We start from the raw sequence: 56658 nt of genomic DNA on the forward strand, positions 1-56658 counted from the left end.
GTCCTTCAGCTCCTGCGCTGATCGCACGCCGATCGCGCGCCCATCCCGGGCGCGCCACATACCAGCGGCCGGCCGGGGAAACCCGGCCGGCCGTTCTCGTGCGCGGTCGCCATGGGGCGCGGGGCGATGGCGCGATGAGGCGCGATGAGGCGCGACGCCCCGGTATTCCCCGATCCGGCGCGGTGGTAGACCATCGCGGGCCGCGCCGCGTCGGCTGGCCGCCGCACGGGTCTGCGGGGGATGCGAGCCCCGGCCGCGACCGTCGCCATTTCCTGATTGCGTGAGGCCGCCATGACCATCGTGACGACGATCGAGGACCTGCGGCGGGTCGCCAAGCGGCGCGTGCCGCGGATGTTCTACGATTACTGCGATTCCGGCTCGTGGACCGAGTCGACCTACCGGGCGAACGAGGCGGACTTCGCCGCGATCAAGCTGCGCCAGCGCGTGGCGGTTGACATGACCGACCGGTCGCTCGCCACCACGATGGCCGGCCAGGCCGTGGCGATGCCGGTGGCGCTGGCGCCCACGGGCCTGACCGGGATGCAGCGGGCCGACGGCGAGATCCTGGCCGCGCGGGCCGCGGAGGCCGCCGGGGTGCCGTTCACGCTCTCGACGATGAGCATCTGCAGCATCGAGGACGTGGCCGAGCACGTCACCAAACCGTTCTGGTTCCAGCTCTACTTCATGCGCGACCGCGCCTTCAACGACCGGCTGATCGACCGCGCCAAGGCGGCCGGCTGCTCGGCGCTGGTCCTGACCCTCGACCTCCAGATCCTCGGCCAGCGGCACAAGGATATCCGCAACGGCCTGTCGGCGCCGCCGCGCTTCACCCCCGCGACCCTCCTCGACCTGATGACCAAGCCGCGCTGGTGCTGGCACATGCTCCAGACGGAGCGGCGCACGTTCCGCAACATCGTCGGCCACGTCGAGGGCGTGGCCGACACTCGCTCGATCTCGTCCTGGACGGCGCAGCAATTCGATCCGCGTCTCGACTGGGACGACGTCCGCCGCATCCGCGACCGTTGGAAGGGCCCCCTGATCCTCAAGGGCGTCCTCGACGTCGAGGACGCGATGCGCGCCGTCGAGACGGGGGCGGAGTCGCTGGTCGTCTCGAATCACGGCGGCCGTCAGCTCGACGGCGCGCCCTCCTCGATCGCGATCCTGCCGGAGATCGCCGAGGCGGTCGGCCACCGCATCGAGGTGCTGATGGACGGCGGCATCCGCTCGGGACAGGACGTGCTGAAGGCGGTGGCGCTCGGCGCCAAGGGCGTGTTCGTCGGCCGCGCGTTCCTCTACGGCCTCGGTGCCTATGGCCAGGCCGGGGTCACCCAGTGCCTGGACATCATCCGCCGGGAGCTCGACATGACGATGGCCCTGTGCGGCCACCGCGACATCCTCGATATCGACCGGTCGATCCTCCGGGCGCCGCCCCTGAGCAACCATCCCGGCTGGTGAGCGGCCCCGGCCCACGAAGTCGCTGCCCCGGTAATCCACAGCAGAGACGAAACGACGCGTGTTGCCTGCCTGTTCTCACGCGTTGGCAGGGGCGGCAGCGAGGCCGCGGCGATGCGTGAGCAGGTGGACGGAATGCCCGAGATCCGAAGCTTCGGTCGCGACGAGCGCGCGGTGGTCCTGGAGCGGCAGCGGATGCAGAAGATGGCGAGGTCCGCCCACGCGTATGTCCGCGGCAACACCGTGGCGTTCTACGAATGGCTCGACGGGCTCACCCGGGGCACCCTGCCGGAGGGGCCGCCGATCTGGATCTGCGGCGACTGCCACCTCGGCAACCTGGGTCCGCTCGCCGACGCCGACGGGCGCATCGACATCCAGATCCGCGACCTGGACCAGACCGTGGTGGGCAATCCCGCGCACGATCTGATCCGCCTCGGCCTGTCGCTCGCGAGCGCCGCCCGCGGTTCGGACCTGCCGGGGATCGTCACCGCCCGGATGCTGGAGGAGATGGTCCGCGGCTACGCGTTGGGCCTGTCGGGGCCCGATGGGACCGCGGCACCGCCCGAGCCCGACGCGGTCCGCACCGTCCGGCGCCGGGCCCTGGGCCGCCGGTGGAAGCACCTCGCCCGGGAGCGCCTGAAGGACGTGGAGCCCTCCATCCCGCTCGGGCGCAAGTTCTGGGCCCTCGATGGCACCGAGCGGGCGGCCCTCGACGAGCTCTTCGGCCAGGAGGCGGTGCGCCGACTCGTCCTGCAGTTGAATGGACGCGACGACGGGTCGGAGGTCCGCCTGGTCGACGCCGCCTACTGGATGAAGGGCTGCAGCTCCCTGGGCTTCCTGCGCTACGCCGCCCTCGTGCGGATCGTCGAGCCGGGCGGCCGGCGCAGCATCGCGCTGGTCGATCTGAAGGAGGCGGTCGAGCCCGCGGCCCCGGCCACCCCGGATGCCGACATGCCGGCGGATCCGGCCGAGCGCGTCGTCGCCGGCGCGCGGGCGCTCGCGCCGAACTTGGGTGCGCGCATGCTGCCGGTGCGGCTCCTCGGCAAGCCCGTGGTGATGCGCGAGCTCGCCCCGCAGGACCTCAAGCTCGACGTCGACCAGTTCAGCCGCGAAGAGGCGGTGCGGGCGGCGCATTACCTCGCCTTCGTGGTCGGCAAGGCCCACGGCCGGCAGATGGACGAGGGGGCTCGCGGGACGTGGCGCGCCGCGATCCTGGAGGGGGCGGCCGGCGGCGCGGAGGCCCCGTCGTGGCTGTGGTCGAGCGTCGTCGAACTCGCCGGCCGCCACGAGGTCGGCTACCTGCGCCATTGCCGCCGCTACGCGGACCGGGCGGCCGCTTGAGCGGCCCTCCCGGCGGCGACCGCGTCTACGTGCTCTTGCCGCCGCTCTTCCCGCCGCTCTTGCCGCCCTTCTTGCCGAGCTCCGCCTGTGCGCTGGACGACGTGCGCGGGTTCGACTTGCCCTCGCGGCTCGCCTTCGCGTTGGCTTTCTTGGCGGTCGTGCTGCCGTGACCCTTCTTCTCGGTCATGCTCTTCTCCCTGACGCTGGCGGTGAAGCGCGGACGCGCCCGCGCCGTTCCGCGGGACCGGGGTTTTCCCGTGGACACGTCGGCCGGCGGCGGACCTATTGCAGGCCCACGGTGACGAACTTCCCGGTCTCGTCCAGCTGCGTGCCCCAGATCATGTGCGAGGCCTGATGCTCGCTCGGGCCGAACTTCAGCGGTGTCCCGAGCCCTAGGTCGAAGGTGCCCATCCCCTCGAGGGCGTCCGCGAGGCGGTCGCCGTCGATCCGCGCGCCCGGCGCGGCGGCGATCCGGCGGACCGCCTCGATGACGATCTTCGCGTCGATATACGCCTCGAAGGACACGTAATCCGGCTTCTCCCCGGGAGAGGACTTCGCCAACTGAGCCTTGAAATCGAGAACCGCCTTCGAGTAGCCGCCCACGGCCGGGACCACCTGGGTGACCAGCACGCCTTCCCCGACCTTGGGGCCGATCAGGGCGAGTTCCTCGGCCAGGGCCGTGGCACCGACGGCGGAGACGTCGGTGTAGATCATCCGTGGGTAGAGCGTCCGGGTGAGCTTGATGAACTCGGCCGCCGGGCGATAGAGCGCCACCATCACCACCGCCTTCGGCGGGACCTTGCGCGCCCGGAGCGCGGCGACCGCGGCCGCCACGTCGATGGTGTTGCGCTTGTAGGTGAGCTTCTGCGGCGGCGGCTCGTAACGCCCCTGCAGCGTGCGCAGCGCCTTCACCACCCCGGCATACCCGGCCTCGCCGAACGGATCGTCCTGCGCGAAGACCGCGATCTCGCGCGGCTTCAGCCCGCGCACGTTCACGAGGTAGCGGACGACGGCCTCGGTCTCCTCGGCGTAGCTCGGCCTGTAATTGAAGACGTAGCGATCCGGCGGCACGGCCCGGACGAGGTCCGAGCCCGTATAGGCGCCGAAGAAGAGCAGCCTGTGATCAAGCACCCAGGGCAGGACCGCCGCCGCGGTCGGGGTGCCGAAATTCCCCACGAAGCCCACGACCCCGTCCCGCTCCGCCATGCGCCTGACGAGATCCGGGGTCCGCGACGGCTCGTATCCGTCGTCGGCGGTGATGAGCTTCAGGCGGTAGGGGCCGATCCCGCCGGCCTCGTTCACGGCGCTGAACGCGGCCTCGACACCGAGCGCGAGCTGACGACCGAATTCCTTGTTCGCGCCGGAGAACGGGGCGATCAGGCCGAACCGCACCTCGGTCCGGTTGCCGCCCTCCCGGAGGCCGTCGCCGTTCTGTATCCGGGATGGTGGGGTATTCGGAGACGGAGACTGGTCTTGGAGGCTCTTGATATCGGGAGTCGGGGCGAACCGCCCCGTCCCCGGTTGCTGAGCCTGGGCAGGTGGGGCGGCTGACAGCGCGGCCACGATCATCAGCCAGCCCGAGAGGAGGACGAAGACGCGCGACATAGCCACCCTCGCCACGGCCCGATGAGCGCGCGACCTCCGAATACCCAGTATCTATTTTCTACGTAGGTACGAGCAGCGCATCAATACGGTCTCCGTTTCGGGCTGGGGAGTAATCAGGCCAGCGGGGTCCGGATGGGACGATCACGGGGCCGCCCGGCCGCGTCCAGGGGGCAGGGCTCTGCAGCAGCCTGTTAAGGCGGTTCCGTCACACTGCGCCGCGAAGGATCGCCACGGGGGACGACACCATGGAGGAGCGCCGCGCGAAGCTCAGGGCCAAGGTCGCACTGCCGGGGCACGCCGCCTTCCCGAGCGCGGCCGCAGAGGTGCAGTGCCTGGTGCTCAACGTCTCGAACATCGGCGCATGCCTGAGCTTCCCGGCCGGCGTGCCGGTTCCCCGGATGTTCGATCTGCGCATCGGCGCCGATCCGAAGCCGCACGCGGTGCGCGTGGCGTGGCGGCGCGCGAGCGACGTGGGCGTGGCCTTCCTCGCATCCCGGGTCGGGACCCCGGACGTGATCCCCGGCTGAGGGCGCCGGCGGGTGGCCACGCCGTCACCCCGGGCGCCGGCCCCGCAGCGCTGTCGGAAGCCGGCCCCACAGACCCGCGATGAGGCCGTCCGCGGATGTCGCGACGGCGGCGCGCCCTCCAGCGAGGAGGGCCCGGACCCGCTCAGCGCGCCGGTCCGAGACCCGGGGCGGGCTCGGCGGGCCGCACCCCGCCGGTCTCCAGCCGGCGCGAGGCGACGAACGAGAAGCGCCGCCGCAGACCGAGGACAGGCCGCTCGATCAGGTGCCAGGACGCCATCGCGAACAGGACGATGCAGGGCAGCGCCAGGAGGACCTGCTGGGTCGTGTTGCGCACGGGCACGAGGGCGACCAGCGCCTGCTGGAGCGGCCAGCCGTACAGGTAGATCCCGTAGGAATAGTCGCCGCGCCGCAGCAGGGTGGGCACCCAGAGGTCCGTCACGCCCAGGCAGACCGTGAGGTAGACCAGCGCCGGCAGGACCACGAGGTTCAGGAACGGGAAGACCGGCACCGCCGTCACGGCGGTCAGGTCGAGTGCGCCGGCCGCGGCCACGACGAGCGCCGCCACGCCGATCAGGCGCGGATCGTAGGGGAGGCGGTGGCGATACAGATAGGCCGCGATCCCGAAGAGGAACGCCACGTAGAGGCGCGAAGCCTTGTCGACGAGCAGCTTGTCGGCCAGGCGCGCCGGCAGGCTCGCGGGCTCGCCCGTGCCGACGACGCCGAGGATGAAGCCGAGCAGGATGATCAGGGCGGCCGCGCCGACGACCAGCCTCGGCCGCCGCAGGAGGCCGGTCAGCACGCACAGCGACATGAGCGCGTAGCAGGCGATCTCGTGCGGGATGGTCCAGAGCGAGCCGTTGACGACGTCGGTGGGGTTGTGGGCGAACACGCCCGGCAGCGTGTAGACGATGAGCCCGAGGATATTGGCGAAGTACCGGTAGGTCTGCGGGTCGGCGGCGTAGTGCGCCAGCGGCAGCACCGTGAACGCCGGCCCCAGGACGACGGCGCTGAGCACGATCTCCACGGCCAGGGCGGGCAGGATCCGCAGCGCCCGGTTGAGGAGGAAGTCGCGCAGACGCAGGCGCAGGGCGCTCCCGGTGATCAGGAAGCCGCTCAGCCCGAAGAAGGCGGCGATGATGCCGTAGCTGCCGAGTTCGAAGAAGCCGTCGACCCGGGTGATCTCGTTGTTGACGATGGCGCGCCCGTGCCAGATCACGACCGACACCGCCAGGACGATCCGGAGCAGGTCGAAGCCGGGGGCGAGGCCCCCGCGCCTGTCGAGTACGGAGCCGACGGTCTGCATGCGCGTGGTCCGGTTGCGGGACGGATCCGCCTTTCATCGCCCGCCATTCGCTAAGAAAGCGCCACGACCGGGCCCGCATGATCGGCCTCCCGGCCAGGAGGCGGGGACGGATCGGTCCCCGGGACGGGCGATTCCGAAGCGCGTCTCCCCGCGCGGGAACGGCATCGGGACGATGCCCTCCCGGGCCGGGATCGCGGCCCGGTGCAGGCCGGCGGCCGGCGCGCGGGCGCGGCTCGAACGGCCTACACGGCGGCCAGCAGCCCGTCCCCCAGGTAATTCCCGGGTCGGGGCGTTCCGGGCAGAGCGAAGAAGTAGCCGCCGCCGATCGGGCGGATGTACTCCTCGAGGCCTTCGCCGGAGAGGCGGTTCTGCACGGTGACGAAGCCGGCGGAGAGATCGGCCTGATAGCAGACGAACAGCAGGCCCATGTCGAGCTGGCCGGCCGCTGTGAGCCCGCGGGAGTAGTTGTAGCTGCGGCGCAGGATCAGGCTGCCCTCCGTGCCGGGCAGGCGCGGGTTGGCGAGGCGGATATGGGCGGCGAGCGAGACGGTCTCGCCGTCCGGATCGGCGGCGTAGTCGGGCACGTCGCGCTCGTGGCCCCGCTTGAGCGGCGCGCCGCTGCCCTTGTGCCGGCCGATGATCGCTTCCTGCTCCCCGAGGGGCGTGCGGTCCCACCGCTCGACCAGGGTGCGGATGATCCGCACCACCTGGTAGCTCCCCCCGACCGCCCAGGCCGGCTCCTCCTGCCCGGGCCCGACCCAGACGTAGCGGTCCATCAGCCGGGGATCCCGGACGTCGAGGTTCGCGGTGCCGTCCTTGAAGCCCAGCATGTTGCGGACAGTATCCGCCCCCATGGTCTTCACCACGTGCGGCGGCAGGAAGCCCTCGATCTTCCAGCGGGGCGCGAGGAGGCCGGGCGTCGCCTTGAGCACGTCGCGCAGGGCGTGGATGTTGGTCTCGGCGGTGTTCGAGCAGAACTGGATCAGCAGGTCGCCGTGGCACTGGGCCGGGTCGAGGGCGTCGTTGGAGAAGCGCTCCATGGGCCCGAGATGGCGCGGGCGGGCGCGCGCCAGGCCGAACCGGTAGTCGAACAGGCTCGCGCCGACCGAGAGGGTGGCGGTGAGGTTGTCGGGCAGGACCGTGGGCCCGAGAATGCCGGAATCGCGCGGCGGCAGCTGCGGGTGGACATCCGGCACGGTGCCGCCCTGCGTCAGGAAGGCGAGGCGCTCGGAGAGCGTCCGGAACAGGTGGGGAAGCTCGCCGCGCCGCTCGGCCAGCACGTCGAAGGCCACGTACAGGGAGGCGGCCGGCTGCGGCGTCACGATCCCAGCCTGATGGAGCCCGTAGAAGGGCTGGGCGACGAGGGTCCCCTCCGTGGCGGTGGTCGGCGTCGCGTCCTCGGCCCGGGCCGGGCCGAGGAGCGCGGCCGCGCCGAGGCCGCCGAGGAACCGGCGGCGGGTGGAGACCGGTGCAGGGGAATGCATCATCGCTCGACGAAATCTGATCGTTCTACCGCTTGTTGTCTCGAATAAAGACCACAGGGCGGCGCCTTGGCAATTTTGTCAGTCGATTCCCAGCCGACCGCGCAGGGTCGACAGATCTTCGGCCAGCAAGGTGATCGGCCCTTTGAGGGCATTCCGGTCCCGGGCCGTGAGGTTGTCGTAGCTCTGGAAGCCCCCGTCCGGGCTGCGATAGCGGGCGAGCAGGTCCTCGACCCGCTTGTAGCTGCGCTCGACCCGCGCCACGAAATCCCGGTCCGCCAGCAGCGGGCGCAGGAGCGTGAACACCACCTTCGAGCCCTCGATGTTGGCCTGGAAGTCCCACAGGTCGGTGCGGCTGTAGCGCTCCTCCTCGCCGCTGATCTTGGTGGCGGCGATCCCCTCGATCAGGGCCGAGGCGGTCCCGACCGCCTTGGCGGGCGGGATGGCCAGCCCGGCGACCCGGTCGCGCAGGATCACGGTCTCGGCGGCGAGGCGCTCCGCGGCCTCGCCGAGCCCCTCCGTGCTGCCGTGGGTGAAGAGCGCCATCTCCAGGCGGTGGAAGCCCACGAAGGCGGGATCGCGCTCGCGCAGTTCGAACTCGTCGCCGCGCACGTCGAGGCGCTTGATCAGGTCGGGGAACAAGGCCGCCACGGGCTCGATGCGCTCGTAGGGCGCGCGCGCCGGAGCGTAGAGCCGGCGCGCCTCCGCGAGCTGCCCGGCCTGGACCGCCGCGACGAACCGCGCGGTCTCGCGCACGAAGGCGTCGGCCTGGGCGACGACGTAGGTCCTGTAGGCCGCCAGGGCGGCGGCCAACTCGGGCGCGGCCGGCCGGGACGGGCGCGCGGGACGCGGCGGGCTGTCCGGCTGCTCGAGGGCCCAGCCCGGACGCGGATCACCGAGGCCGACCATCAGCGCCACGGCGACGGCCGCGGCGCGGCGTCGATCCGGTGCGAGGCGTGGAATCTCGGGCATGGGCGGCCGGCGGCAGACCTTGTCGCGGAGCGCGGCGCGAGCCGACCGCACCGTTCGGCTAGCCGAGGCCGCGCCCAGGGGCAACCGCCCGCGGCGGCGGCGGTTCGACCGGCTCGTCCCGGAGAGGCCTTCCGGACACCCCGTGGATCAGGACGGCCGCGCGGTCAGACGAGGAGCGGGAGCAGAATGGCGAGCAGAATATTCCCGCCCACGAGGAGGACCAGCGGCAGTGCGTCCATGACCGGTCAGCCCAGGCAGGCGAGCGCGCGGGCGCCGAGGGCGGCAGGCTTCGCGCTGCAGGCCCGGGGGGGCATCGCGGAGGCCTGCGCGCCGGCCGGCAGGGCGGTGACGGTCTGCGAGAGCATCGGCAGGTAGGTGGTGCCGACCATGAGGCCGGCCGAGAGCAGCAGGCGGGCGATGACGTCGAGCATGGTGTTTCCCCTTTTTCGGCCTTCGAGGACCGTTGTGCGGGGCGGTATCTACGGGGGCCGTGCTGCGGGAATATTGCGTCCTGTGTTGCTTCATCGCTCTCGGGAAGTCATCGCGCGGATGCCACAATAACCGAATGTGTCGTCGCGGGGTCGGCGACGGATCTGGAGGCCGCAACGGTGGCGGGGCGCGGGACGCGGTGTGGGGCACGATGCGGGGCGCGATGATGCGCGGGTTCAGCCATTCCGGCATCGCCCGCCGCGTCCTCGTGGTTGGGGCGATCCCGATCCTGGTCGCGGCCGCGATCGCGCTGGGCGCCTGGATCCTGCTCCGCGAGGCCGAGCGCGCCCGAGCCGGCGCCGTGGTGGCGACGGAGACCGCACAGACCCTCACGGCGATGAACCGGGCGCGGGCTGATGCCGTCAGTGGCGGCCCCGAGCGGCGGGACGAGGCCGAGCGCCGCTTCGACGAGCGGGCCGCGACGGCGGCCGGGCAGCTCGACCGGCTGGAGCGGCTGGCGCGGACGCGCGGCCAGTCGGCCCTGGTGGCGACCGTGACGGGTGACCTGACCTCGCAGGTGACGCGGATGCGCGCGCTCCTCCTCTCGGAGCGGACCGCGAACGCCACGATCGCCGACATGGCCCGGCGGGCGGACGCCCTGGTGGCGCTGACCGACGTCGCGCGCCGGCGCCAGCAGCAGGACAACGCCCAGCTGATCGCGGTCCTGGCCGTCAAAGACACCGAGCTGGAGCGGAACCAGGGCGTCGTCACCGCGCTGCGGGAGCTGCACGAGGCGATCAGCACGGCGGAGCTGAACCGGGCGCGCATCGGCCGGCCGGTCTTCCCGATCGAGTTCGACGAACTCGCCGGCGACCTGCGGCAGCTCGATGCGGTGGGCGACCGGCTGCGCCGGGTCCTGCGCGTCGACGGCGAGGCCGGGGCGGCCGACCGGGCGACGGAGCTGCTGAAGGCCTACCGCGACCGGAGCCGGACCGAGGACGACCTCAACCGCGTGCTCTCCGAAGGGTTCGAGCTGACCCGCGCCACCCAGGCGGGCCGGGTGCTGGTCGAGTGGTGCGACCAGCTCGTCCAGGTCAACGTCGCCCGCCAGAGCCGCCTGTACGAGGAGGTCGCGCTCCTCATCCGCCACTCCGTCCTGTCGAACGAGGCCGAACTCTCCGCCCAGGATATCGCCCTCACGGCCCTGCGCCTCGCCCGGCGGACGGATGCGGCGCTGGCGCGCCGGGACACCGCCGAGGCGTCGCGGGTGCTGGCGGCGGGCGCGGATCTGTCCGGCACCTCCCGGACGCTGCTCATCCCGGTGAGCATCCGGGACGAGATGGCGGGGGCGATCGACGGGTGGCGCACGCAGCTCGCCGCGACGATCGAGAAGATCGGCGAGCAGAACGAGACCATCGCCGACATGGACCGGCGGGCAGCCACCATGAGCGCCAACGCCCAGACCCTGAGCCGGGCCTTCATCGACGACGCCGACCAGTTCGGCAGCGTGATCCGGCAGCTCCTGATCGTCGGGGCCCTCGGGGCCCTGTGCCTCGGGATCGGGGCCGCCGCCGCGGTGGCGCGCTCGATCACGCGGCCGCTGCACGCCCTCCAGCACAGCATCGTCACCGCCGCCGCCGCGCCCGCCCCCGAGGATATCGGCCGGGACGACCACCTGCTCACCCGGCGGGACGAACTCGGCGACATCGCCCGGGCGACCAACGCGTTCCTGGAGCAGATCCGCCGCCGGGAGGCGGACCGGCGCAACGCGTCCCAGCGGGCCGACGACGCGCTGGTGACCCTGCGGCAGGCGCAGGAGGACCTGATCCGGGCCGAGCGTCTCGCCTCGCTGGGCCAGCTCGTCGCGGGCGTCTCGCACGAGATCAGCACACCGCTGGGCATCGCGCTGACCACCGCGACGCAGGTCCAGTCCGACTCGGCCGCGTTCGAGCGCATGGTCGGGGACAACCAGCTCTCCCGCTCGCGGCTGACCCAGTATGCCGGGCGCATGCGGGAGGGCGCGCAGCTCCTGACCAGCAACCTCATGCGGGCGGCCGACCTGCTCTACAGCTTCAAGCAGGTGGCGGCCGACCAGGCGATCGAGGACCGGAGGGCGTTGAACCTCGCGGACTGGATCGACGAGTTGCTGAAGAGCCTGCGGGCGCTGGCGCGGCCGGGCCGGCACGTCTTCGTCGTGGCCTGCCCGCCCGACCTCGTCGTCGACACGCTCCCCGGCATCCTGGCGCAGGTCGTCACCAACGCCGTCAAGAACGCGATCGAGCACGGCTTCCAGGACCGGGAGGGCGGCCGCATCACCATCACGGGGTTCCGGACCGCGGACGGGATCGGCCTGTCCATCGCGGATGACGGGCGCGGCATCGACGGCGCCGATCTCGGCCGCGTGTTCGACCCGTTCTTCACCACGGCCCGCGCCCGCGGGGGGACGGGCCTGGGGCTGCACATCGTCCACAACCTCGTGGTGAACCGCCTCCAGGGGCGGGTCGAACTGCAGAGCGGCGCCGGCACGGTGCTGCGGCTGTGGCTCCCGGAGCGGCTGGCATGAGCGGCGCGACCCAACCTTCCCCGCACGGCGTCGGCCGCCTGCGGCGGCGGATCGCCGGCGCGCTCGCCGGCCTGATCCTCACGCTGCGCCCGCTGCCGGCCGCCGCCCTCACCGAGCTGCAGTTCTGGCACGCCCTCGACGGGCCCAACGGCGAGCTGGTGACCCGCATCGCCGAGACGTTCAACGCGTCGCAGCCCGACTACCGGGTCGTGCCGGTCTACAAGGGCTCCTACGCGGAGACGATCAGCAGCGGCATCACGGCGTACCGCACCGGCGCGGCCCCGCACCTGCTGCAGGTCTTCGAGGTCGGCAACGGCACCATGGCGGCCGCGATCGGCGCCGTCAGGCCCGTCGCCACCGTGATGCGGGAGGCGGGGCTCTCGGCGAGGCCGGAGGATTTCCTGCCGGTCGTCGCCACCAACTACCTGGATGCCGAGGGCGGGATGCTGTCCTTGCCCTTCAACGTCTCCTCGACGGTGATGTGGATCAACCGGGACCGGCTCCGGCAGGCGGGCCTCGACGCCAAGCGCCTGCCGGCGACCTGGCCGGAGGTCTTCGAGGCCGCGCGGCGGATCAAGGCGGCGGACGGCAAGCGGTGCGCGCTGTCCTCGGCCTGGCCGACCTGGGTGCATCTCGAGCAGCTCTCCGTCTGGCACGACCGGCCGCTCGCGACCCGGTCCAACGGCCTCGACGGCTACGACGCCGAACTCGTCTTCAACGGCCCGCTCCAGGTCCGCCACCTTCAGAACCTCGTCGATCTGAAGCGGGCGGGCGTGTTCGAGTACAACGACCGCGTCAACCGGGGGGAGGGCCGGTTCGTCTCGGGCGACTGCGCGATCTTCCTCACCTCGTCGAGCCTGTACGGCAAGGTTTCCACCGCGGCCCGGTTCGACTGGACGGTCGCGCCGATGCCCTTCTACCCCGACCTGGTCGCGGAGCCGCAGAACGCGATCCTGGGCGGCGGCTCGCTCTACGTGATGCAGGGCAAGACGCCGGACGAGTACCGCGGCGTCGCCCGGTTCCTGGCCTTCCTCATGGAGGGACGGCAGCAGGCCGCGCTGTACCGGAACACCGGCTACATCCCGACCACGCGCGGCGCCTATGCCGACGCGGTGGCGGAGGGGTTCTTCGAGCGGCACCCGCAGCTCCACGTCGCCGTGCAGGAACTCACCCGGCGCCCGCCGACGCGCAACACCGCCGGCCTGCGCCTGGGCAACATGCTGCAGATCCGCGACCTGTGGGCGGAGGAGCTGGAGGCGGCGCTGAACGGGGCGAAGTCGCCGCAGGAGGCCCTCGACGACGCCGTGGCGCGGGGCAACCAGGTGCTGCGGGTCTTCCAGCAGCGGACCAAGAAGTGAGCTGGCCTCACCGGGAAGCGCGGAACCGCACCGTCTCGAACAGGTGGCGGCCGAGGGGATCCATCGTCAGGCCGAGCACGTCGTTGCGGAGCGCCAGATGCACCTTGGTGTGGGCCAGGGGGACCCAGGGCATCGCCTGCCGGACGAGGACCTGGGCCCGGCGGTACAGGGCCAGACGCGTCTCCCGGTCGCCGGTGCGGCGGGCGGCCTCGACCAGCCGGTCGTAGGCCGGGTCGCACCAGCGGGCGAGGTTGGCCCCGCCGGTCTGGGCGGCCTTGCAGCCGAGCAGGACGTTCAGGAAGTTGTCCGGGTCGCCGTTGTCGCTCGTCCAGCCGTAGAGCATCAGGCTGGGCTCCCCGCCGTAGAGGGCGGCGCGGTACGCGTTCCAGGCGCGCGTCACCGGGCGGGCGCGGATGCCCACCCGCGCGAGGTCGGCCTGGATCATGTCGGCGACGCGCCGGCCGTTCGGGTTGTAGGGCCGGCTGACCGGCGGATACCAGAGTTCGACGTCGAAGCCCTCGGCGAGTCCCGCCTCCGCCAGCAGGCGCAGGGCCTCGGCGCGGTCGAAGGGGGTATCCGGCAGGTCCCCGTCATGGGCCCAGATCCCCGGCGGCAGGGGGCCCTGCGCCAGGATGCCGGCATCGCCGTAGACGCCCGCCACGATCGCCTGCCGGTCGATCGCGAGGTTGACCGCGCGCCGCACCCGGACGTCGCCGAAGGGCGCGCGGGTCGTGTTGAGGGCGAGGTAGGCCACGTTCAGCTCGGCGAGCGCGAGCAGCCTCAGGCCCGGCTCCGCGCGGATCGCGTCGAGGTCGCCGGTGGCCGGGAACGCCATGGCGTGGCATTCCCCGGCCCGCAGCTTGGTCAGCCGGACCGCCGCGTTCGGCGTGATCGCGAAGACGAGGCCGTCGGGGCGCTCGCCCGGTTCGCCCTCGTCCGCCGCGCGGCGCCAGTAATCCGGGAAGGCGCGGTAGCGCAGGACCTGGTCGGGCCGGTAGCCCTCGAACACGAACGGGCCCGTCCCGATCGGCGCACGGGCGAGGTCGTCCGACGCGTTGCCGGCCGCGAGGGCGGCCGCGTACTCGGCCGACAGGACGGCGCCGAAGGCCTGCGCGATGTTGGCCAGGAAGGTGGTGTCGGCCTCGCGCAGCCGGAAGCGGACGTGGCGCGGGTCCGGGGCGTCGACGGCCTCGATCAGGTCGGCGAGGCCGAGGTCGTGGAAGTAGGTGAAGCCCTGCGCGGCGCCGTCGGGTCCGGGGCGCCGCTGCCGGGCGAAGGAGAACACCACATCCTCGGCGTTCAGGGGGCGGGTCGGGGTGAAGCGCGCGTTGGCGTGGAAGCGCACGCCGTCCCGCAGGGTGAACACGTAGGTCCGGCCGTCCTCCGAGACCGTCCAGGATTCGGCGAGCGCCGGGCGGATCGTCGTGGTGCCGGGCGCGAACTCCACCAGCGCATTGTAGACCTGCCACGCCGCGTTCATCGTGGTGGTGGTCGTGGCGCGGGCGGGATCGAAGCTCTCCGGGCTGCCCTCCGAGCAGAACACGAAGGTGCGGGACGCCGCCGGACCCGGGCTGACCAGCAGGCCGGCCGCGAGGGCGAGGAGCCCGGCCCGGTGACCGGCGGCGCGTCTCACGGCGTCCCGATCGCGACGGGGAGCGGCCGGGCCGCCGTCGCCGCGGGCCGGGCGGGAAACTCGACCTGCACGGTGGTCCCCTGGCCGGGTTCGCTCGTCAGCGCGATGCGGCCGCCGAGCTTGGCGGTCACGAGGTTGTGGACGATGTGCATGCCGAGCCCCGTGCTGCCGGCGCTGCGCGCCGTCGTGAAGAACGGATCGAAGATCCGGTCGAGGTGCTCCGGGGGGATGCCCTGACCGGTGTCGCGGACCTCGATCCGCACGAGGCCGTCGGCGCGTTCCGACACCGCCACGGTGATCCGGCCCGCCTGGCCGGCGCGGAAACCGTGCACGACCGCGTTGGCGATCAGGTTGGTCACGATCTGCGCCAGCACGCCGGGATTGGTGCCGATGACGAGGCCGGCGGGGCAGGCGCGCTCCACGACGTGGCCGCCCTTGCGCAGCATCGGTTGCAGGCTCGCCAGCAGATCGTCGAGCCAGGTCGCGAGTTCGACGCTGCGGCTCTCGTCGCTGACGCGGTCCACCGCGACCTGCTTGAAGCCCTGGACGAGATCGGCGGCCCGGGTCAGGTTGGTGCAGAGCAGGGTGGCGCCCTCCTCGACCCGGTCGACGAAGTGGTTCAGCCGGGAGCGCGACAGCGTGCCGGCGGCGAGGCCCGTCCGGAAGGTGCGCGCCTCGTCGCTCATGAGCGTCCCGGTGGTCAGCGCGATGCCCAGCGGCGTGTTGATCTCGTGCGCCACGCCGGCCACGAGCTGCCCCAGGGAGGCGAGCTTCTCGGCCCGGACGAGGTTGTCCTGGGTCCGGCGCAGCTCGACCAGGGCGACGTCGGCCTGATCCTTGGCGCGGCGCAGCGCCCCTTCCCGGCGCGTGATCTCCGAGACGAAGACCGCGGTGGCGCGGGCGATGTCGCCGAGTTCGTCCCGGCGCCCCGTGCCGCGCACGGCCGCGCCCGCCGGATTGGCGGTCAGCATCACCATGTCGCCCTGGAGGGCGCGCAGGGGCACCAGGATCGAGCGGGCGACGAAGATCACCACCAGGGCGCCGAACAGCAGCAGCCCGGCCGCGCCGGCGAGGAGGATCCGCTGGATGAAGATGCCGAACCGGTCGGCATCCCCCACGAAGGCGTCGTTGAGGGCCTTGGCGCTGTCGATCATCGTCGCAGCGAGCCCGTCCATCGCGACGATCATCGCGTTCTGCTGCCGCAGGCCGCCGATCGTGGTGGTGAGGCGTGCCCGCCAGCCGTCGAGGGCCTGCACCATCTCGGCCTGGATCAGCGGCGAGATCGGCAGGGCGTTGGCGCTCCGGGCGAGGCGCTCCCCCGCCTCGCGCATCCGCTCCGCCAGGGCGGCATCCCGGTGCAGCAGGGCGCCGGCGGTGCGCGGGCCGAGCTTGAGGGTGCCGATGGCGACGTTCTGGGTGGCCTGCTCGATCTCGTTGGCCTCCACCGAATAGGCCAGGAGCTGAGCCACCTCGTCGTGCAGGCTCTCCTGGCCGGAGGTCTCGATCTTGAGGGTGCGCTCGATCCACCCGTCGAGTTTCGCGCCGCGATCCGGGCTCTGCCCCGCCGTCTCCGCGCTCAGCGCGTCGAGCGCCTCGGCCTCGGCCGCCCGGCCGTCGAACCGCAAAGCCGCCGCCAGGTCGCGGCTGGCGGTGCGGACGCGGGCCTGCGCGCGCTGGGCCTCGGCCTCCGCGACCGAGGGGCCGGCCGGGTCTGCCGCCGGGCCGGTGTTCTGGGCGCCGGCCTGAGCGGCGAGCACCGCGCTCTCCGCGCTCCGGGCCCGCAGCGTGTTGAGGTGAACGACGAGGCCGCGGGCGACTCGCAGCGCCTCGACCTTCTCGGCCAGCGAGCGGGCGAGGTCGGCGTTCGAGGATTGCTGTCGCAGGCGCGCCCGGTCGGTGAGGTCGATCAGGGTGTCGGCCCGCTGCGTCATCTCGCGGATCAGGCCGTCATTCTCCTGGGTGCGGCGGATGAAGGCCTCCATCTGGCCCCGGTAGCGGGCCAGGGCCTCCTCCACCGAGGCGATGCGCGCGCGCTGCGCGTCGATGCGGGCGAAGCCCGCGAGCCGACCCAGGCCAGCTTCGGCCCGCGCCGTCAGGCTCGCGAAGCGCGCGGCGTAGGGGGGGCGGTCCTGCGCGTCCGCGGCGGCGTACTGGTCGCGGACGAGGCGCGCGGTGGCGAGGTCGTGGTACACGTCGGCGACCAGCACCGCCCCGCCGCGGGCGCGCTCCTCCTGGGCCAGGAGGAGCCAGCCCGCCATGGCGATCGCGCCGGCGGCGAGGATCGGCACGCCTCCGACCAGGGCGATCTTGGGTCCAACCCGCATCCGCGTCCCGCCATAGGGGTCCGGCAGCAACTTAAAGCCGTGCCCCTGCGCGGAGCAATCCGGCGGCGCTCCGGCGCGTCCCCGGTCGGCGGCCGGCTCGGCGCCGCCGGGTCGCTGCGCCGCGCGGGCGGGGAGGGCGGCGGAACCATCCCCGGCGGGCGGTTTCAGCGGGGCCGGGATCCGGCGGGTCGCGGCTCGGGGGCGGCCAGGACGGCATCCTGCGGGTCGCGCGCGCCATCGCGGGGCGTCGGCACGCCGAACCGCTCCTCACGGGTCGGCAGGCGCCGCGGCGCGGCGTGGCGGCCACGCAGCATGAGTTGCAGCCGGAGCAGCAGGTCGGGATCTTCGCCGGAACCGGGATCGTCGCTGAAATGCGGCATGGCGGCCTCCGCCCTTCACCGCGGACGGGGCGCGGGATCGACCGCGATGAGCCGGACGCGGCGGGGCGCCGGACTCTCCGCGGCGCCGGCCCCCGCACAGGAGCCCGGCGGATACGGCCAGGCCGCCGCACAGGGAGCGCCGTCACGGGGCGAGGCGGCGGAGGTCTGCGCCCCGCGCGCCGCCGGCTCGCCCCCGCCCGGGGCGACCAGGCCGACGAGCATCAGGACGCAGACCGTGCCGGCTGCCGCGGCCGAAGAGGTTCCGATCACATGTCGCATGGCCTGTCCTCCGGGCGCCCGCGGCCCTCGAGTCTGCCACGCTGATAGACGTGTTCCGTGCCGCCGTTATTGCGTCCCGCCCGGTCTGCCGGCTGAAATGTTGCGTTCTCGCGCAACGAGGCAACATTCCGCTGCCGCCCGTCAGTCGCCCTCGGGGCGAAATATGTATCCGAGGCCCCGGACGGTGCGGATGTAGCGCGGATTGCCGGGGTCCGGCTCGACCTTCTTGCGGATGCGGTTGATCCGCACGTCGATGGCGCGGTCGAACGCGTCCGGATCGCGGGCATCGGCGAGGTCGAGCAGGCGCTCGCGCGACAGGGCCCGCCGCGGGTGGTCGGCGAACGCCTTCAGGAGATCGAATTCCGAGCGGGTCAGCGCCTGTTCGAGGCCGGCATCGTCGCTCAGGCGCAGGGCGTCGAGCTCCAGCCACTTGGTCCCGAACCGGATTCGGCGTCCCGGCTCCGGCCCCGGGGCAGCCGCGGCCACCGCGTGGCCCGGTGCCTGAACGCGGCGCAGCACCGACCGCACCCGCGCCACCAGCTCCCGCAATTCGCAGGGCTTGGGCAGGTAATCGTCGGCCCCGAGTTCCAGCCCGACCACCCGGTCGATGGCGCTCGCCGTGGCGGTGAGCATGATGATCGGAATCGCCGTCCGGGCCTTCAGGTCGCGCACGATCGAGAGCCCGTCCTCCTCCGGCATGTTGAGGTCGAGCACGATCAGGTCCGGGCTGTGGCGGGCGAGGTGCTCCCGCAACGCGCGCCCGCCGTCGCACAGGACCACCCCGAAGCCGTGGAGCTTCAGGTAATCGCCGACCATCTCGCGGGTCGCCGCCTCGTCATCGACCACGGCGATCGAGGGGACCGCCGCGCCGCCACGGGCGGCCGCGGGCGCTGGCCATTCTGGAATGCTCATCGCGGCTGCGCGCACTTTCCGGTTCCGCTTTGGAACGAATGCAGGAATCGTATCGGCATACGATAGCGTGACAAGCTTTCAACACGATTGCTAGCGTACTCGTCAGGTTTCGAACGGCATTTCAGGCCATAGCCATGGATGACGATACCCTCACGTTGATCCCCGACGATCTCGATGAGGCGCCGCCGAGCGCGGGGGCGTGGGTCATCGCCGTGATCGACGACGATCCGGCGGTCCATGACGGCACCCGCTACGCCCTGGCGAGCTACACCCTCGACGGGCGCGGCCTGGAGATCCTCACCGCCCGGTCGGCCGCGGAGGCGCGGGTGCTGCTCGCCGAGCGCCGCGACGTGGCGGTGGTGCTGCTCGACGTGGTGATGGAGACCGACAATGCCGGGCTGGAGCTGGTCGACTACATCCGGCGCGACCTCCGGCAGGAGACGGTGCGGATCATCCTGCGGACCGGCCAGCCCGGCCAGGCGCCGGAGCGGCGGATCATCGTCGATTACGACATCAACGACTACAAGGCCAAGACCGAGCTGACGGCCGACAAGCTGTTCACCAGCCTCACCGCGGCCCTGCGCGCCTACCAGCAACTCAAGCGCCTGGACGAGACCCGGCGCGGGCTGGAGATCATCATCGACGCGGCGCCGATGCTCCTCGACCACAAGTCGATGCAGCGGCTGGCCGAGGGCGTTCTCACCCAGGTCGCCTCGCTCCTGAACGTGGCCTGCGCGGGCATCCTCGTGCTCCGCGAGACCGCGGCCCCGCAGGAGCGCTTCTGCGTCCTGGCCGGGTCCGGCTGCTACGGACATTACGCGGGCCGCGAGCCGGCCTGGCCGCTGGAGGAGCGCGTGCAGCCCCTCGTCGAGCGGGCCTTCGCGGAGCGCCGCCACAGCTTCGGCGAGCACTGGTCGACCCTGTACCTGCACACCGCGAGCGGCAGCGAGATCGTGGCGCTGATCGAGGCCGACCGGCAGCTCTCCGAGACGGACCGCTCGCTCATCGCGCTGTTCACGAGCCGGCTGTCGATCGCCTTCGACAACGTCATCCTCTACGAGCGGCTGCAGCAGACCAACGCCGACTTGGAGCGGCGGGTGGTCGAGCGCACCGCCGAGCTGATCCGGGCGAACCGCCGGCTGGACCTGCAGCGCTCGGACCTGCGGCGGGCCAACAGCCTCAAGACCGAGATCCTCGGCACCATCGCGCACGACCTGAAGAACCCGCTGGCGGTGATCCTCGGCCGCGCCGAGATGCTGTCCGACCTGATCGACCTCCAGGGCGACCGGGCGCAGATGCGCGCGCAGATCGAGCACGTGCGCACCAGCGCCAAGGGCCTGACCGCCATGATCGACAGCCTCATGGCGGACGCGATGAACGACGCCCTCGACATCAGCCTGCGGCGCGAGCCGGTGGACCTCGCGGGCCTCGCCCGGGAGGTGTGCGAGGCCGACCGGCCGCTGGCCGACGCCAAGGGCCAGACCCTCGTCTGCGAGGGGCCGGAGGAGCTGTTCCTGTGCGGCGACGCCGAGCGCCTGCGGGAGGCCCTCGACAACCTCGTCTCCAACGCCATCAAGTACAGCCCGGAGGGGGGCGCGATCACCGTGCGGGTGAGCCGCGAGCCGGGCCCGCGGGGCGCGGAGCTGGTCTGCGCGGTCGCCGATCACGGCCCCGGCCTGTCGCCGGAGGATTCGACCCGGGTGTTCGGGCGCTTCCAGCGCCTCTCGGCGAAGCCCACCGGCGGCGAGAACTCCACGGGCCTCGGGCTCTCGATCGTCCGGCGCATCGCCGAGCTGCATGGGGGGCGCGCGACGGCCGAGAGCGCGGGGCCCGGCCTCGGGGCCGTGTTCTCGGTCCGCTTCCCGGAAGAGGCGGTCGGGCTGTACTGACCGTCCGCGCGGAGCCTCGGCGGATTGCCCGGCGGGGAGTCGGGCGGCGAAGGGTTCGCGGCCGTCTCGCCCGGCGGGGCTGATCGGTCCCGCGCGTGGCGGACGAAACAGTCGACGCAATCATCGCGCAAATGAGCTTGGCCATAACGCCGCTCCGAAGCAGCCGAGCGACGGTTGCCGCGATGGGGAGACGTCACATGGCCACTCAGATGATGACCACCGGACTCACCGGCACGGACCGCGTCGTGGCGTGGACCATGATCGCAGGACTGGCGCTGGCGCTCGTCCAGTACGCGCAGGGCCTGGCGCTGCCGACGCATTTCGTCTGACGGCGGATCCGCCTGAAGGCCGGTCGGGCGGCGGCGTGACAGGACCTGTCACCGCGCCGCATCTCTCAAGGGCCCCGGTGCCCGCGGCCTTGCGCGAGCCGGAATGTGACGCCTACAAGCTTGCCGGCTCAAGCTCGGCCCGGATCGAGCGGCAACGGCGCGGAGCGGGCCTCAAGGCCTTGCTCCGCATGGAGGAAACCGCGTGACATTCGCCCGATGCGGTGCAGCCCTGGCGCTGCTCTGGGGACTGGGTTCGGGTTCGCCCGCCCTGGCCGACGAGTGCGCCAATCGCGGCCAGCTCGACGACGCCTACTGCGACGCCAACAAGGACCTCGTCGCGGACGTGCCGGCCAAGACCCGCGACCCGAGCGTCATCGTGTTCGCCTACACGCCGGTCGAGGATCCGGCGGTCTACGAGAATTCCTTCAAGCCGTTCACCACCTACCTGTCGCAATGCACGGGCAAGCGGGTGGTCTACTATCCCGTGCAGTCGAACTCGGCCGAGATCGAGGCGATGCGCTCCGGCCGGCTCACGGTGGCGGGCTTCTCGACGGGCCCGCTGGGCTTTGCCGTCAACATGGCCGGCGCGGTCCCGTTCGCCGCCAAGGGCACCGAGAAGGGCTCCGAGGGCTACAACCTCATCGTCGTGGTGAAGGCGAGCAGCCCGTACAAGACGCTGACCGACCTTAAGGGCAAGCGCGTGGCCCATACCGCCCCGTCGTCGAACTCGGGCAATCTCGCCCCCAAGGCGCTGTTCCCGGAGCAGGGATTGAAGCCGGGCGAGGATTACAAGCTCATCTACTCGGGCGGCCACGACAAGTCGGCGCTCGGCGTCGGCACCGGCGACTACGACGCGGCCCCGGTGGCCTCCGACGTGTTCTACCGCATGGTCGCCCGCGGGACGATCAAGGGCGACGATTACCGGGTGATCTACAAGAGCGAGAAGTTCCCGACCTCCGGCTTCGCCTACGCCCACGATCTCAAGCCGGAACTCGCCGAGAAGCTGAAGCAGTGCTTCTACGATTTCCGCTTCCCGCCCGACATGGTGAAGGACTTCGAGGGCGACGACCGCTTCGCGCCGATCACCTACCTCAAGGACTGGGCGATCGTCCGCAAGGTCGCTGAGGATTCGGGCACGCCCTACAACAAGGCCGCCTACGAGCGGGAGGCCGCCCGCGAGGCCGAGGCGGCGCGCAAGAAGGCGGACGGCGCGGGCAAGCCGTGATGGCGGGATCCGCGCTGCGCGAGACCGCCGCCGGACCCGGCGCGGACGTCCGGGCGGATGACCCGCGCGCCCTGGTCATCCGCGGGCTCACCAAGGAGTATCGGCCCGGACAGCCGGTCCTGAAGGGCATCGACCTCGTGGTGCCCGGCACCGGCCTCACCGCCATCATCGGCCCGTCGGGAACCGGCAAGAGCACCCTGATCCGCTGCATCAACCGGCTCGTGCAGCCGACCTCGGGCGAGATCCTGTTCCGCGGCGAGGACCTCGCCCAGCTCTCCGGCCGCAGCTTGCGCCGGGCGCGCCGCCGGATCGGGATGGTGTTCCAGGAATACAACCTCGTCGAACGGCTCACCGTGATGGAGAACCTGCTCTGCGGGCGCCTCGGCTACGTGCCGGCCTGGCGCGCGTGGCTGCGGCGCTTCCCCGAGGCCGACATCGCCCGAGCCTTCGAGCTGCTCGACGCGGTCGGCCTCTCGGGCTTCGCCACGCGCCGGGCCGACGCCCTCTCCGGGGGGCAGCGCCAGCGCGTCGGCATCGCGCGGGCGATCATGCAGGAGCCCGAGATCGTGCTCGCCGACGAGCCGACCTCGTCCCTCGACCCGAAGAGCTCCGTCGAGATCATGGAGATCCTGTCGCGGCTCGCGGCCGAGCGCGGCGTGCCGGTGGTCGTCAACATCCACAACGTGGCGCTGGCCCAGCGGTTTGCGGCACGCATCGTCGGCATGTCGGGCGGGCACGTGGTCTACGACGGTCCGCCCGACCGGCTGAGCGAGCGCGACCTGCGCGGCATCTACGGCGGCGAGAACTGGCTCGAATGAGCGCGCGGACCGGACCGGATCCCTCGGGCGCCTCCCGCGACGTCGCCTTCCGCCCGAACTGGACGGCGCGCGCCGGCTGGGCGCTCCTCGCCCTCTACGCGCTCTACGCCGCCACCCAGCTCGGCTTCGAGCCGGAGCGCCTCGCCAGCGGGCTCGGCCACGGCCGCCAGTTCCTGGCCCGGATGTTCCCGCCCAACTTCTCGCGCTGGGAGCTGATCCAGTCCGGCATCGCCGAGAGCCTGCAGATCGCCGTGATCGCGACGGTGATCGGCATCGCGGTCGCGCTGCCGATCGGCTTCCTGGCGGCCCGTAACCTCATGCCGCCCTGGGTGACGTGGCCGATGCGGGCGCTCATCGCCCTGTGCCGCTCGTTCCACCCGATCATCGTGGCGATCCTCTTCGTGAAGGCGATCGGCTTCGGGGCGCTCGCGGGCGTGATGGCGCTGATCGTCGCCTCGGTGGGCTTCATCGCCAAGCTGTTCGCCGAGGCGATCGAGGAGATCTCCCTCAAGCAGGTCGAGGCGGTGCGGGCGACGGGCGCGGGCTTCCTGTCGACCCTGATCATGGGCGTGCAGCCGCAGGTGCTGCCGCGCTTCATCGGCTTCGCCACCTACCAGCTCGATTCCAACCTCCGGAACTCCACCATGGTGGGGATCGTCGGCGGCGGCGGCATCGGCGCGACGCTGTTCACCGCCTATCAGCGCTTCGACTACGACGTCGTGCTGGCGATCCTGATCGTCATCGTCACGCTGATCATGGTGGCCGAGATCGTGTCGGGCTGGGCACGCAGGGTGTTCCAGTGAGCGCCGCCGCCTCCGCCGCCCCGACCCCCCGCCGCTGGCAGCGCTTCACGCCGCTGAAGCGTCTCGCGCGGCTCGCCTTCACCCTGTTCGCGGTGGCCGCCTTCGTGGCGAGCCTGCGCACCATCGAGGTGATCCCGGAATTCCTCTACGACGCCCCCGACCAGCTCGCCGACCTGTTCGGCCGCATGTGGCCGATGGATCTCGGCTATGTCGGCCCGACCCTCCGGGCCCTGGTGGAGACGCTGCACATCGCGACGCTCGGCACGCTGATCGCGATCGGGATCGCGGTCCCGATCGGATTGCTGGCGGCGCGGAACGTGACGTCCAGCTTGGCCCTGAACCTGCTGGCGAAGTTCGTCTTCGTGACGTCCCGCTCGGTCAATTCCCTGGTCTGGGCGCTGCTGTTCGTGGCGGTGTTCGGGCCCGGGCCGCTCGCCGGCACGCTGGCCATCGCCCTGCGCTCCGTCGGCTTCACCGGCAAACTCTTCGCCGAGGCGCTGGAGGAAGCCAACCGCGGCTCCATCGAGGCGCTGCAGGCCGCCGGGGCTGGGCGGCTCTCGACCCTGCTGCTCGGCTACTGGCCGCAGGTGAAGCCGGCCTTCTGGTCAATCGCGCTGTTCCGCTGGGACATCAACATCCGGGAATCGGCCGTGCTCGGCCTGGTCGGCGCGGGCGGCATCGGCGTCGCCCTCGATACCGCGCTGAACCTGCTCTACTGGGATCAGGTGGCGGTGGTGCTCGCGGCGATCTTCGGTGTCGTCATCCTGGCGGAGATCGTGGTCACGCAGCTTCGGTCGCGGACGCTCTGATCCGGCCGATCAGGATCAGGGTCCCGACCGGCCCCGAGGGGGCGGTGCGGGCGGTGGACGCCACGATGCCCGCGGCACGGCCCTGGTCTCGCCCGCGGGCCACGGGAACTCGTGCGGCCCGGGCAGTCCGGAGCGCTGCACGAGCCGCAAGAGCGCCCCGCCCGGCGCGGATGGGATCGGCCCCCTCCGCCACACCCGCAACGCCGGCCAAGACGGCTCCGGCTCGGGATGCCCGACGGGCAGGCCGGATCACCGCCACGCAGGGCGCGTCCCCGGCGATGAACGCCGAGCACGCCTTCGACCCCGCGTTCCGCGACGGCTCGGCCCCGGTCTTCGGCGGCGCGCAGCTGCGCGAGGGAGCAGGCGTCGCCGGCGTCCGCTGATCGCGCGTCGCTCGCGCATCCCCGTGCGCCGCGGCGGGACGCGACGGGTCGATCCGCGGCGGGGTCAGCGTCCTCGCGTTCTGTCTCCTGCACGTCGTTGACCAGGGCCGGCGAACAATTTGCCGAAAGCGTAGCGCAAAGCTTCGGCCGCTCCCGTCCACCCGGTGGACGGGTGGCGCCCCGCGGCGTCTGATCCCGGCACAAGAACTGAATACAGAATCATCAGGGAGGCTTGCATGCTGCGCGGGTTGGTCGTCGCTGCCCTGCTCGGGCTCACCGTCGGCGCGGCCGCAGAGGAGCCGCTCCGCTTCGAGGTCGACCCGGCCTGGCCGAAGCGCCTGCCCAACGACTGGATCATGGGTCAGGCCGCGGGCGTCGCGGTCGACGCGGAGGACAATGTCTGGGTGATCCAGCGCCCGCGCACCCTCACCGACGACGAGAAGGCGGCGAGCCTCGATCCGCCGCGCACCCGCTGCTGCAAGCCGGCCCCCCCGGTCCTCGAATTCGATCAGGCCGGGACCCTGATCCGGTCCTGGGGCGGGCCCGGGGAGGGCTATCAATGGCCCCAGAACGAGCACGGCATCACGATCGACCACAAGGGCTTCGTCTGGCTCGCCGGCAACGGCGACACCGACGGCCAGATCCTGAAGTTCACGCCGGACGGCCGCTTCGTGCTCCAGATCGGCAAGCAGGGACCGCAGACCGACAGCCAGGACACCACCCGCCTGGGCAAGCCGGCCGGGATGATGGTCGATCCCGAGACGAACGAGCTCTACGTGGCCGACGGCTACTACAATCACCGCGTCATCGTGTTCGACGCCGAGACCGGCGCGTTCAAGCGGATGTGGGGCGCCTACGGCAAGCCGCCCACCGACGAGAAGCTCGGGGCCTACGATCCCGCGGCCGAGCCGGCGACCCAGTTCCGCAACCCGGTCCACTGCGTGCAGATCGCCCGCGACGGGCTGGTCTACGTCTGCGACCGGACTAACAACCGCATGCAGGTGTTCCACAAGGACGGCCGCTTCGTGAAGGAGATGTTCGTCGAGAAGAACACCCGGGCGAACGGCTCGGTCTGGGAACTCGCCCTGTGGCCGGACGAGCGCCAGAGCTACCTGCTCAACGCCGACGGGGCCAACAACGAGGTCCGCACCCTGAGCCGCGACACCGGCGAGATCCTCGGCCGCTTCGGCCGCAACGGCCGGATGGCGGGCGACTTTCACTGGGTCCACAACCTCGCGGTGGACTCGAAGGGCAACGTCTTCACCACCGAGGTGGATACCGGCAAGCGCGCCCAGAAATTCCTCTTCCGCGGCGACATGGTCCTGCGCAAGCGCGCCGCGCTGCAGGAGGGCCAGACGGCCGGCCAAGCGGCCGGCCAAGCGGCGGGCCAAGCGGTTGGCCAAGCGGTTGGCCAAGCGGTCGGCCAAGCGGCGGGCCAGCCGGCAGGAAGCCCGCGATGATCGCCGATTCCGACCCGGCCGCGGGGGCCGCCTGCCCCTGCTGCCTCCCGCGAAGGGGTTTCATGCGCCGCCTCGCGGGCCTGGGCGCGGCGGCCCTCACGGCCCTTCCCGCCGCCGCCGCGGCCGAGCCCTTGGGCTATGCGGGCCTCGTGATCGACTGCCACGGACACTACACCACCGAGCCGCCCGCCATGCTGGCGTGGCGCAAGCGCCAGATCGACGCCATCAACGATCCCGCGCAGGCCCCGTCCCCCGCCGACCTCAAGGTCAGCGACGACGCGGTGCGCGACAGCGTCCGCGCGCGGCAGCTCACGCTCCAGTCCGAGCGGGGCATCTCGCTGGCCCTGTTCTCGCCCCGGGCGGGCGGGATGGGCCACCATATCGGCAACGCCCGCACCAGCCTCGACTGGTCGATCGTGTCGAACGACATGATTCACCGCGTCGTGAGCCTGCATCCCAGGAACTTCGTCGGGGTCTGCCAGCTACCGCAGACGCCGGGCGTGTCGCCGAAGAACTGCACGGCCGAACTGGAGCGGTGCGTGACGCAGCTCGGCTTCGTCGGCTGCAACGTCAATCCGGACCCGTCCGGCGGCTACTGGTCCGATCCGCCGCTCTCGGACCGGTTCTGGTACCCGCTCTGGGAGAAGATGGTCGAGCTGGACGTGCCCGGCATGGTCCATGTTAGCGCCTCGGCCAACCGCAATTTCCATGCGACGGGCGCGCATTACATCAACGGCGACACCAGCGCCTTCATGCAGTTCGTGACCTCCGACCTGTTCAAGGACTTCCCGACGCTGCGGCTGATCATCCCCCATGGCGGCGGCGCGGTGCCCTACCACTGGGGCCGCTACCGCGGGCTCGCGCAGGACCTGAAGCGGCCGCCGCTGTCGGAGCTGATGCGCAACGTGTTCTTCGACACCTGCGTCTACCACCAGCCGGGCATCGACCTGCTGCTCAAGGTCGTGCCGCACGACAACGTGCTGTTCGCCTCCGAGATGGTGGGCGCGGTGAACGGGATCGATCCCGAGACGGGCCACGCCTACGACGACACCAAGCGCTACGTCGAGGCCGCGGCGCTCCCCGACGGCGACCGGGCGAAGATCTACGCCGGCAACGCTCTCAGGGTCTATCCGCGCCTCGGGGGCACGCTGACCGCCGCGGGCCTCACGCCGTAGGCCGGACTCTGATCGGGCTAAGGCGCGGGCTGCGGTGCGCGCTGCGGTGCGGACTTGGCCGCCGCGGCGGTCCACTTCTCGAGCTTACCGAGCGCCCCCCAGGCGGTGAGGCCGAGGAAGATCGGCATCGTGTAGGGGCTGAGCCCGAAGGCCGGGGTGAGCTGCGCGAGAACCTGGCCCAGGCCCGTCGTCGCGGGGACCTGCGCCAGGATCTGCGTCGCCACGGCGCCGATGATGCCGAGGGCGGATTTCTTGCCGTTGAGCAGGTGCCCGATCGTCTGCCCGAGCGCGCCGTTGACCGGCCCCAGGCCCGCCCCCGGAACCGGCTGCGGCGCCGTCCCGGGAAGCGGTGGTCCCGCGGTGAGCCGCGCCCCGTCGAACTGCCGGCGCAGGGCGTCGATCTGCTGGCGCAGGGCCTGTAACGGCTCCTCGAGCCGCGCCGCGAGGTCGACGGACGGTGCGACGGTCGCGGGTGTCACGATCATCGGTTGCACCGGCGCCGGTTGCGCCGGCGCGGCCGTGCCCCGGGCAACCTGCCGCTCGAGCGCCTCGATGCGCGCCAGCACCCCCGTATCCGCCGCTGGCCGCAGGGCCTCCTGGATGGCCGCGACGGTACGGGCGTCCGCGATGCCGGTGTCGTCGAGGCCGCGCTGCGCCTGGAACTGCGCCACGGCGGCCATGGTCCGGCGCCCGTTCCGCCCGTCCTCGACGAGGCGGGGCGCCGCGCCGAGGCGGTTGAGGGCCTGCTGGACCCACAGCGTGCTGTCGGCGAGTTCGTCGTCCGGCTCGCGCGTCGGGTCGATCTCGGCGGGGTGCGGTCCGGCGCTCCGGCCGGCGCTCCGTCCGTCGATCTGGATGGTCGGGTCCAGGTCGAGGAGCGCCTTCAGGATCACGGCGGTGCCGAGCTGCGTGTCGACCACGTTCGGGTCGAAGACGTGGTCGCGCACGAACTTGCCGCCCCGCGCACCCGGCGGCCCGTAGGCGGTCGAGCCGCCCCACAGATAGGGGGAGTTCACTCCCTTGCCGTGATAGCCGTAGCCGTTGAAGCCCTCGAGCCGATACAGGACCCGCGCGGCGCTCCAGTCGCTCACGCCGACCAAGCCCTCGAGGCGCAGGGCGTCGACCGCCCCGTCCGCGAACGCATTCGGGCCCGCGAAGGGGCCGCGTCCCCTGGGGACGATGGTGGTCCGCCGGTCGAGGGGCTGCCCGTTGCCGAGATAAGTCTCGAAGTCGAGGGACGATTCCCGGTAGTGGCAGAGCCCGATGAACCACCACGGCACGCCGGTGCGGGCTTCGACCTCCTGGTAGCGCGGCTTTCCGGCGGCGATCCGCTGCGCCAGCTTGCGGGCCGCCTCCGCCTTCTCGGGGCGGATCTGGAGCGACTCCCAGATCCGCTCGTAATCGTCCCGGTACTCCTTGAACGACGCCATGTCGGTGCTCCAGGCGGGAGGGGCGGGTCCGGAGACGATCCCGGCGCCGGTGGCGGAGCCCTCCGGGGCGCGGACGCGTGCGGGCCCGCGCGCAGGGCGCCGCCGGGCGGGCGCGCCGCCCCATGCCCCCCGACGCAGGTCCCGGACGCATCCTGGGCCTGGCCGAAACCGACACCTGCCGAGTTGCTTCGCGACTTAAGTAGGCTACGGCCGAGATTGGCGCGTCCTTCAAATGGATGATGATCCGAGAATTGATTTGCGGGACCATGCTGCGGGCCCATATCCTTTGATGCGGCCGATAAATGCGAAGATGTCATCAACCAAAATTTTGAAATCCGATGATTGCGCATCGAAGGCGCTATAAAATTTCGAACAAATTATTACATATGGCTACTTATACGGATGAATAGAGGTCGAGAGACGTAAATACCGCAAAGACGAAAATTGAGAATCTATTCTGGACGTCCCGTTGGTCTGGCGGCTCCTGGCAAGGTCAGGGACCGGCGCGCGTGGTCGGAGGAACGATGGACGCGGATCTCGGAGGCGCCGGCCGCGCAGAGGCGCCGACCTACGGCCTGCCGGCCCTGACGACGCGCGACGGGGGCTGGCTGCTGGATACGGAGCAGGCGCTCCAGGAGGAGCTCGATCACTTCTGCGGGCCGCGCCCGCCCGGCGACGCCACGCCCTTGCGGGCTCGGGCGGACGAGGCCCGGCTGTCCGCGCTCTGCCTGTCCGGGGGGGGAATCCGCAGTGCCACCTTCTGCCTGGGTGCCGTGCAGGCTCTGGCCGCCCGGCGCATGCTCGGCGAGTTCCATTACCTGTCGACGGTCTCGGGCGGCGGCTTCGCCGGCGGCTGGCTGCAGACCTTCATCCGCGAATGCGGGGGCCTCGCGGAGGCGGAGCGCCGCCTCGCGGGATCGGGCCGGGAGGTCTTCGCCAAGCTGAGGCGCTACACGAACTACCTGACGCCGGAGGTCGGGCTCCTGTCCCGGGACACCTGGGCCGGCATCGTCCTCTATGTCAGGAACACGTTCCTCAACTGGCTCATCATCTTCCCGCTGCTGCTGTTCATCCCTCTGGCGCTGCTGACCTACCGGACGGCGCTCGAGGCGGCGAGCCGGAGCACGCTGTGGCTGCCCCTGATCCTGGGCAGCGCCGCCCTCCTCGTGGCGACCTTCAACGCCTGCCGCATGCTGCCGAGCCACCGGCCGCTGAGAGGCGGCGTGACGGCCTACGCGTCGCCGGCCTTCATCGCGGGCTGGATCCTCGCGCCGACCTGCTTGTGGGCGTTGGCCCTGCCGTTCACCCTGCGCGCGCTGTTCGAGCACGGGCTGCCGGTCCCGAACGAGAGTCTGTACATCCTCGGCATCGCGTACTTCGTCGTGCAGGCGGCCGGCTACCTCTGCGGAATGGGCTGGCAGAAGCTCAAGGGCCATCCGGGTCAGTGGCTGTACGAGCGGAACATGGGTCCGTGGATCGCCGCCAGCCTCGTCTCGACCACCCTCGTCATGGTCTGCGCCGGATCGAGCATCGGCTGGCTGGTGGGCGGCGACGTCACCGCCTTCAAGCCCGGGGAGGCCCAGGTCTCGCAGACCCTGACCGTGCTGGCGCCTCCGATCCTGATCCTGATCCACCTCTTCCAGAGCGTCGTGTTCATCGGCTTCCGCAGGAGCGCCGAACGGGCCGACCTCGACAGGGAGTGGGTGGCGCGGATCGACGGGCAACTCCTGCTCGCCGCCGCGGGCTGGACGGTCCTGTGCCTGTGCTGCCTGATCGTGTCGGCGGTCGCCCTCGGCCGCGAGGATGCACAGCTTCCGGCCCTGTTCAGCGCCCTCGGCGCCCTCGCCACCGGCCCGGCCGCGGCTTTCCTGGGCAAGCAGGTGTTCGCCCGGACGCAGGCGCTCGCCGCGAAGGGGCGGATGGACGACCTCCTGATGATCGGCCTGAGCGCGATGGCGGCGGTCTTCGGCATCAGCCTGTTCGCGCTGCTGGGGTGGTGCCTGGGCCGCTTCCTCGGCGATACCCACGACTGGTGGGGCGATTGCCCGATCCCCCGGGCGGCCTACGACCGCGCGGAGGCCGCCGCACAGTGCGCCATCAATCCCTACGGGATGATCCTGATCCTCAACCTCGGGGTGGCGATCGTACTCGCCGGTGCGGTCCACCTGTTCGGCCGCGTCAACGTCAACCGCTTCTCCATGCACGGGGTCTACCGCAACCGCCTGACCCGCGGCTTCCTGGGCTCCGCCCGCGCGCGCCGCGACGCCGACCCGTTCACGGATTTCGACGAGGACGACAGTCCGCGCATCGCCGAGCTCGGGACGGAGCGGCGGCTGCTGCCCGTGGTCAACATGACCCTGAACCTCACCGACATCCTGCGGACCGAGTGGGCGGAGCGGAAGGCCGCCCCGTTCACCGCGACCCCGTTCGCCTGCGGCTCGGCGATCCTCGATCGCGCGGAGGCCGGACGTGCCGCGCCGCGCCGGGACGGCCCGCGCGGGGCCTACATCCGGACCACGGCGTATGCCGGCATGGAGACCGGCAGCGACCGGGTGAGCGACGGCCGGGGACCGCTCCTCGGTGGCCTTCTGACGATCTCGGGGGCTGCGGTCAGCCCGAACTGGGGCTACCACTCCTCGCGCCTGATCGCGTTCCTGATGACGCTGTTCAACGTCCGGCTCGGGGCTTGGCTGCCCAATCCCGCCGTCGCGCGGCGGGAGGATCTCCGGCTGGCCAAGCCCAGGAACTCCGTGCTGGCGCTCCTGAGCGAACTCGGCGGCCGCAGCACCGACGTGCGGCAGGCCATCTACCTGTCGGATGGCGGCCATTTCGACAATCTCGGCCTCTACGAGATGCTGCGGCGCCGCTGCGCCCGGATCGTGGTGATCGATGCCGGCCAGGACGAGGCCTGCACGTTCTTCGACCTCGGCAACGTGATCCGGAAGGCGGAGGTCGACGGGCTCGCGAAGGTGCAGATGGGCGAGATGCGCATCCTGCCCCGCGCGACGATCGAGCGGGACGGGAAGCGGGCCGGGGCGCTCGGCTACGCCCGCGGCACGATCATCTACCCGGACGCCCGCGATCCGGCCTCGCTGATCTACATCAAGCCGAGCTTCCTCGACGACATTCCCGCCGAGGTGCGCGCCTACGGGGCGACCAGCCCCGCGTTCCCGCACGAGAGCACCGCGAACCAGTGGTTCTCGGAGAGCCAGTTCGAGAGCTACCGCGCCCTCGGCTTCCATCAGGTCAGCCGGATGTTCGGCTCGCAGCTCACGACGCTCTCGGAATGGTCGACCTATCTCGACAGCGAGGCCAATCGCCATCCCTGCGCCTGAGGGCCGATCCGGACGCCGGAGCGCGCCGCCGCGGGGCGGGCACGCCCGTCCGCCTGCGCTCCGGGCTCCGCGGCCGATGCCGGCGGCCTGCCCGGCGCCGGAGAGCTCCCTCGTCAACACGTCCGAGAACCCCTCGGACCGCCACGGCTCCGCCCTGCCTGGCGCCGGACCCTGACGACCGCGGTCGACGCGCTGGGCGGGATCCGGACGGCCCGGATGCGGCATCCGTCGGCCTCGACCCCGCGTCGGTCCGCTCCGCGGCAGCCCGGTTCGTTCCCCCGCGTCCGGTGTCCGGCGTCACGGCCCGGGCACGTCCCCCAACTGCGCGGCGTCGCACGCGCCTGCCCGTCGCGGGGACGGCCGGGACACGGGCTGGCACCTGCGGTGTCCGGGCGGTACCCCTGCTGGCGAACCCGGCCGACCGAACGGGATCCGCGATCGCGCTGTTCCCCCGGCCGAATCCGATGCGTCCCGTGACCCCGTCCTCCATGATGGGGCATCCCTGTTCCGCCCGCGCTTCAACACCTGTTGAGGAGCGCGCGAGCGAGAAGATGCAGGACTGCCCCCGTGGTCAGGGTAACCGCCAGAACCGCGAGGACCTGAAGGGCGGTGATGCCGGGGCGCGGCCCGAAGCTGTAGGCGATCAGCGAGCCGCAGGACCCCGCCGTGACGACGCCGGACGCGATGGTGTTCAACCACGTCGCCGACAGGCGCCGCAACTCATTGCCCCCATCGCTCATGACAACCCTCCTCAGGACGCGAAGCAAGAAAATAGTCCTGTATCTCGAACGGTTTCGGATGGCGCGATGATGCGTTGCCGACGGGGCGCGAACGGAGTGGAACTGCCCGACGATCGCATCGGAACAGATAGAGAACAAAGCCTTTAAGGTGTATCGGTTCAACCTCGATGCGGGATATTTTTCCCAGTGCGGTGGATGGGTGTGAATGGCGCACGAATAGGCCTGACGCGGTCGGGCGTTAGGGGGCCCGCGGCTGTTGCCGCCATGTGCCGCGCCGCAGGCGCTGAGCGACCCCGCGTCCGCGGACCCGTCGTCGCAGGCCGGGGTCGGCAAATCGCGGACGGCCTTCGCGCGGTTCATCCCGCGTCAGTCATCCCGCACCGGATCATCCCGCCGGACGCGCGGATCGGGAACACCGTCGGCGCTTCACGTCTTGCAGCGGAGCACCCCGCCTTCGCACGCGCGTGATCCCATGGCTCTTCTCTCCATCCTCGCTCTCTTGCTCGCCGGGTGCCTGGCGTCGCCCGGCCGCGCGGCCGACGCCCGGATCGGTCCCGACGCGCTCAAGCCGATGCTGCAATCGGACAGCTTGGTCTTCAACGGCTTCACGCGGTCGAAGGACGGCCGCCTGTTCTCGCCGTTCCAGCGACAGACGAAGGGCGAGGGCATCGAGTTGGGCGAGTGGCGCGACGGCAAGCCCGTCGCGTTTCCCGACGCGGCGTGGAACGCGTGGAAGCAGGGCGATGACCCGGCCAAGGCGTTCGTGGCGGTCAACGCCATCCGCATCGGCCCTGAGGGCGACCTCTGGGTGGTCGACAAGGGCGCGCGCGGAATGGGCGAGGCCCCGCTTCCCGGGGGGGCGAAGCTCGTGCAGATCGACCTCGCCACCAACGCGGTGCGCCGCGTCTACCCCCTGCAGGCGGCGACCACCGATCGAAGCTTCATCGACGATTTCCGCTTCAACGGCCGCAACGTCTACCTGACGGATGCCGGCCAGCCCGGATTGCTCGTGCTCGACCTCGACACCGGTGGCCTCAGGCGCGTGCTCGACGGCCATCGGTCGACGATCGCGCAGCGCCCGCTCACGGGCCAGGGCCGGGTGCTGCGGGACGACAAGGGCAAGCTGCTCTTCATCCACGCCGACCAGCTTGAGGTCTCTCCGGACGGGAAGACGTTCTACTACCAAGCCTGCACCGGACCGCTCTACAGCATCGAGACGCGCTTCCTGGACGACGCCGCGGTGAGCGATGCGGAGCGCGCCCGGCACGTGAGGCTGTTCGCCCCCACCGTGGCGACCGGTGGAACCGCCATCGACGCCGCGGGGACGATCTACGCGAGCGACACCGACGGGCTGCGCATCCTCAAGATCGCGCCGGACGGGACCACGAGCACCCTCATCGAGGATCCGCGCCTGGTCTGGGTCGACGCCATGTGGATCGACGAGCAGGGCGGCCTGTGGATCCCGGCGGCGCAGATGAACCGCACGCCGACGATGAACGGGGGCGAGACGTCGGCGGTGAAGTTCCCAACGACGATCTATCGGCTACAGATCGACGCCCAGCCGCTGCGCAACTGATCCAGGCTCCCGCGACCGTGCTCGGGTGTCCGCCATCGGTCGCGCGACAATCCGGCAATGGTGAAGCCAGGGCTCCGCCGTGTCAGAACCGATGAAGACCGGGCGGCGCACGGCGACGATTCGGTCCGTCCGGGCGCCCTCGGTGGACGTGCCCGGCGCGGGTGACGACCGGACACGGGGCGCGAGGTCGCCGCTCCCTGCGGCGACCGTTTCGGAGGCGAGGCCAAGATGGCGATGAAGACGGCGTTCGTTGTGCAACCCTTCGAGTTGCATCGGAAGCGGCTGCGGCCGGCCCGCCAGGAGCCGGCGCAGACCGAGAGCGGCGCCTTGAAGAAGGCCGAGAACCTCGCGAAGCGGATGCCGGGTGCGGCGGCGCTGAAGGTGGTGGCCGACGACGAGACCGGCGAACTCGAAGGCGTCACGATCCTCGGCCAGTGGGGCGAGATCCCGGACGACTTCGCCGAGACCCTGCAGGGCGGCTGACGTTCGGCCGTCCGGTGGTCCGGCGAAACGCGGGCGGGACCGGCGCGAGGCGGGCCTCCGCCGCGCCGCTGCGGCGTTGCGCCCCGGAACGACGCCCCGCGCCCGGCCATTCCTGACCATGCGGTCGGCCATCGGCGCCGACCCACCTCGTCGGGATTGTCTCATATGCTGAACGTCTTTCGTGGATCGGCGACGCTGCTCGCGCTGCTCGTCGCCGGGCCGGCCCTGGCACAGGGCAAGCCCCTGGCGCCGCCCGCGAGCGACGCGATGCCGCCCGTGGAGCTGACGATCAGCATGAAGGACGGCAAGCCGATCTGCGAGCCGGCCGAACTGCGCCTCCCCGCCGACACGAACGTGGCGCTGAACATCGTGAGCAGCGCCGACGCACCGGTGACGATCACCGCGCCCGGTCAGTTCGAGAACGGCCTGGTGCTGCACGCGGACGGCGACCTCGTGCATGTCGCCAGCGAGAAAGGATACACCGTCAAGCAGAAGGGCAAGGGTACGCTGCGCCTGCGGACGATGAAGGCGGGTCAGGAGGAGTATGCCTGCACCAGCAACCGCAACGCCGATGCGCCGTTCAAGGGCAAGCTGGTCCTGAGCGCGCCCGCCCAGTGAGGCCTTGGACTCCGGTGCGGATATGAGTGACGGCCCGTCCGAGCAGCCTCTCAGCATCTACTACGACGGCGGCTGCCCGCTCTGCCGGGCCGAGATCGACCATTATCGCCAATGTGCGGGCGCCGAGCGGCTCCACTTCGTGGATGTCGGACGGGCCGCGCCCGCGCCGACGCTCGGGCCCGGCCTGGACCGCGAGGCTGCCCTGCGGCGCTTCCACGTGCGGGCCGCGGACGGGCGGCTGGTCTCCGGCGCGGCGGCGTTCGCCCGCCTCTGGCTGGCGTTGCCCGGCTGGCGCTGGCTCGGCCGCGTGGTCGGTCTGCGCGTGCTCGGCGTCCGACCCGTGCTGCCCTTCGCCGAACTGGCCTACCGGCTGTCCCTGCCCCTCCGGCCCTGGCTGGCCCGGCGTGTCGCGGGCCGGTGGGCCGCGCGGCGGCACTGAGGCCAATGGCGGTGCGCTGCGTCCACTACGTCGGCTTCCGGGACGACCGCTACTGGAACGCCTACCGGATCTTCGGCGGCCCGCGGGTGATCCATCGCCGCTGGGACTTCTACGCGACCCGCGACGTCGGCCCGGGCGATGTCGTGGTGTTCGCCCACGGCGACGAGACGCAGCCCCTGGCCGATCGTAACGCCACCGATGTCGACGAGCGCTGGCTGTAGCGGCACGCGCCTGCGCTGCTCGGCCCCGCCCCGATCTGCTCACGGGGCGGGGGAGCGTCCGATCTCACCAGCGGTGAGCCGAGCCGATACGCAACGCGGCTCGTGACCGGGATAGCCCGTCCGGATGAGCGAGCCGTTCACCGGCGGCGGGACCGGCGTTCAGAATCGGGACCGCCGCCCCGCGGACGGTGCCGCTGCGGCCCGGGCCGGAGGAAATGGCCCCCAGGCCTGTAGACCCAGGCGCCGTTTCTGGAGTAGGATGATCGCGAGGTTGATGACCGGTTCATAATAACGTTTCAGGACCCGGGGGCGGTACCCGGCGCCTCCACCAGAAGCATCCTGCCCCGATACCGCGTGGGGATGAGGGCGAGCGTCCGGCTCTGCGGACGGCGCGCTACCGGGGTGCTTCTGCTGGGGGCGAAACAGGTTCGACTGGACGGTAAAGGGATCGCGAGTTCTGTCCTGCCTCGGCAGGATAAGATGCGACTTTCGGTAAGGACTCGACCGGTTCGGCGCAGGCAACCCCTGTTCCGGGCACCTGACCAAAACTCTAAATGCCAACGACAACGTCGGCATGGAGATGCGCCTCGCGGCGTAATCTTCCGGGGCGTGGGCGCGCCTAGCAACAGAACCCGGGGCTTCGGCCTCGGGGCCCATCTCATTTATCCGCGCGGTATGATCAGGGTCGCGGCCGGGCAGGCTGGAGGACGGCTTGACGGAGCCTGAGCAGGGGAGCGCGGAGGCTGTCTACATCTCGGCCATGGTCGGCGAGATGATGCAGCGTGTCCTCGAAGATGCGCTGGCCGACCTCGCGCGGACCAGGGGCGCTTCCTACCTCGATCTGTTCGTCGAGCGCGAGCTTGCGCGCTGCGCCGACCTGTTCCGCGAGCGGGCGGAGGACCAGCCGGAGACCACCAGCATGCTGCGCGCGTGGTTCGCCGTGGAGGGGCGCGCCGCGCTGCGGGCGCTGGTCGAACGCGCGAGCACCGAAGCCGCACGCGACTGAGGCGACGCGCCAGCGGCGCGCACCGCCGCCAGTCCCCCGCGCCCACGTTCGAACCGGCCCGGCGGTGCAGGACCGTCGTGCGGCCCGCTGCGCCCGGATCCTGAACCCGGGCCGATCAGCGCGGCTTGGCCGGGCTGCCCGGACCCCATCCGTGATCCTGGACCGCCTTGACGAGCTTGCCCTGCATCTCGGGTGCGACCGACTGCATCCAGTGCTGCATGCCCGCGAGCTGGATCTGAGCCAGCTGCGGCTGGGCCGCCGCGAGGTGCTTGCCGGCCGGCGTCGCGTAGAACGCGGCGATCGCCTGCAGGTCGTCCGTGCCGAGCACCGTGGCGAAGCCGCGGGCCTGTATGTCGAGCAGTTCATCGTAATGCGCGGCCAGGGTCGGCATCACGACCTCCTGCACCAGCACCTGCGCCTTCTCGGCCTCCTTGATGCCGATCTGCTGCATCATGCCGACCATCGGCGCGGCCATCGAGCTGAGCGTGGCCGCGCGGTCCCCCTGCATCTGGGCCACCGTCTCGCGGGCGACCTTCAGAAGGGCGGGATCCGGCGCCGCGTTGGGAGCTGGTTGAGCCAGCACGGCTCCCGGCTGCACGAGGCAGAAGGCGAAGAGCAGAGTCGCGAGGCGCATGCGCAATCCAGTCGCATCGGGGATGCGGTCCGGCGCCGTCGCCGTCCGCTTGCGCGGCACCATACGGCGCGGGCGCGCGATGTCGACCGCCGGGATGCGATCCCGGGGTGGCGGCCGGCCGGTACGGGGTATTGGATCGCTGAGGCTTCTGTGGTGGTCTATTCAGTGTCTATTATTGTACGTAGCCGATCTTTATTAACCAAATATAACCTAATAAAGGCAGATCTCGTCTCGGAAAGCGAGCCTAAAACAACAATACAACCTGACCTTAATCTGATCGCGCCTACGTGATGTCGCGTGCCGTGCGCCAGCTCGTGGAGCGGCGGATGTGCCGGGAGGTCTCGAATGCGGGGACGCATGCCGCGCTGGCTCCATCCGTTCGCCGAGGGCGATGGTGGCAACGTCGTGATGATCTTCGGCCTCAGCCTGCCGCTGCTCCTGGGCGCGGGCGGGCTCGTCATCGATTACGGCAATGCCGTGCGCGTCCGTGCGGTCGAGTCCAGCGTCGCCGACGCGACCGCACTGCTCGTCGCCAACGCCGACACGGTGGCGGCGGCCACCGAGGGCCTGCGCCTCGCGGGGGCGCAGCTCACCGCCCGCCTGGGTTCGGCCAATTCCACCACCGGGTTCCAGGTCAACGGCACCTGGATCGATGGCGCGAACTACCGGGTGACGATCTCGACGACGCTCAAGACGAACCTGCTGCATCTTCTGCCCGGGATGCCCCGGCAGATCACCGTCGGCACCGCGACGACCGTCAACCGGGTCGCGCCGGTCTTCCAGACGAACCCGCCGACCTTCAGTCAGCTGTCCCCCGAGGCCGCGGACTACAACCGCATCTACATGTACTGCTACTCATCGGATCCGAAACGGCAGGCGGAGGCCGACAAGGGGCGGCGCGGCGTGGTGGCGATCGCCGACAACGGATCGCCGCCCACCGACTACACGAAGGCCGCTCTGCCGACCTGCGGCGCCAACGAGGCTCCGAGCTACATGCTGCACAACGTGCGCAATGCCCGCAGCAATCGATCGCTCTGGGATGATCCGAAACAGGAGACCTACGAGTACTACACCGACACGAAGATCGATACCGGCTTGCGCGTGCAGTCTATGAACATGAAAGGGTACCGCATCAATACGAACGGTAGCCTGACCACCATGGACATGGCCTCCAACCCGATCCTGGAGACCATCGTTTGCGACACGCTCAGCAAGTGCAAGAGCAAGTCCGATGGCGGGATCCTGCCCAACAGCCACACGACGCATGATCCCGCCACGGCGACCGCGAGCTGCAGCGACGGCAAGTACATGTACTATGGCTGGGAGGACCGGCCGCCCAGTGCGGGCAGTGACAGGGATTACGACGATATCCGCGTCGTCGTCTCATGTCCGACCCTGGTGAAGGTGTCCGACAAGAAGCTCCGGATCGTCGAGTAGAGCCCCCGCGGCCCCCGTCCCGGAAACAATTTCACCGTCGAGTGTCGCGGATGACGCCCCGTCGCAGAGATTCGGACCATCGGGCGGCCGCGAGGGCGCGTTCGGCGCTCGCCTGCCTCGCCCGGAAGCAGGACGGTGCGGCGGCGGTTGAGTTCGCGCTGGTCGCGACGCCGTTCCTCAGCCTGCTCGCCGTGATCCTGCAAACCGCCATGATGGTCTGGACCGCGCGCAACCTCGACTACGCGCTCCAGCGCGCCGGCCGGACGATCTACACGGGCCAATTTCAGAAGGCGAATACCGGCCAGACGGATGCCGGCACGTTGCTGGCCGCCATGAAGACCTCCATGTGCGGCGCGAACGCCGCCCAGGCCGCGACCGCGTTCGACTGCAGCACGCTCAAGCTCAACGTCGCCCTGAGCGGCTCCTTCGCGGGCGGCAGCATGCCGACGCCCCTGGACTCGAAGACCGGTGACTGGGCCAAGGGGTTCGGGACGAGCTACGCGTGCGCGCAGCCGGGTGCGATCGTGGTCTTCACCGCGGCGGTGAAGTACCGCGTCGCGTTCAGCTTCCTCTATGCCGGCTTGCCCGGCTTCAGCGACGGGGCGCGTCTGCTCCAGTCCACGGCGGTGTTCCGGACGGAGCCGTACGACACCGCATCCGGGCAGGGCTGCTGATCCATGACGCGGCCGATGCACCGCGGGCTCTGTCGCCCCCGCAGGCCGTCCTCCCTCCGCGATGACGTCCGGGGCGCCTCCGCGATCGAGTTCGCGCTGGTTCTGCCGGTGATGCTGGCGCTGCTCTTCGGCGTGACCGAGTTCGGGCGGGCCATCGACCATTACCGCAAGGTCACGCTGCTGGCGCGCGCGGTGGCGGACCTCACGTCCCAGGGCGACGCGCAGACTCCGATGGCGGCGGCGACGATGACCGACATCGTCGCCTCGGCCAAGCTCGTCCTCGCACCCTATCCCAGCACCGCGGCCAAGATCGTGGTCAGCGCGCTCGGTGTGGCCGCCGACGGGGCCGGACAGCAGCCCCAGGTCTGTTCGAGCTACGCCACGGCCACCGGCACCGCGCGATCGGTCGGGGCGGCAACCGACCTGAAGGTGCCGGAGGGCTTCCAACTCGCCGGGATGCGCTACGTCCTGGCCGAAGTGAGCGTGCCGTACCCGGCCCTGTTCGGGAGCGGCGTGATGCGGCTGGTGGGCGGGGCCAACAACCAGTTCACGTTCAAGGCCGCCGTGCCTTGGCCGGTGCGGGGCGGCCAGCCGGCCAAATCGACCTACAACGAGGTGGTCCTCCCGAATGGCAAGGCCTGTGGCTGATGCCCGCGCCGGCCCGGGGGCGCGCCCTGCCGGCCCGGGATGACGGTGGATCGTCTCCTGAATCGCCTTCTGCGGCCGGCACAGACCGCGCTCCCGGTGTACCGGGATGCCGCGCGGCGCCGAGGGCACCCGTGCCGGGTCAACCGCACGCCCGATCGGGAACCCTTTCGCCCGGTCAGCCGTCTCTTTCGGGGCGACACCGATGCCGTGCCGGGTGCTCGTCAGGCGCGAGCCGGATGCTCAGAACCGTATCCGGATGTGCGAATTGTCGCATTCATCGTGGGGTCATGCGGTTACGCCTATCCTCAGGTTTGATTTCGCCCGAAACAAACCGAGCGGCGCAACCTCTTCGCTTCTGTTTTGCCATGCTTGCAAAAGATCCCTCCGATCCGAGCGCTCTTCTTTCGTTCCTTCGCGCGGTCGGCCGGAGGTACAAAGCATTGCCTCCGTCCTCTGCGCTTTCTGCGCGCATCGGTGTCGTATTGCTCGGATCGACACTGCTGACGGTCGTTTCATATCTCGCGGCTACACTTGTTTTGAGCTGAAGGCGCGCCGCGAAAATTTATTGCTGCAGCGCAGCATTCAAGGGCGTGCGCGGATCGCGCCTTTCCGGCCCCATCTGAACTGCGTAGGTAGGTGCAGGGGAAGCAGTCTGGGGCCGGCAGCGCGGGTATGATTTTTATTGTCGTCGCGACCATTGGCATGGTCTGCGCGCGCTGGCTCGGATGGTTCAGCGTGATTGTCGTCTCCGTGATTCTCGCCGTCGCGGTCGGGCTCGAAGGCGCCGTCGAGACGCGACCCCTCTTCAAAGTCCTGAAGCGCGGCCTCGAGATCAACGCCACGTTTCAGGGCGCCTACCTCGCGCAGGCCTTCTGCCTCGTATGGGGTCCCTCACTGCTCAAGCGGCCCGACAAGTAGGCGTGCGCCGAGCGCGTCTCCGGAACTGTGCCTGAGGGTATCGGCGACCGCCGGCCTTTCGGACGCCCCGTCTCAGGAGCACCGCGCCGGCCGTTGCCGTTCGTGCCGCCACAGGGCGACCGCGACCCGGCGCGCCTCATAGGTCCGCCGGAGCGGCGTGCCGAGATCGCCCTGGCCCTCCGGGGCGAAGGCGTAGATCAGCACCCCGTCCGGCCCGTAGGTCCGGCGCATCTCGGCACGCCAGAGGCTATCCGCCGCTGTCAGAGCCGACTCCGTCAGGGCGAGGCGTTCGGGGTCGGAAGCGGAGGAGGGCTGGGCGTGCATCTCAATCAACGCGCCGATCCGAGAGTGGGTCCGGAGCACACCGCTGGGATCCATGTTCCGGCGCGCAGGCGACACCGCCGCGCGTCGGCAGGACGGGTTCGGCGTGCTGCGTTCGCGACGGCTCGCGGGCCGGCCCCCCGCGCCCCGCCTGTGCGATCAGGGTCGCGGACGACGCAGGAAGGGCATCCCGGAGGATCGGGATGTGGAGGCTGCAGGACCGCAGTCCCTCGAGAACGGGCCGTCGCCGGACGCAGACTGACGGCCCGGCACGCGTTGGAAGATCCCGGAGGCGCTCCTTCGGGGGCGGGCCGAAACGCGTCCGAAGACGGCCGGATGCCGGCATGATACGCAAAAATGGAAACCTTGCGTTTCGATGGTTTCCATTCCCGCGACACATGGAATCGCGCAAGGTGCTTCCATCGACGCGCCGTCGGGGCGCATCCTGTCTCACCGGGCCGGGATCGGTCGAACGAGGAGCGAGAGCGATGAGCTGGCACAGTGCGGACGATCCGGTCCCGGGCGACCATTTCAGCTGCGACGCGATCCAGACCCTGATCGTGCCGCGATCGCGCGACCTCGGCTCCTTCGCGGTGCGCCGCGCGCTCCCCTCGACCGAGTGCCGGATGGTCGGGCCGTTCATCTTCTTCGACCAGATGGGACCCTCGGAGTTCCTGCTCGGTACCGGGATGGACGTGCGGCCCCACCCGCATATCGGGCTGTCCACCGTCACCTACCTGTTCGACGGCGAGATCATGCACCGCGACAGCCTCGGGACCGAACTGCCGATCCGGCCGGGCGAGCTGAACTGGATGACGGCCGGCCTCGGCATCACGCATTCCGAGCGCACCGCGCCGGACCTCCGGCAGACCGGCTCGAAGCTGTTCGGCATCCAGAGCTGGGTCGCCCTGAGCGCCCGGGACGAGGAGACGGCGCCAGCCTTCGAGCACTACGATGCCGCGGCGCTGCCGGTCCTGACCGGCGAAGGCAAGACCGTCCGACTGATCGCGGGCGAGGCCTTCGGGGCGCGCTCGCCCGTGCGCGCCTCCAGCCCGATGGTCTATGCCGACGTGGCCCTTGAGGCGGGCGCCGTGCTGCCGCTGGATCCCACCTACGACGAGCGCGCGATCTACACGGTCGCGGGGGTGATCGAGATCGCCGGCGACGGCTTCGGCCCTGGCCAGCTGCTGGTGTTCCGGCCCGGCGACCGCATCAGCGTCCGCGCGACTGAGGCGGCCCGCTTCATGGTGCTCGGCGGCGAGCCGATGGACGGGCCACGCCACCTCTGGTGGAACTTCGTCTCCTCGCGACCCGAGCGGATCGCGCAGGCCAAGGAGGATTGGCGCCAGGGCCGGTTCGACACGGTGCCGAACGACGCCGAGTTCATCCCGCTGCCCGAGGATCCCCAGCCGGTCCGCTATCCCTGAAGGCCCCGAGGGGTCGGGTCCGGATTTCGCTTCCGGTCCCGTGGGCCGGCTCCGTGGGCACACGGCTGATCTCGTCCCGCCGCCTGCCCGGCGGCGGCGTCGCCCGTCCAGAGAACGGAACACACCATGGCTGTCGACGCATCCGGCCCGGGAAGCGATCTCGTCCAAGTCGTCTCCCTTCTGGCGGCGGGCGTCGTCGCCGTTCCGCTCTTCAAGCGGGTCGGGCTCGGCTCGGTCCTCGGCTACCTCGTGGCGGGGCTTGCCATCGGCCCCTTCGGGCTCGGCCTGTTCACGGATGCCCACGCCATCCTCCATGTGGCCGAACTCGGCGTCGTGATGTTCCTCTTCATCATCGGACTGGAGATGGAGCCCTCCCGGCTCTGGGGCATGCGCCGCGCGATCTTCGGGCTCGGTCTCGCCCAGGTCGGCGCCTGCATCGCCGCCCTCACGCTGGTCGGGATCGCCCTGGGCTTTTCGGTCACCGTGGCCTTCGTGGCCGGCACCGGCTTCGTGCTGACGTCGACCGCGATCGTCATGCAGCTTCTGGAAGAGCGCGGCGCCCTCGCCACCCCGAAGGGGCAGCGGATCGTCGCGATCCTGCTCCTGGAAGATCTCGCCATCGTCCCCCTCCTCGCCGTCGTTGCGCTGCTGGCGCCGGGCGGGGCCGAGGCGAGCGGGACGGGGCGCGCCGTCGCGGTCGTGATCGCCCTGGCCTCGGTCGCCGCGCTGGTGGCCGCAGGGCGCTGGCTGCTCAACCCCCTGTTCCGCCTGCTCGCCGCCGCGAAGGCCCGGGAGGTGATGACGGCGGCGGCGCTCCTCGTCGTGCTCGGCTCGGCGCTCGCCATGCAGCTCGGCGGCCTCTCCATGGCGATGGGCGCCTTCCTGGCCGGCGTCCTCCTGTCCGAATCCAGCTTCCGCCACCAGCTGGAGGCCGATGTCGAGCCGTTCCGCGGCATCCTGCTCGGTCTGTTCTTCCTGGGCGTCGGCATGTCCCTCGACCTGACCGTGATCGCCGCGAACGCGGGCCTGATCCTGGCAGGCGTCGTCGCCTACATGGCAGTGAAGGCCCTGCTCATCTACGGCGTGGCGCGGGCCCTGCGCGCGTCGCACGCCGAGTCGCTGGAGCGCGCGGCCCTGATGGCGCAGGGCGGTGAGTTTGCCTTCGTCCTCTATGCGGCGGCGGCGGGTGCGGGCATCATCGATGGCACCACCAACGCGGTCCTGACCGCCACCGTCATCCTGTCGATGGCGCTCACGCCGCTGATGGTCATTGCCTTCGACCGGCTCGGGCCCAAGGCTGCGCTGTCGACCGCCGGCCTCGAGGCCCCGGAGGATCTCGTCGGCAGCGCCCTGATCGTCGGGTTCGGCCGCTTCGGGCAAATCGCCAGCCAGCCGCTGATCGCGCAGGGATGCGCCGTCGCGATCATCGACACGAACGCCCAGAACATCCGCATCGCCGAGGGATTCGGCTTCAAGGTCTATTACGGCGACGGCACGCGGCTCGACATCCTGCGTGCGGCCGGTGCCGAGACGGCCCGGGCGATCCTGATCTGCGTCGACGACCCCGCGATGGCCAGGCGCATCGCCGAGATCGCGAAGGTTGAGTTTCCCCTGGTACCCGTCCTCGCCCGTGCCCGCGACCGGGAACACGCGGTCGCGCTGATCCAGGCGGGCGTGGCCTACCAGATCCGCGAGACGGCCGAGTCGGCGCTGGCCCTGGGCGAGCGGGCGCTCCTGACGGTCGGGGCCGATCCGGAAATCGCCGGCACGATCATGGACGCGGTTCGCCGCCGCGACGCGGAGCGGCTCGACCTCGAGGTTGTCGGCGGCATCTACGCCGGCCGCGATCTCATCCATGGCAACAGCGCCGTTTCGGCGCATCGGGCCGGTTAGCGCGACCTTCTGGATGTGCAGCCCGGCCTACGTGACAATGGTCGGGCCAGCCGGTCCCGGCGACGACAGGCCGAGCGTTCCGTGAGGGAGCGATCTCATGGCCACGAAGCGTCCCAGCACGACCCAGGACACGGGGACGACCCAGGACACGGGGACGACGGCCGCGGAGGCGTCGGTCCGGACGGGCTCGCCCACCGCGCTCGCGGTCGCCACCGTGCGGACCGTGGAGCTGGAGACCGCCAGGACCGTTCCGAGCACGACCTGCTCGGTGACGGCGATGTTCCGGCCGACGCGCTCTGGGGCATCGGTGAGATCGTCGGGCTGTTTCGCGAGCTGAACCTCGGGGCCACGGCGATCGGAACCGGCATCAACGCAGACCCGCGTTACGCGGCGCTGGCCGTCGAAGAGCTCGGCCGCGTCTGCGGCCAGCCCATGGTGCTCGCCTCGAACCTGATCGAGGCGACCTCGGACCTCGGCGCGTTCGTGCTGTTCTCCGCCACCCTCGAGCGCGTCGCGGTCAAGCTCTCGAAGATCTGCAACGATCTGCGGCTGCTATCCTCGGGACCGCGCACCGGCTTCGGGGAGATCCGGCTTCCCGCCGTGCAGCCCGGGTCCTCGATCATGCCGGGCAAGGTCAACCCGGTCATCCCGGAGGTTGTGAACCAAGTCGCCTACAGGGTGATCGGGCAGGACCTCACCGTGACGCTGTGCGCCGAGGGGGGGCAACTCCAGCTCAACGCCTTCGAGCCCACGATCGGCTACTGCGTGCACTCCTCCCTGCGGATGCTCACGGCGGCTGTGGGAACGCTGCCGCGCCCTCGTTCAGGGCTCGATCGGCCTGGTGACGGCGCTCGCTCCGACCCTGGGCTACGAGGCGAGTTCGCGGGTCGCGCAGCGCGCGCTGAAGGAGAACCGGTCGGTGGCCGGCCTCGTGCTGGAGGAGGGGCTGCTCACCGAGGCGGAACTCAACAGGCTGCTGGAGCTGGAAGCGATGATCCAGCCGACCCGACGGCGACGGGCCGCCACGACCGTCTGATGGGGCGGCCGGCGCCGCCAGGTCCGCTTCCGGCCCCGAACCAGACCTGGCGACCGGAGCCGGACGTCCGCGGACCTCGAACGGGGTGGCGGGCGGGCCGCCATCGACCGGCCTCGGCCGTTGCGCGGTGCCCGCCTGCCGGTCGTCGAGCCGCGATGCGGCGGGCGCCGACGTCGCTGCTCCGCCTGCCCATGACCCGTTCGGCGCAGATCGAGGCAGATCGGCCGGGCTCCGAAACGGTTACACCACGCGTTGGTGTTTCGGACGGCGGACGGTAAGGCTCACGCCATGTTCGATGACGCGGCCGCTCGGCGCTATCTCGCGGGTCTCGCCCCCGTGGCTGCGGGATCCGTGCGCTGGCTCATCTACGACCATGATCGGCAATGGGTCTCGGTCGTGGACGGCAAGCTTGCCTCCTTGCGGCAGGATTGCGCGCATGTCCTGAGCGCCCCGCGGCAGGCGGATGCGAACGCGTCCTACATGGATGCGATCCGCGAGTTCCTGGCGGACGGGGCCGAGTGCACCCCGCAGGTCGTCGCCCTGTCGTGTGCCGTGTTGATGCAGAGGATCGGTGATCTCGACGAGGTTTTCGCTCAGATCCGGTCCGGCGTCATGGCAACCCTCGTCTACCCCGAGGACGTCGTGGTCAGGCCCGTCGCCGCGTAGCGCGCAGCGGCAAGGGCTTTGACGATCGGCCCTTCGCGGCCCTTCGCGGCCCCCGTGGGACGCAGGGGGCACGGCGCGACGGTGGCTTCGCCGGCGTCCGGTTCCGGCCCCGAGCCGAGCGTCCCGGAAGGCCGGCATGGCCCCGCCTCCGGCGAGCCCCGAAGACCCGCCGCGCGGCCGGCCGGGGCCGGAAGGAGCGCGTCCGCCTTTGGAGCCGCGGGCGTGCCGGCGTTCGCCCCGGGACCGGGGCCACGCGTCGCGCCGGCTGCTGGCGCAGAGGTCCTGGTCCGCCCGCGGGTCGGCCCGATCCGCCCTGGACGGCCACAGCGTTGCGCTGTAGCCGTGCAGCGGCGGCACAGGATGGCTGCAGCGGACGGGATCGGCCTCTTGGACGAACGAAGGGGCGGGAAACGACCGACACTCTATCTCGACGTGGACGGCGTCGTGACGACGGTCGGCTATCAGCGGCAGGCGGGCACGGACAGACTGAATCCGGTCCAGGTTGCACGGGTGGCCGCCCTGGTGCGGGAGTTCGACGCGTGGGTCGTCGTGTCCTCGACCTGGCGGATCGCAGATTGTCGTCCGACCCTGGTCGAAGCCGGCCTGCCGGTGAACTGCTTCCACCCCGACTGGCGGACCGCGATCCTGCCCACCAGTCGGGATGCCGGGACGGGCGGAATGCTTCCCGCCGAGCAGGCCAGACGCGGCGACGAGATCGCCGAGCACGCAGGCCGGAACGGCATCACGGAGTACCTCGTCCTCGACGACGTCGAGGTCGGCGCCGCTCATGCCGGCCGGCATGTCCGACCCGACCCGGAACTTGGACTGCGCGAAGCCGATTGCATCCTCGCGCGAAAACTCATCGCGCGGGCGAAAGCAGCTTGATGGACGATGCGTCAGGACGGCGCACGGAAGTCGTCCCACGGTTTAAACTTGCTCAGCACTTGAACTTCTGACGAGCACAGCTCATTGCATGACGGTGATGTGACGGTCGCGTCACGCCGCTCCCGACATCGACAGGGTCGTCCCGACCTGCGCCGGACCTGCCCGTCCGGCCGCCCCCGTGACGCTGCGCCTGTGCAGCCTCTGAGGGCGCGTCGCGTCGGATCACCGATCGGCAGGAAGGAGGGGCTGCGATGCTTCGTTTCAGAAACCGGCTCCGGATGTCGAGCCCTTCGCTGGCCGCCCTGGGTATTGTCGAACGCTCGGCCGCGAAGGCGCACGCCTCGCTCATCGCCGCCGGCTGGGCCGAGATCGGCTACGGCTACCATGGCTCCGTCCACGCGCACCCGAACCACCCGGACATCGTCGTTCGCCTCGCCCGCAAGGCCGACGGCTTCGGTGACTACGTGGCCCTCCTCCGCAGAGGGTTCGCGGGTTCCGACGGCCCGCACGCGCCCCGAGTCCACGACCTCCACGTCAGCCGCTGCGGTGCGCTGATGACGGTCAGCGCACGGCTGACGGATCCGACGCCCGATACGTGGTGGCTGGCCTACGCCCACGCCGTCCTGGTGGATCATCCGGGCGTCGTGCTGGACGAGGGCGTCCGTGACCGGTTCAAGGCGGCGTGGCCTGCCCATGAACCCGCGGTCGACCATGCGAGCTTCGACGGCGTCCGGGAGAGCTTCAGGGCTGCGTGGCCCGGCTACGAGGCCTACGTGGCCAGCCTGCGCGCCGCGTCTCCGCGCGCGCTGGATCCGAATGTCGGCAACGTGCTGGTCGGCCGCGACGGCAGTCCCGTCGTCAATGACCCGTTGTGCGACGACGGGTTCGGCCTGTGGCGCTCGCCGCTCTCGCGCCTGACGGCGCGGTTCTCGAATGCCCTGCGTCGGGTGCGGGGCGAGCTGCGTGGCCGGACGCCCGCGGCCGCCTGATTGCACCGGCCGCGCGGTCCCATCGCCCTCAGATGCGTTCGGCGGCCGACGAGGGCATGCCGCCCTGGAGGGGCTGCCGGCCCCGCGCGCGGCGCTCCTCGATGCGCTGCAGGATGACGTAGAAGGACGGCACGAACAGCACCGCCAGGCAGGTCGAGGCGAGCATTCCGCTGAAGACGGTGATGCCGATCGACTTGCGGGCCGCGGCCCCGGCCCCGGAGGCGGTGACGAGGGGCAGGACGCCGAGGATGAAGGCGAACGAGGTCATCAGGATCGGGCGGAAGCGCAGCCGCGCCGCCTCCACGGCAGCGGCCGCGATGTCGAGGCCGGCCTGCCGCTTCTCGCGGGCGACCTCGACGATCAGGATGGCGTTCTTGCTCGCCAGCGCGATCAGCAGGATCAGGCCGATCTGCGTGTAGAGGTTGTTGGCGACGCCGAGCAGCAGCAGCGCCCCGACCGTGCCCAGGAGCGCCAGCGGCACCCCGAGCAGGACCGCCAGCGGCAGGATCCAGCTCTCGTACTGGCCGGCCAGGACCAGGTAGACGAGGAGGATGGCGAGCCCGAACACGAGGTAGATCTGCGCGCCGACGGCCTTCTCCTGGTACGACATCGCCGTCCAGTCGTAGCCCGTGCCGGGCGGCAGCACCTTGGCGGCGATCTGCTGCATCAGGTCCAGCGCCTGCCCGGAACTGAAGCCCGGCGCCGCCCCGCCCACGATCGTGGCCGTCGGGTAGAGGTTGTAGAGGCTGATCAGGGACGGGCCCTGCACGGACTTGATCTCCACGACGGTGCCGAGCGGCACCATCGCCCCGTTGCCGGCGCGCACCTTCAGGTTCTCGACGTCCTCGGGGCGGAGCCGGTAATCCGGCGCGGCCTGCACGTAGACCTGGAAGGTCCGGCCGAACTTGTTGAACTGCGTGACGTAGGACGATCCGACATAGCTCGAGAGCGTCGAGAAGACCTGCCCGACCGTCACGCCGAGCGCCTCGGCCTTGATCCGGTCCACCGCGATCGCGATCTGCGGCACGCCGGCCCGGAACGAGGTGTTGAGCTTCCGCAGACCGGATTGCGCGTTCCCGTTGGCGACGATCGTCCGGGCGAGGCTCTCCAGCAGGGGATAGTCGAAGTCGCCGTTGCGCAATTCCACCTGCAGGGTGAAGCCGCTGGCATTGCCGATGCCCTGGATCGGCGGCGGGATGAGCACGAAGGTCGCGGCGTCCTCCACGCCCTCCAGCATCGTGTTGAAGCGCTCGTAGAGGCTGCGCAGGTCCTGGCCCTTCGCCTTGGCCCGGACGTCCCAGTTCTTGAGAACCACGTAGGCGACGCCGGCATTGGGCAGGGTGGCGTTGGAATCGAGGACCGAAAGGCCGCTGATGGTGAGCACGTTGTCGACGCCGGGCATCGCCTTCGCCTGCGCGCTGATCCGCTGCATCACCGCGTCGGTGCGCTCCTTCGAGGCCCCGTCCGGCAGCTGCGCGCCGATGAGGACGTAGCCCTGATCCTCGGTGGGCAGGAAGGCGGTGGGCAGGCGGGTCAGTCCCCATCCGGCGAGCCCGATCAGCAGGAGCGCCAGGGCGACCATGAGGCCGCTGCGCCGGACCATGTGGGCGATCAGCCGGGCGTACCCGTTCTCGAGGACGCCGTAGACGCGGTTGAAGCCGCGGTAGAACGCGTTGCGCTTCTCCGGCGGCACCGGCTTGCGCAGCCACAGGGCGCACTGGGTCGGCTTCAGGGTGGCGGCGTTGACCGCGCTGATCAGCGCGGTGGCGGCGATCACCAGGGCGAACTGCTTGTAGAGCTGCCCGGTCAGGCCGGGCAGGAACGCGGCCGGCACGAAGACCGACATGAGCACCAGGGTGATGCCGATGATCGGGCCGAACAGCTCCTCCATCGCCTTCTCGGCCGCCGCCCGGGGCGAGAGGCCCTCGTCGATATGGTGGGACACCCCCTCGACGATCACGATGGCGTCGTCCACCACGATGCCGATGGCCAGCACGATGGCGAACAGCGTCGAGAGGTTCACGCTGAAGCCCATCGCCGCCATGGCCGCGAAGGCGCCGATGATGGTCACCGGCACCGTCGTCGCCGGCACCAGCATGGCGCGCCAGTCCTGCACGAAGACCAGGATGACGATCAGGACCAGGACGGCGGCCTCGAACAGCGTCCTGTAGACTTCGTGGATCGAGGCCTGCACGAACGCCGTCGTGTCGAACGGGATGGCGTAGACGAGGCCCGGCGGGAAGGTCTTCGCGAGCTCGGTCATCCGGGTGCGGACCGCGCTCGCCACCGTGAGCGCGTTCGCTTCGGGCAGCTGGTAGATGCCGATGCCGGCGGCGGGCTGTCCGTTCAGCGTGAAGGACTGGCTGTAGGTCTGCGCGCCGAGCTCGACCCGGCCGACGTCGCGCAGGCGGGTGATGCGGCCGCCATCCTGCGCGTCCGCCTTGATGACGATGTTCTCGAAGTCCGGGGCGTTGTTGAGCCGCCCGTTGACGTTGAGGGTGTACTGGAAATCCTGGCCGGCCGGGACCGGCGGCATCCCCACGGCACCCGCGGTGACCTCCTGGCTCTGCTGCTGCACGGTGTTGATGATGGCCTCGGGGGTGAGCCCCCGGGCCTGGACCAGATCGGGGTCGAGCCAGATCCGCATGGCGTACTGGCCGGCGCCGAACACCGTGACGTTGCCGACGCCGGGCAGCCGGGCCAGCTCGTTCTGAACGTTGATGACGCCGTAATTCGACAGGAACAGGCTGTCGAACTTCCCGTCGGGGGCGAACAGGGTCACGAATTGCAGGACCGCGGTGGATTTCTTCTGGGTCGTGACGCCCTGGACCTGGACCGCCTGCGGCAGCGACGACATCGCGATCGCGACGCGGTTCTGCACCAGGACCTGCGCCTGATCGCCGTCCGTCCCGATCGCGAAGGTGACCGTGAGGGTGTAGGTGCCGTCGCTCGCGCTGGTCGACTGCATGTAGAGCATGCCCTCGACGCCGTTGACCTGCTGCTCGATCGGCAGCGCCACCGTGTCGACCACCGTGCGGGCGCTCGCGCCCGGATAGCGGGTGGTGACCTGGACCGTCGGCGGCACGACGTCGGGATACTGCGACACCGGCAGGGTGAGCAGCGACACCGCGCCGATCAGCACCATGACCAGGGCCAGCACGTTGGCCAGGACCGGCCGCTCGATGAAGAAGCGCGAGATCATGCCGTTGGCCCTCGGTGCCGGCCCCTCAGGAGCGGCCCGCCGGATCGGCGGACTGCGGTTGTCTGCATGCCGATCGCCGGTCGCCGGGAGGATCGGCGCCTCGGATCCTCGGCCGCCTCGGCTCTGCCGGGACCGTGGGCCGAGGCCTCACCGCTGAGGCGGCGCCGGGTCTGACGAGGCCACCGCCACTTTCTGGGGCGCGACCTTGGCCCCGGGGATGGCCCGCTGGATTCCGTCCGTGACGACCCAGTCGCCGGGCGCGAGCCCCGTCGCGATCACCCGGTAGCGGCCGTCCCGCGGACCGAGCGTCACCACCCGCTGGGCGACCGTGTCGTCGGCTCCGACCGTGAGCACGTAGCTGCCCTGCTGGTTGGTCCCGATGGCGTCGTCGCGGACCAGCAGGGCCTTGTCGTCGCGGCCGACCGGGATCCGGACCCGCACGAACAGGCCCGGGAGGAGGGCGTGGTCGCCGTTCTCGATGAGCGCCCGGGCCATCAGCGTGCCGGTGGACGGGTCGACCTGCGGCGCGAGGTAGTCGAGCTTGCCGGTATGCGGGTAGCCGGTCTCGGTCTGCAGGCCGATCTCGACCGGGATCCTGGACAGGTCGCCCAGCCCGCGCTGCGTCGCCAGCAGGTGCTGCTTGACCAGCAGCACCTGCTGCTCGCTGACGTTGAAGTAGACGTAGAGCGGATCGATGCGCACGAGCTGCGCCAGCTTGGTCGGCCCGCTGATGCCGACCAGCGCCCCGACATCCGCCAGGTGGTTGGTGACCACGCCGTCGAAGGGTGCGGAGACCTGCGTGTAGCCGAGGTTGATGGTGGCGATGTCGAGGTTGGCCTGCGCCTCCATGACGGCGGCGCTGGCCTGGTCCATCTTGGTCTTCGCGTCCTCCACCCGGGCCTGCGAGGCGAATTCCTGCCGTCCCAGGGTGGACTGGCGCTGGTACTCGGACTGCGTGTTCGCCAGGGCGGCCTGCTGCGCCGCCAGGGCGCCCTGCGCCTGCTTGAGCTGCGCCTCGTAGGTGTTGCGCTGGATGGAGAAGAGCGGCGCGCCCTTCTTCACCACGGCGCCGTCCGTGTAGGTGATCGCCTCCAGAAAACCCTGGACCCGCGCCTCGAGATCGACCGCCGCGAACGCCGTGGTGTTGCCGGTGAGCTCGAAGTAGCGCGTCACCGTGCGCACCACCGGCTGCGCGACCGAGACGCTCGGCGGCGGCGGCGGGACGTACTGGTTGGCGTCGCGACACCCGGCGGCCAGCGCCGCGACCGCGGCCCCGAGCAGGAGGCGGGCGAGTCCTGGAAGCTGTGGCACGATCGGCACGGGCTGGCCCTTACCCTGAGATCGCTGCGGGACCATCCTGGGTCGCGGTTCCGCCGCGGCTACCACGTGTCCTCGGCCTTGGCCTCCCGGGCGAGGGTCAGGCATTCGAGCAGGTCGACATAACTGGGCAGGCCGTCGAGCTGCGCTTCCGCCGTGCAGCGTGTCCGGTCGCCGGACGGGAAGCGCGCCCATTGCTTGGCCACCTGGGCGCGCGCCGACGCCTCGTCGGCGAGGCAGAGTTTCTGCCGTCGGGGATCGAGGCTCATCAGCGTCGTGGCCGCCCGACAGCTTGGTCCGACATCGAAGACCGGCATCCGGTCGGCCACCGGCACCGCCAAAGTCAGCTCCATCAGCAGGGCGGGAAAAGCGATCATCATGGTCGATACGCCTTCGAGTCGCACGCCGATCGGGCAATCCGATCGATCCGAGCTGCGGCAGCCCGTGACAGCTTCTGCGCTCCGCGATGTCGCGGTCTCTCGGCGCAAGACAGGCCTGATTCGGTCTCCGCTCAGTATCGGTATCACAACTTCCGGTTTGTCTCAGGGTGAACGATATTTTTTCACAGTGGTTTTCTACCGACATCTGTTCTCGTAGTTTGTCATGCGACCGATGGCTCTACGCGTTCAATGATCCGTAAAGACAGGAACTCGGTCGGCATATGTCCGGATGGTCTTGAGCACTCCTATGGCGCCGGATCAAGATTTACTCTCGAATTAGTGCTGTAAATCTACACTGCGGCTTATAACAATGTATACGGTTTCGATCGGAACGCGCGTCGTCCGGCCTGGAGCCCGCTGGCCAGGGCACCCGCAGCCTGCGCCGGACGAAGGTCGCCCTGACCGGCCGGGGAACCGACAACCTTCGCGCCTGTCGGCGTCCTGGTCCTGCCGAACGGCCGAGCATCGTGGGCCGCCTCGGCGTCGCGGCGGACGACGCACCGGTGCCGTCCGGACAGTCCGACATCGGATGAGTACCGCGGCAGACGCGATGGAAGCCGCGCCCGGGGGGGCAGGGCGCAAGCTTTGCTTTACGGATGCCGCTCGCCATGTAGCGGCCCATGATCCGACTGATCCCCAGCCTGCCTGCCCTCTACGTCGCCGCACGCGTCGTGTGGCCGAGCCCGTGGCCGCTCGCGCTCAAGCTCGGCGTCACCCTTCTCCTGCTCGCGGCGTCCCAGTATCACCTCTGGAGCCGCCTCTCCTCGGGGTCTGTCTTCGCGCCGGAGTTCCCGCGCCCCGTCGTCATCCTGTTCAACTGGGCGTTCGGTGCGCTCGCCCTGGCGGCGCCGATGCTCCTCGCCCTCGATGCCGCGGCGCTGGTTTGCGGGGTCCTGCCCGGAAGCGGATGGGCGATCCCCCTCGAAGCGCGCTACGCGGCGGCCCTCGCGGCCGTGGCGCTGGCGGCAGCGGCCGTGTCGCAGGCCGTGCGCGTGCCGCCGCTGAAGGAGGTCGCCGTGACGATACCGGACCTGCCCCTCGGCTTCGACGGCTACACGATCCTCCACCTCTCCGATCTGCACATCAGCCGCCTGTTCCCGATGCGATGGGCGCAGGCCGTCGTCGCGCGTGCCAACGCCCTCGGGGTCGATCTGGTCGTGGTGACCGGCGACTTCATCGACGGCTCGCTCGCGGCCCGGCGGACCGACGTCGAGCCGCTGCGCGGCCTGCGGGCCCGGGACGGCGTCTGGGCCGTGCCGGGCAACCACGAGTACTTCTTCGACTACGGGGCCTGGATGCGCCACCTCGCCGGCCTGGGGATCCGCGTGCTGGCCAACGCCCACATGGTCCTCAGGCGCGGTGGCGGTGCGCTCGTGGTGGCCGGCGTCACCGACCGCTCGGCACGCGCCACGGGCCACCCGAGGCCGGACCTCGCCGCCGCGCTGGCGGGCGCGCCCGCGGAGGCGCCGGTGGTGCTCCTGGACCACCAGCCGGCGAACGCCGCGCGGGCGGCCGCCCACGGGGTGAGGCTGCAACTGTCCGGGCATACCCATGGCGGCATGATCCGCGGCTTGGACAGGCTGGTGGCGCGGGGCAATGCGGGGTTCGTCTCCGGGGCGTACCGGGTCGGAGGCATGCTACTCTACGTCAGCAACGGCACCGCGCTGTGGCCGGGCTTCGCGCTTCGGCTCGGCCGCCCCTCGGAGTTGACGCGGATCACCCTGCGGGCCTCCGCGTAGCCCCGCCCGGGCCCTCCGGCGGGGCGCCGCAGGGTGGGGGCGCCGCGCGCGGAGGGCGAAGCGTCGGGATGGAGCGATCATGACGGCGGAGCGATCGGAGGGGGCGGGACAACGCCGCGTCCTCGTTCTGGGGGCGACCGGCACGATCGGTCGGGCAACCGTGCGGGCGCTGGTGTCCCGCGGTCATGCGGTCGTCTGCCTCGTCAGGCGTCCTGCCGGCACCGCCGGCGTCGCGGGCGCCACCGAGCGGATCGTGGATCTGGCCGATCCCCTGTCCCTGGCGCGCGACGGTATCCGCGGCGAGCGGTTCGACGTGTTGGTCTCGTGCCTCGCGTCGCGAACCGGATTGCCCGACGACGCCTGGGCGATCGATTACGGCGCGCAGGTGCACGCCCTTCACGCGGGCCGGGCGGCCGGTGTGACGCAGGTCGTGCTCCTGTCGGCGATCTGCGTGCAGAAGCCGAGCCTCGCCTTTCAGCACGCCAAGCTGGCCTTCGAAGCGGTGCTGATCGCTTCGGGGCTCGACTACACGATCGTACGGCCGACGGCCTTCTTCAAATCGCTCTCGGGGCAGATCGATCGCCTGAAGCGCGGCAAGCCGTTCCTGGTGTTCGGCGACGGAACTCTGACGGCCTGCAAGCCGATCAGCGACGACGATCTGGGCCGCTACCTCGCGGACTGCCTCGACGACCGGGAGCGGCGCAACCGCGTGCTGCCGATCGGCGGGCCGGGCGAAGCGATCACGCCGAAGGCGCAGGGCGAGCGGCTCTTCGCCCTCCTGGGGCGCGAGCCGCGCTTCACGCACGTCCCGGTGAGGCTGCTGGATGTGATCGTCACGGTGCTGGCGACGATCGGACGATGGGTGCCGGCCCTGGCCGCCAAGGCCGAACTCGCGCGGATCGGCCGCTATTACGCGACCGAATCTATGCTCGTGCTGGATCCGGTGACGGGGCGATACGATGCCCAGGCCACCCCTTCGACGGGGTCGGAGACGCTGTTCGACTATTACGCCCGCGTGATCCGCGGCGAGGCGGCCGCGGAGCGTGGCGACCACGCGGTATTCTGACGATGCTCCGATCTGGGGACGCCCGTGGCCTCGGCGCGCTTCCGATGCGGTTGGAGTGCTGCCGGCCC

49 protein-coding genes, 1 other RNA gene and 1 pseudogene are annotated in these 56658 nt (G+C 70.9%); 34 read left to right on the plus strand and 17 right to left on the minus strand.

Annotated elements, in window-relative coordinates; genetic code table 11:
- Positions 1 to 291: 291 nt before the first annotated feature.
- Together MFF58_RS04805 and MFF58_RS04810 are read left to right on the plus strand one after the other, a co-directional pair.
- On the plus strand, positions 292 to 1455 hold the full coding sequence (locus MFF58_RS04805; RefSeq protein ID WP_238285712.1) for an alpha-hydroxy acid oxidase: 1164 nt from the start codon (positions 292 to 294) through the stop codon (positions 1453 to 1455).
- A 132-nt stretch (positions 1456 to 1587) separates the two neighbouring features.
- Positions 1588 to 2793 carry a DUF2252 family protein gene (locus tag MFF58_RS04810; RefSeq protein ID WP_238285713.1) on the plus strand — a complete coding sequence of 402 codons (1206 nt, stop codon included), beginning with the start codon at positions 1588 to 1590 and terminating at the stop codon, positions 2791 to 2793.
- Positions 2794 to 2818: 25 nt separating this feature from the next.
- Here the strand turns inward: MFF58_RS04810 and MFF58_RS04815 are convergent, their stop codons facing one another.
- The gene (locus MFF58_RS04815) at positions 2819 to 2980 is read right to left on the minus strand and encodes a hypothetical protein (RefSeq protein WP_238285714.1); all 162 of its coding nucleotides are present in this window, start codon (positions 2978 to 2980) and stop codon (positions 2819 to 2821) included.
- Between the two features lie 95 nt (positions 2981 to 3075).
- Positions 3076 to 4398, minus strand: a complete 1323-nt coding sequence (locus MFF58_RS04820) for an ABC transporter substrate-binding protein (RefSeq protein ID WP_238285715.1) — start codon at positions 4396 to 4398, stop codon at positions 3076 to 3078.
- A 245-nt stretch (positions 4399 to 4643) separates the two neighbouring features.
- Between MFF58_RS04820 and MFF58_RS04825 the strand changes: the two genes are divergently transcribed.
- Positions 4644 to 4925 (plus strand): PilZ domain-containing protein, encoded by a 282-nt coding sequence (locus MFF58_RS04825; RefSeq protein ID WP_238285716.1) that lies wholly within the window; start codon positions 4644 to 4646, stop codon positions 4923 to 4925.
- Between the two features lie 142 nt (positions 4926 to 5067).
- On the opposite strand, the gene MFF58_RS04830 is transcribed toward MFF58_RS04825, so the two are convergent.
- From MFF58_RS04830 to MFF58_RS04845, 4 genes are all read right to left on the minus strand, one after another.
- Positions 5068 to 6228, minus strand: a complete 1161-nt coding sequence (locus tag MFF58_RS04830; protein WP_238285717.1) for an acyltransferase family protein — start codon at positions 6226 to 6228, stop codon at positions 5068 to 5070.
- 242 nt (positions 6229 to 6470) lie between these two features.
- Positions 6471 to 7715 (minus strand): iron uptake transporter deferrochelatase/peroxidase subunit, encoded by a 1245-nt coding sequence (gene efeB / locus MFF58_RS04835; protein WP_373323276.1) that lies wholly within the window; start codon positions 7713 to 7715, stop codon positions 6471 to 6473.
- A gap of 75 nt (positions 7716 to 7790) precedes the next feature.
- Positions 7791 to 8681 (minus strand): iron uptake system protein EfeO, encoded by an 891-nt coding sequence (efeO, locus tag MFF58_RS04840; RefSeq protein WP_238285718.1) that lies wholly within the window; start codon positions 8679 to 8681, stop codon positions 7791 to 7793.
- Between the two features lie 245 nt (positions 8682 to 8926).
- Positions 8927 to 9112 carry a hypothetical protein gene (locus tag MFF58_RS04845; protein WP_238285719.1) on the minus strand — a complete coding sequence of 62 codons (186 nt, stop codon included), beginning with the start codon at positions 9110 to 9112 and terminating at the stop codon, positions 8927 to 8929.
- Between the two features lie 221 nt (positions 9113 to 9333).
- On the opposite strand from MFF58_RS04845, the gene MFF58_RS04850 reads away from it, so the two are divergent.
- Together MFF58_RS04850 and ugpB are read left to right on the plus strand one after the other, a co-directional pair.
- Complete coding sequence (locus MFF58_RS04850) at positions 9334 to 11673, plus strand: sensor histidine kinase (protein ID WP_238285720.1); 2340 nt, start codon at positions 9334 to 9336, stop codon at positions 11671 to 11673.
- Positions 11670 to 13031, plus strand: coding sequence for a sn-glycerol-3-phosphate ABC transporter substrate-binding protein UgpB (gene ugpB, locus MFF58_RS04855; RefSeq protein ID WP_238285722.1), 1362 nt, complete (start codon positions 11670 to 11672; stop codon positions 13029 to 13031). Before MFF58_RS04850 ends, ugpB begins: the two co-directional genes overlap by 4 nt.
- Positions 13032 to 13038: 7 nt before the next feature.
- Here ugpB and MFF58_RS04860 read toward each other — a convergent pair whose 3' ends face one another.
- The 4 genes from MFF58_RS04860 to MFF58_RS04875 all read right to left on the minus strand — a co-directional run bounded on the left by MFF58_RS04860 (position 13039) and on the right by MFF58_RS04875 (position 18559).
- Positions 13039 to 14664: an ABC transporter substrate-binding protein gene (locus MFF58_RS04860; protein ID WP_238285723.1), complete on the minus strand. Its 1626-nt coding sequence runs from the start codon at positions 14662 to 14664 to the stop codon at positions 13039 to 13041.
- A complete protein-coding gene (locus MFF58_RS04865; protein ID WP_238285724.1) occupies positions 14661 to 16988 on the minus strand; it encodes a sensor histidine kinase in 2328 nt (775 codons plus the stop codon). The genes MFF58_RS04860 and MFF58_RS04865 overlap by 4 nt, the downstream gene beginning before the upstream one ends.
- Positions 16989 to 17152: 164 nt before the next feature.
- Entirely contained in the window at positions 17153 to 17368 is a 216-nt protein-coding gene (locus tag MFF58_RS04870; protein ID WP_238285725.1) for a hypothetical protein, read from the minus strand.
- Positions 17369 to 17788: 420 nt separating this feature from the next.
- Positions 17789 to 18559, minus strand: a complete 771-nt coding sequence (locus MFF58_RS04875; protein ID WP_238285726.1) for a response regulator — start codon at positions 18557 to 18559, stop codon at positions 17789 to 17791.
- Positions 18560 to 18693: 134 nt separating this feature from the next.
- Here MFF58_RS04875 and MFF58_RS04880 point away from each other — a divergent pair, with 134 nt between their 5' ends.
- From MFF58_RS04880 to MFF58_RS04910, 8 genes are all read left to right on the plus strand, one after another.
- Positions 18694 to 20448, plus strand: a complete 1755-nt coding sequence (locus MFF58_RS04880; RefSeq protein ID WP_238285727.1) for a DUF3369 domain-containing protein — start codon at positions 18694 to 18696, stop codon at positions 20446 to 20448.
- Positions 20449 to 20645: 197 nt separating this feature from the next.
- Positions 20646 to 20777, plus strand: a complete 132-nt coding sequence (locus tag MFF58_RS32205) for a hypothetical protein (RefSeq protein WP_279603105.1) — start codon at positions 20646 to 20648, stop codon at positions 20775 to 20777.
- A gap of 202 nt (positions 20778 to 20979) precedes the next feature.
- On the plus strand, positions 20980 to 22002 hold the full coding sequence (gene phnD / locus MFF58_RS04885) for a phosphate/phosphite/phosphonate ABC transporter substrate-binding protein (RefSeq protein ID WP_238285728.1): 1023 nt from the start codon (positions 20980 to 20982) through the stop codon (positions 22000 to 22002).
- On the plus strand, positions 22002 to 22820 hold the full coding sequence (gene phnC, locus MFF58_RS04890) for a phosphonate ABC transporter ATP-binding protein (RefSeq protein WP_238285729.1): 819 nt from the start codon (positions 22002 to 22004) through the stop codon (positions 22818 to 22820). Before phnD ends, phnC begins: the two co-directional genes overlap by 1 nt.
- Positions 22817 to 23623, plus strand: coding sequence for a phosphonate ABC transporter, permease protein PhnE (gene phnE, locus MFF58_RS04895; RefSeq protein WP_238285730.1), 807 nt, complete (start codon positions 22817 to 22819; stop codon positions 23621 to 23623). The genes phnC and phnE (MFF58_RS04895) overlap by 4 nt, the downstream gene beginning before the upstream one ends.
- Positions 23620 to 24432 (plus strand): phosphonate ABC transporter, permease protein PhnE, encoded by an 813-nt coding sequence (phnE, locus tag MFF58_RS04900; RefSeq protein WP_238285732.1) that lies wholly within the window; start codon positions 23620 to 23622, stop codon positions 24430 to 24432. The genes phnE (MFF58_RS04895) and phnE (MFF58_RS04900) overlap by 4 nt, the downstream gene beginning before the upstream one ends.
- 619 nt (positions 24433 to 25051) lie before the next feature.
- The gene (locus MFF58_RS04905; RefSeq protein WP_238285733.1) at positions 25052 to 26275 is read left to right on the plus strand and encodes an NHL repeat-containing protein; all 1224 of its coding nucleotides are present in this window, start codon (positions 25052 to 25054) and stop codon (positions 26273 to 26275) included.
- Positions 26276 to 26466: 191 nt separating this feature from the next.
- Complete coding sequence (locus tag MFF58_RS04910) at positions 26467 to 27450, plus strand: amidohydrolase family protein (protein ID WP_238285984.1); 984 nt, start codon at positions 26467 to 26469, stop codon at positions 27448 to 27450.
- A 17-nt stretch (positions 27451 to 27467) separates the two neighbouring features.
- Here the strand turns inward: MFF58_RS04910 and MFF58_RS04915 are convergent, their stop codons facing one another.
- Complete coding sequence (locus MFF58_RS04915; protein ID WP_238285734.1) at positions 27468 to 28880, minus strand: peptidoglycan-binding protein; 1413 nt, start codon at positions 28878 to 28880, stop codon at positions 27468 to 27470.
- Positions 28881 to 29404: 524 nt separating this feature from the next.
- Here MFF58_RS04915 and MFF58_RS04920 point away from each other — a divergent pair.
- Complete coding sequence (locus MFF58_RS04920; protein WP_238285735.1) at positions 29405 to 32215, plus strand: patatin-like phospholipase domain-containing protein; 2811 nt, start codon at positions 29405 to 29407, stop codon at positions 32213 to 32215.
- A 518-nt stretch (positions 32216 to 32733) separates the two neighbouring features.
- Here the strand turns inward: MFF58_RS04920 and MFF58_RS04925 are convergent.
- Positions 32734 to 32955 (minus strand): hypothetical protein, encoded by a 222-nt coding sequence (locus MFF58_RS04925; RefSeq protein WP_238285736.1) that lies wholly within the window; start codon positions 32953 to 32955, stop codon positions 32734 to 32736.
- A 472-nt stretch (positions 32956 to 33427) separates the two neighbouring features.
- On the opposite strand from MFF58_RS04925, the gene MFF58_RS04930 reads away from it, so the two are divergent.
- From MFF58_RS04930 to MFF58_RS04960, 7 genes are all read left to right on the plus strand, one after another.
- Positions 33428 to 34531 carry an SMP-30/gluconolactonase/LRE family protein gene (locus MFF58_RS04930; protein ID WP_238285737.1) on the plus strand — a complete coding sequence of 368 codons (1104 nt, stop codon included), beginning with the start codon at positions 33428 to 33430 and terminating at the stop codon, positions 34529 to 34531.
- A 228-nt stretch (positions 34532 to 34759) separates the two neighbouring features.
- Positions 34760 to 35014 carry a hypothetical protein gene (locus tag MFF58_RS04935; protein ID WP_238285738.1) on the plus strand — a complete coding sequence of 85 codons (255 nt, stop codon included), beginning with the start codon at positions 34760 to 34762 and terminating at the stop codon, positions 35012 to 35014.
- 165 nt (positions 35015 to 35179) lie between these two features.
- On the plus strand, positions 35180 to 35632 hold the full coding sequence (locus MFF58_RS04940; RefSeq protein WP_238285739.1) for a cupredoxin domain-containing protein: 453 nt from the start codon (positions 35180 to 35182) through the stop codon (positions 35630 to 35632).
- A gap of 22 nt (positions 35633 to 35654) precedes the next feature.
- A complete protein-coding gene (locus tag MFF58_RS04945) occupies positions 35655 to 36071 on the plus strand; it encodes a thiol-disulfide oxidoreductase DCC family protein (RefSeq protein WP_238285740.1) in 417 nt (138 codons plus the stop codon).
- A gap of 5 nt (positions 36072 to 36076) precedes the next feature.
- Positions 36077 to 36292 carry a hypothetical protein gene (locus MFF58_RS04950; protein ID WP_238285741.1) on the plus strand — a complete coding sequence of 72 codons (216 nt, stop codon included), beginning with the start codon at positions 36077 to 36079 and terminating at the stop codon, positions 36290 to 36292.
- A gap of 279 nt (positions 36293 to 36571) precedes the next feature.
- Positions 36572 to 36743: a transfer-messenger RNA gene (gene ssrA / locus MFF58_RS32735) on the plus strand.
- Positions 36744 to 37004: 261 nt separating this feature from the next.
- Complete coding sequence (locus MFF58_RS04960) at positions 37005 to 37298, plus strand: hypothetical protein (RefSeq protein ID WP_238285743.1); 294 nt, start codon at positions 37005 to 37007, stop codon at positions 37296 to 37298.
- Between the two features lie 115 nt (positions 37299 to 37413).
- Here MFF58_RS04960 and MFF58_RS04965 read toward each other — a convergent pair whose 3' ends face one another.
- Positions 37414 to 37932 (minus strand): DUF2059 domain-containing protein, encoded by a 519-nt coding sequence (locus tag MFF58_RS04965; RefSeq protein WP_238285744.1) that lies wholly within the window; start codon positions 37930 to 37932, stop codon positions 37414 to 37416.
- 345 nt (positions 37933 to 38277) lie between these two features.
- On the opposite strand from MFF58_RS04965, the gene MFF58_RS04970 reads away from it, so the two are divergent.
- The 4 genes from MFF58_RS04970 (at position 38278) to MFF58_RS04985 (ending at position 41609) form a co-directional block, all read left to right on the plus strand.
- Positions 38278 to 39369, plus strand: coding sequence for a pilus assembly protein TadG-related protein (locus MFF58_RS04970; RefSeq protein WP_238285746.1), 1092 nt, complete (start codon positions 38278 to 38280; stop codon positions 39367 to 39369).
- 50 nt (positions 39370 to 39419) lie between these two features.
- On the plus strand, positions 39420 to 40043 hold the full coding sequence (locus tag MFF58_RS04975) for a TadE/TadG family type IV pilus assembly protein (RefSeq protein ID WP_238285748.1): 624 nt from the start codon (positions 39420 to 39422) through the stop codon (positions 40041 to 40043).
- Positions 40044 to 40058: 15 nt separating this feature from the next.
- Positions 40059 to 40691: a TadE/TadG family type IV pilus assembly protein gene (locus tag MFF58_RS04980; protein WP_238285750.1), complete on the plus strand. Its 633-nt coding sequence runs from the start codon at positions 40059 to 40061 to the stop codon at positions 40689 to 40691.
- 735 nt (positions 40692 to 41426) lie between these two features.
- On the plus strand, positions 41427 to 41609 hold the full coding sequence (locus MFF58_RS04985) for a hypothetical protein (RefSeq protein ID WP_238285751.1): 183 nt from the start codon (positions 41427 to 41429) through the stop codon (positions 41607 to 41609).
- 72 nt (positions 41610 to 41681) lie between these two features.
- Here MFF58_RS04985 and MFF58_RS04990 read toward each other — a convergent pair whose 3' ends face one another.
- Positions 41682 to 41933 (minus strand): hypothetical protein, encoded by a 252-nt coding sequence (locus tag MFF58_RS04990; protein ID WP_238285986.1) that lies wholly within the window; start codon positions 41931 to 41933, stop codon positions 41682 to 41684.
- 485 nt (positions 41934 to 42418) lie between these two features.
- Between MFF58_RS04990 and MFF58_RS04995 the strand changes: the two genes are divergently transcribed.
- From MFF58_RS04995 to MFF58_RS05025, 7 genes and pseudogenes are all read left to right on the plus strand, one after another.
- A complete protein-coding gene (locus MFF58_RS04995; protein WP_238285752.1) occupies positions 42419 to 43357 on the plus strand; it encodes a pirin family protein in 939 nt (312 codons plus the stop codon).
- A 126-nt stretch (positions 43358 to 43483) separates the two neighbouring features.
- A complete protein-coding gene (locus MFF58_RS05000; protein ID WP_238285753.1) occupies positions 43484 to 45250 on the plus strand; it encodes a monovalent cation:proton antiporter-2 (CPA2) family protein in 1767 nt (588 codons plus the stop codon).
- Between the two features lie 97 nt (positions 45251 to 45347).
- Positions 45348 to 45587 carry a hypothetical protein gene (locus MFF58_RS05005; RefSeq protein ID WP_238286004.1) on the plus strand — a complete coding sequence of 80 codons (240 nt, stop codon included), beginning with the start codon at positions 45348 to 45350 and terminating at the stop codon, positions 45585 to 45587.
- A pseudogene (locus tag MFF58_RS05010) lies at positions 45560 to 46286 on the plus strand (lyase family protein); the annotation flags it as partial. The gene MFF58_RS05005 and the pseudogene MFF58_RS05010, both read left to right, overlap by 28 nt.
- A 288-nt stretch (positions 46287 to 46574) precedes the next feature.
- Entirely contained in the window at positions 46575 to 46952 is a 378-nt protein-coding gene (locus MFF58_RS05015; RefSeq protein WP_238285754.1) for a hypothetical protein, read from the plus strand.
- A gap of 432 nt (positions 46953 to 47384) precedes the next feature.
- Complete coding sequence (locus MFF58_RS05020; protein WP_238285755.1) at positions 47385 to 47837, plus strand: HAD domain-containing protein; 453 nt, start codon at positions 47385 to 47387, stop codon at positions 47835 to 47837.
- A gap of 251 nt (positions 47838 to 48088) precedes the next feature.
- The gene (locus tag MFF58_RS05025) at positions 48089 to 48826 is read left to right on the plus strand and encodes a hypothetical protein (protein ID WP_238285756.1); all 738 of its coding nucleotides are present in this window, start codon (positions 48089 to 48091) and stop codon (positions 48824 to 48826) included.
- Positions 48827 to 48854: 28 nt separating this feature from the next.
- On the opposite strand, the gene MFF58_RS05030 is transcribed toward MFF58_RS05025, so the two are convergent.
- From MFF58_RS05030 to MFF58_RS05040, 3 genes are all read right to left on the minus strand, one after another.
- Positions 48855 to 52028, minus strand: coding sequence for an efflux RND transporter permease subunit (locus tag MFF58_RS05030; protein WP_238285757.1), 3174 nt, complete (start codon positions 52026 to 52028; stop codon positions 48855 to 48857).
- Positions 52029 to 52175: 147 nt separating this feature from the next.
- Positions 52176 to 53384, minus strand: a complete 1209-nt coding sequence (locus tag MFF58_RS05035) for an efflux RND transporter periplasmic adaptor subunit (protein WP_279603102.1) — start codon at positions 53382 to 53384, stop codon at positions 52176 to 52178.
- 23 nt (positions 53385 to 53407) lie between these two features.
- Positions 53408 to 53725: a hypothetical protein gene (locus MFF58_RS05040; RefSeq protein WP_238285759.1), complete on the minus strand. Its 318-nt coding sequence runs from the start codon at positions 53723 to 53725 to the stop codon at positions 53408 to 53410.
- Positions 53726 to 54405: 680 nt separating this feature from the next.
- On the opposite strand from MFF58_RS05040, the gene MFF58_RS05045 reads away from it, so the two are divergent.
- Positions 54406 to 55524, plus strand: a complete 1119-nt coding sequence (locus MFF58_RS05045) for a metallophosphoesterase (protein WP_238285761.1) — start codon at positions 54406 to 54408, stop codon at positions 55522 to 55524.
- 79 nt (positions 55525 to 55603) lie between these two features.
- Positions 55604 to 56590: an NAD(P)H-binding protein gene (locus MFF58_RS05050; RefSeq protein WP_238285763.1), complete on the plus strand. Its 987-nt coding sequence runs from the start codon at positions 55604 to 55606 to the stop codon at positions 56588 to 56590.
- Positions 56591 to 56658 lie beyond the last annotated feature (68 nt).

Source organism: Methylobacterium longum (assembly GCF_022179385.1).
Taxonomy (GTDB): domain Bacteria; phylum Pseudomonadota; class Alphaproteobacteria; order Rhizobiales; family Beijerinckiaceae; genus Methylobacterium; species Methylobacterium longum.

Coding starts and splice junctions, on each gene's coding strand:
- MFF58_RS04975 (WP_238285748.1), top strand. CDS start 39,420: ATGACGCCCCGTCGCAGAGATTCGGACCATCGGGCGGCCGCGAGGGCG.
- MFF58_RS05005 (WP_238286004.1), top strand. CDS start 45,348: ATGGCCACGAAGCGTCCCAGCACGACCCAGGACACGGGGACGACCCAG.
- MFF58_RS04825 (WP_238285716.1), top strand. CDS start 4,644: ATGGAGGAGCGCCGCGCGAAGCTCAGGGCCAAGGTCGCACTGCCGGGG.
- MFF58_RS04865 (WP_238285724.1), bottom strand. CDS start 16,988: ATGCGGGTTGGACCCAAGATCGCCCTGGTCGGAGGCGTGCCGATCCTC.
- MFF58_RS04935 (WP_238285738.1), top strand. CDS start 34,760: ATGGCGATGAAGACGGCGTTCGTTGTGCAACCCTTCGAGTTGCATCGG.
- MFF58_RS04880 (WP_238285727.1), top strand. CDS start 18,694: ATGGATGACGATACCCTCACGTTGATCCCCGACGATCTCGATGAGGCG.
- MFF58_RS05025 (WP_238285756.1), top strand. CDS start 48,089: ATGCTTCGTTTCAGAAACCGGCTCCGGATGTCGAGCCCTTCGCTGGCC.
- MFF58_RS04820 (WP_238285715.1), bottom strand. CDS start 4,398: ATGTCGCGCGTCTTCGTCCTCCTCTCGGGCTGGCTGATGATCGTGGCC.
- MFF58_RS04965 (WP_238285744.1), bottom strand. CDS start 37,932: ATGCGCCTCGCGACTCTGCTCTTCGCCTTCTGCCTCGTGCAGCCGGGA.
- ugpB (WP_238285722.1), top strand. CDS start 11,670: ATGAGCGGCGCGACCCAACCTTCCCCGCACGGCGTCGGCCGCCTGCGG.
- phnE (WP_238285730.1), top strand. CDS start 22,817: ATGAGCGCGCGGACCGGACCGGATCCCTCGGGCGCCTCCCGCGACGTC.
- MFF58_RS04875 (WP_238285726.1), bottom strand. CDS start 18,559: ATGAGCATTCCAGAATGGCCAGCGCCCGCGGCCGCCCGTGGCGGCGCG.
- MFF58_RS04945 (WP_238285740.1), top strand. CDS start 35,655: ATGAGTGACGGCCCGTCCGAGCAGCCTCTCAGCATCTACTACGACGGC.
- phnC (WP_238285729.1), top strand. CDS start 22,002: ATGGCGGGATCCGCGCTGCGCGAGACCGCCGCCGGACCCGGCGCGGAC.
- MFF58_RS32205 (WP_279603105.1), top strand. CDS start 20,646: ATGGCCACTCAGATGATGACCACCGGACTCACCGGCACGGACCGCGTC.
- MFF58_RS05045 (WP_238285761.1), top strand. CDS start 54,406: ATGATCCGACTGATCCCCAGCCTGCCTGCCCTCTACGTCGCCGCACGC.
- MFF58_RS04950 (WP_238285741.1), top strand. CDS start 36,077: ATGGCGGTGCGCTGCGTCCACTACGTCGGCTTCCGGGACGACCGCTAC.
- MFF58_RS04830 (WP_238285717.1), bottom strand. CDS start 6,228: ATGCAGACCGTCGGCTCCGTACTCGACAGGCGCGGGGGCCTCGCCCCC.
- MFF58_RS04930 (WP_238285737.1), top strand. CDS start 33,428: ATGGCTCTTCTCTCCATCCTCGCTCTCTTGCTCGCCGGGTGCCTGGCG.
- MFF58_RS04910 (WP_238285984.1), top strand. CDS start 26,467: ATGCTGGCGTGGCGCAAGCGCCAGATCGACGCCATCAACGATCCCGCG.
- MFF58_RS05030 (WP_238285757.1), bottom strand. CDS start 52,028: ATGATCTCGCGCTTCTTCATCGAGCGGCCGGTCCTGGCCAACGTGCTG.
- MFF58_RS04905 (WP_238285733.1), top strand. CDS start 25,052: ATGCTGCGCGGGTTGGTCGTCGCTGCCCTGCTCGGGCTCACCGTCGGC.
- MFF58_RS05035 (WP_279603102.1), bottom strand. CDS start 53,384: ATGGTCCCGCAGCGATCTCAGGGTAAGGGCCAGCCCGTGCCGATCGTG.
- MFF58_RS04920 (WP_238285735.1), top strand. CDS start 29,405: ATGGACGCGGATCTCGGAGGCGCCGGCCGCGCAGAGGCGCCGACCTAC.
- MFF58_RS04915 (WP_238285734.1), bottom strand. CDS start 28,880: ATGGCGTCGTTCAAGGAGTACCGGGACGATTACGAGCGGATCTGGGAG.
- MFF58_RS04805 (WP_238285712.1), top strand. CDS start 292: ATGACCATCGTGACGACGATCGAGGACCTGCGGCGGGTCGCCAAGCGG.
- MFF58_RS04925 (WP_238285736.1), bottom strand. CDS start 32,955: ATGAGCGATGGGGGCAATGAGTTGCGGCGCCTGTCGGCGACGTGGTTG.
- MFF58_RS04995 (WP_238285752.1), top strand. CDS start 42,419: ATGAGCTGGCACAGTGCGGACGATCCGGTCCCGGGCGACCATTTCAGC.
- efeO (WP_238285718.1), bottom strand. CDS start 8,681: ATGCCCGAGATTCCACGCCTCGCACCGGATCGACGCCGCGCCGCGGCC.
- MFF58_RS04810 (WP_238285713.1), top strand. CDS start 1,588: ATGCCCGAGATCCGAAGCTTCGGTCGCGACGAGCGCGCGGTGGTCCTG.
- MFF58_RS04815 (WP_238285714.1), bottom strand. CDS start 2,980: ATGACCGAGAAGAAGGGTCACGGCAGCACGACCGCCAAGAAAGCCAAC.
- MFF58_RS04990 (WP_238285986.1), bottom strand. CDS start 41,933: ATGCACGCCCAGCCCTCCTCCGCTTCCGACCCCGAACGCCTCGCCCTG.
- MFF58_RS05000 (WP_238285753.1), top strand. CDS start 43,484: ATGGCTGTCGACGCATCCGGCCCGGGAAGCGATCTCGTCCAAGTCGTC.
- MFF58_RS04970 (WP_238285746.1), top strand. CDS start 38,278: ATGCGGGGACGCATGCCGCGCTGGCTCCATCCGTTCGCCGAGGGCGAT.
- MFF58_RS04940 (WP_238285739.1), top strand. CDS start 35,180: ATGCTGAACGTCTTTCGTGGATCGGCGACGCTGCTCGCGCTGCTCGTC.
- MFF58_RS04850 (WP_238285720.1), top strand. CDS start 9,334: ATGATGCGCGGGTTCAGCCATTCCGGCATCGCCCGCCGCGTCCTCGTG.
- MFF58_RS04870 (WP_238285725.1), bottom strand. CDS start 17,368: ATGCCGCATTTCAGCGACGATCCCGGTTCCGGCGAAGATCCCGACCTG.
- efeB (WP_373323276.1), bottom strand. CDS start 7,715: ATGATGCATTCCCCTGCACCGGTCTCCACCCGCCGCCGGTTCCTCGGC.
- MFF58_RS04980 (WP_238285750.1), top strand. CDS start 40,059: ATGCACCGCGGGCTCTGTCGCCCCCGCAGGCCGTCCTCCCTCCGCGAT.
- MFF58_RS04845 (WP_238285719.1), bottom strand. CDS start 9,112: ATGCTCGACGTCATCGCCCGCCTGCTGCTCTCGGCCGGCCTCATGGTC.
- MFF58_RS05040 (WP_238285759.1), bottom strand. CDS start 53,725: ATGATGATCGCTTTTCCCGCCCTGCTGATGGAGCTGACTTTGGCGGTG.
- MFF58_RS05015 (WP_238285754.1), top strand. CDS start 46,575: ATGTTCGATGACGCGGCCGCTCGGCGCTATCTCGCGGGTCTCGCCCCC.
- MFF58_RS05050 (WP_238285763.1), top strand. CDS start 55,604: ATGACGGCGGAGCGATCGGAGGGGGCGGGACAACGCCGCGTCCTCGTT.